The following is a 57671-nucleotide window of genomic DNA, read 5'->3' on the forward strand; positions in this document are numbered from 1 at the left end:
GGAGTCAAGGTTTTCTCTGCCGGAGCCAATGCGGCTGATGTTTTTCTGGTCTATGTCCGCTTTGGCCCGAAGCTGAGCGACATTGGGGCGGTAATTGTTGAGAAAGGGTCGCCTGGCCTGGTCACGGGACCCACCAGAACCTTTATGTCTGGCTCAACGTGGGCGGAACTGCGATTCGAGAACTGTCGGGTCCCGGCGGAGAACATTCTGCCTTTGGAGAACGGATTCAAGGACCTCATCCTGACTTACAACATGGAACGCCTTGGAGCCGTTGCCAAGAGTCTCGGAATTGCCGAGTGTGCAAGGACTCGTGCGCAGGAGTATGTCGTAAGTCGCCACCAATTCGGCGGACCCCTGTGGGACCAGCAGGGACTGAGGTGGAAATTCGCCGACATGGAAATGCGAATTGAGTCAGCGCGGCTGCTCATGATGAAAGCCGCCGCCAATGCCGTTGACGGCAACCCTTCGCGCATCGAGTCGAGCATGGCCAAGCTCGCCGCTAGTGAGGCGGCTTCTTTCGTCTGTGATGAGGCAATCCAAGTGTGTGGGGGTACGGGATTCGACGAGGAAAGTGGTCTGCCCTGGCTCTACGGACTTGCCCGCAGTTACCGGATCGCCGGCGGGGCGTCGGAGCTTCATCGAAACATGATCGCAAAGGATCAGCTGGCGTCGAGCTGGACTTTCAAAGACCGGGCACCTAGCGAGGTCGGGGCCTAGACACATGTGGCCATCGTGCACAGGAACGGTTCAGACCCTGATGTCGGTAAACGACTTCAAAATTTGATGCTCTTTCGCCGCATGTCACCACTAGGGAAGTTGAGAACGGCAGCCAAGAGAGGAATGAGTTACGACATGAGCAGCGAAAGACCGGACCTTCCGGACTATGACGAGCTACCAAAAACCGACTTCGGCATCGGAGCATCATGGGGGCTATTCGGGCCATCCGACGAGGACGGACTGCTGAACCTGCACGGTCCGGCGACAACTCTTCAAGCCGCCCAATCGATTGTCAGCGGTGAAGTCATCCGGCTCGATGCGCCGCTCGACTTTTTTGACCCCCCCCTGTACGGGCGGCCGCGTTACACGAGGCATACCGTGGTCACGGAGAATGGCAGCGTTGACGAATCGTACTCGGCCCTCAACCCGCAGTCGAGCAGCCAATGGGACGCACTCAGCCATGTAGCAGCGTACCCGGGCGTCTATTACAACGGGGCAACACTCGATGAAGTCCTGGAGGGTCGTAACTCGATCGCCGGTTGGGCTCGGCGAGGAATCGTCGGGCGAGGTGTACTTCTTGACCTCCAGAGGGACGCGGAGCTCAACGGGGAACCATACGACCCAGCAACCCCGCACGCATTCTCCGTCGCGGATCTTGAGAGCGCGCGGCAACGAGCAGGAGTGGAGTTCATTCCCGGGGACATTATCCTATTGCGCACCGGGTTTGCCGCTTGGTACGCAAGCTTGAAGCCGGACGAGCGTCAGCATGTTTCGGATCGCGCGAATATGGTGGCGGCAGGACTCGAACACACGGAGGAGATGGCGCGATATCTCTGGAATATCCACTGCAGTGCAGTTGTGAGTGACACACCCTGCGTTGAGGTTTTTCCGATGGGGAACTCGAGCCCGGAGTCACCGTTCGGCATACTTCACCGAGCCTTGCTCGGTCACTTCGGAATGGCAATCGGCGAGCTTTGGTGGCTCGAGGAGTTGGCCGCACGAAGCCACGACGACGGCCGAGCGACGTGCATGCTGGTGAGCGCTCCGCTGTACGCCCCCGGCGGCGCTGGCTCCACCGCAAACGCACTTGCGATCCGTTAGCAATGCAAACGTCCAAGCAGTGCACAACAGTCATAGAAATAATGCAAACCTATCCCCGAGGAGATTAGCGTGACCCTTTCGTTTGACTTTCGAGGCAAGACCGCCGTCGTCACTGGGGCCGCGCGCGGCATCGGATATGAAATCGCCCGACTGCTTACTGAGGGCGGCGCAACCGTGTACATTGCCGACTTCGACCCCGAGGAGACAGCTATTGCTGCAGAGCGTCTGGGGGCGCGTTCGCTCGTAGTCGATGTGTCTTCCCCCTCAGTCGGTGAGGTCATCGATCAGGTCGTTGAGGAGGCTGGCTCGCTGGAAATCCTGGTCAACAACGCTGGCATTCTTCGTGACGGGGTGCTGTGGAAGATGACCGATGACGAATGGCACAGCGTGCTGGACGTCCACCTCACCGGCACTTTCCGTCTCACACGCGCGGCCGTGACGCCGATGCGCGCACAGGGCTTCGGGCGGATAGTGAACGTCACCTCTTATTCGGGCATGCACGGAAACTTCGGCCAAGCCAACTATGCAGCTGCGAAGGCAGGGATCATTGGATTCACCAAGACCGCGGCGAAGGAACTCGCTAGCTTCGGGATCACTGTCAACGCGATCTCACCCAATGCGCAGACCAGAATGATCTCGTCTATCCCCGAAGCGAGGCTTACGGAACTTACCGAGATGATCCCAATCCGGCGGTTTGCGGACCCGCACGAGATCGCCACCGGAGTCGGCTTCCTCGCTTCAGAGGAGGCCGCTTACATTACAGGCGTCGTGCTGCCAATCGACGGGGGAGTATCCATGTAGTCCGAACATCCTGGCCTGGAACGTGACATTTTGAGTGATATCCAGTGTTTAGGACGGGCCGAGCCTTTTCCGGGCCGCTGCTGCCCCGGTTGGGCCACCGGCCGTGGTTCCAGACTTCGGCTGTGGGCTTGTGGGGGCACATAGTGCGGACGTCGTAAGGCGCGACTGCGTTACAGATTGCGCCACCGTTGGGAGCGACATCTTTCCAAGCTCGTGCTCGGTGAGTGGGGGACCAGACCCGAAAGCGGACACCATCGCGATGCTCGGTGAGCACGGGGTGGAGGCTCGGTCGTTGTCCAGATCTGGCGGACCCTCCGGCGCAGTGTTGATCACGACTGGTGAGCTCAGGCCCCGGCTGCTGCATACCAACATGAGGCTCGGTCCGACGCTCGTTGGCTTGTATGCCGCCACGACGCTGTATTTCCACGCCACAGACGCAAGGCGGATTGCGGGGCTCCCTGGGCGACGCGGTAGCGAACCTTGAGGCCATCCAGGGGTTCGACGCTCGCGAGTGGCTCCGGCCCCGAGCCACGGCAGCTTGCGAGAACAGATCGGCCGCATAGGAGTCGACCGGCAACTGCATCGGGCCGGGGAAGCCCTCAAGCCCGGCGCCTTGAACACTGACGAAGGCGAATCCGTCGGCTTTGGACTCGGGTTCGTCCATGACGTCGTAGCCGGGGCTGACGCTGGTCCAATGGACGATCAATTCGCCGTTGAACTCAGCTGGGTCGGCGGGCCGACGCACCCACGATAGGAGTGCGGTACGGCGTGGACTCGGGCTCCATCTTTGAGACAAACTCCCCCTGCCCGGGGCGTCGATGACGACGGCACGATCGGCCTTGCCCGCGATAAAGTACTCCTCCTGGACGTGCCCGACCGACGTGAGATCACGCCCGCTGGGCCCGAGCGCGTGGCCGCGAGAGCTGCCGGAGACAGGTCCAGAGATGGTGGTCGGGACGACGGGTCAACCCCAAAGCACCGATTTGGCTCGTTGGTCGTGATTGTTCCACTCTCGCTGACCCTGCCCGCGGGGTCAAAGAAGCAGGAGGATCACCTTTTCCGTGACGCAGGCTGGCTTGTCTTGCCCTTCGATCTCCACCGTGACTCGCGCCCGGAGACGGTGACCATGACTCGTCGGATCCAGGGCGACGATTTCGACGCCTCCGCGTAGACGGGAACCTACCGGGACGGGTGCGGGAAAGCGGATTCGCTCTGCACCGTAGTTGATCCGGGTTATCGATTCACTGATATCGACAATCTGTTCAATGAACATGGAAACGAGTGACAGCGTCAGGTACCCGTGCGCGATTGTAGATCCGAAGGGACCGGATGCTGCGCGGGCTGGATCGACGTGGATCCATTGATGATCGCCGGTCGCATCGGCGAAAACGTCGATGCGCTGCTGCGTAATGGTTATCCACGGTGAGAACCCGAGATGTTCACCGACGGCTTGGCTGATCTCATCGATGTTCGTGAAGTGGCGCCGTTCCATGACCGTCACGACACAACCTCGAACAGTCCTGCTGCTCCCATGCCACCACCGACACACATTGTGATGACAACTAGCCGCGCTCCACGGCGCCGTCCCTCCAACAGTGCGTGCCCGACCATCCGGGCACCTGACATGCCGTAGGGGTGACCAACGGCTATCGCACCTCCGTTTACATTGAGGAGCTCAGGATCAATGCCAAGTTCTTCGCGGCAGTACAGAGCCTGTGATGCGAAAGCCTCGTTCAGCTCCCAAAGGCCGATATCATCGATTTCGAGGGAGTGGCGTTTCAAGAGCTTTCGTACTGCGGGAACGGGCCCTATACCCATCTCCTCGGGACTGCATCCGGCGACTGCCATCCCCTTATATAGCCCCAGTGGTGTGAGTCCACGACGCTTGGCTTCGGATGCCTCCATCAGCACGGCTGCAGAAGCGCCATCGGAAAGCTGACTGGAGTTTCCGGCGGTCACGCTTGAAACGGCCGATGCCGTTCCATTTGGAAGCACGGGCGTTAGGCTGGAAAGCGCTTCTACCGTTGTGCCGGGGCGGTTTCCCTCATCCTTTTCGAGCAGCACTGAAACGCGTTGTTGAGTGCCGGTGTCTTTGTCCGTCACCACTTTCGTTGTGGTGAAGGGGACGATTTCATCATCGAATCGACCGGATGCCTGAGCTGCTGCTATCCGTTCCTGTGACATCAGCGCGAAGGCATCCTGGGCCTCCCGACTGACGCCATAACGTTCTGCGACGATTTCGGCGGTGTGGAGCATCGGCAGGTAGATGCCGGGTACGTTCTCGTTCAGCCACCCATCGCGAGCGCGGTAGAAGTTCTGCTTGTCGTTCTGCACGAGTGAAATCGACTCGACGCCGCCGCCGACGGTGATATGCATGCCATCTACAACGATCTGCTTCGCTGCTGTGGCGATTGCCATGAGCCCAGAGGCGCACTGGCGATCGATGCTCATCCCGGCCACCGTATCGGGGAGGCCGGCGCGGAGTGCTGCTTGCCTTCCGATATTCATCGAGGTTGTGCCCTCTTGCATGGCGGAGCCGAGGACGACATCTTCGATCTCGGCACCGTCGATCTGTGCGCGTGCTACGGCTTCCCGGATCGCATGTCCAGCGAGCTCCTGTGCCGAGGTGTCGTTGAACGCGCCTCGGTAAGCCTTGCCGATCGGTGTACGCGCTGTGCTAACGATTACTGCTTGCCTCATGCTTCGCCTTCCTTCTTTCGTGTTTCTTTGTCTTCTTGGATACGATACCATTAGTCTATGAATATGATTCCACAGAGTGGCGGTGCGGACGTTGAGGTTCGTGTCCGATGCCGTGGTGTTGGTGTCGGATTTGCCCTACGGAAAGTCAACAGGGAGCGGAGGTTCTGAATGAATTCGGAAAATGAGGGCGTTGTGCCGGAGGAAGAGCGGGATTCGCTTCGCGAGAAATATCGGGAAGAGCGGGACAAGCGGCTTCGTTCAGAGGGAACCGCACAGTATGTGAAGCTCGACACTGCTTCGGAGTATCTGCGTGATCCGTTCACCCCGCATGTGGAGCGTGAAGCGGTGCGGCGTGACGTCGACGTCCTGATTTTGGGTGGCGGGTTTGGTGGTTTGACCACGGCTGGGTTGCTGCGCAAGGCGGGGGACATGGAGCTGGCGATCATTGAGGACGCTGGCGACTTTGGTGGTGTGTGGTATTGGAACCGTTATCCGGGTGCGCGCTGCGACATCGAGTCCTCCATCTACCTTCCGCTTCTCGAGGAGGTGGGTTATATGCCCACGGAGCGGTACGCTCGTACCGACGAGATCTTCGGCTATGCCCGCAAGATGGGGCATCATTTCAATCTTTACAAAGATGCGCTGTTCCAGACCCGGATGACGGAGGCGCGGTGGGATGAGGAAAGTGAGCTGTGGCTGGTTGTCACTGATCGTGGCGATGAGATCAGTGCACGGTTTGTGGTGCTCGCATCCGGGGTGATGTTTAGTCGCCCTAAGCTTCCTGGCATTCCCGGGATCGAAACGTTCAAGGGACATTCGTTCCATACCAGTCGTTGGGATTACGAGTACACGGGCGGCAGCAACCTTGGGGGTATGACCGGGCTGGCTGATAAGCGGGTTGCGGTGATTGGCACCGGGGCAACTGCGATTCAAGTGGTGCCTCGGGTTGCGGCGGAAGCTAAGGAAATGGTGTTGATCCAGCGCACCCCGTCGATTGTTGATGCGCGGGGTAATCGGGCGACAGATCCCGAGTGGTGGTCGAGCTTGCCGCAGGGGTGGCAGGAGGATCGTCAGGCGAACTTCGACCTCGTGCTGGAGGGCAAGAGCCCGGACCGTAATCTGATCGATGATCAGTGGAAAGAGGTCTGGGGTCGTCCGGACGCAAGGGGGATGGCGCCAGAGGCTGTTGCCGACGCGATGGACGCGATCGACTTCGAGCAGATGGAGCGTATTCGCCATCGCATCGCGGAGATCGTGGAGGATTCCAAGACCGCCGCTGGTCTCATGCCGTACTACGGACGGTTCTGTAAGCGGCCGTGCTTCAGCGATGAGTATCTGCAGGCGTTCAACCAACCCAATGTCACCCTGGTTGATACCGATGGCCGCGGGCCGGATCGTATCTCAGAGAATGCCATCCATTTTGATGGAGTGGCGTATGAGGTGGATTGCATCGTCTATGCGACAGGGTTTGAGTCGTTCGCGACCTCGCCGTCGCAGTCGGGTCGCTACAACGTGATCGGGCGCGATGGTGTCACGCTGGATGAGAAGTTGGGTCGTAACGAGTACTACTCGCTCCACGGTCTCTACACCAATGGCTTCCCGAATATGTTCATGGTCGGAAACAGTCGCCAGTCCGCGCCGACGTTCAACATTCCCTTCCGAATGACGATTCAGGCCAGCCATGTGGTGGAGCTGATTACGACGTTGGTGGATTCGGGTGTCACGTCGATGGAAGTCAAACGCGAGGCGGAGTTGGCGTGGGATGCCCACATGGCCGAGTTGCGTCGGGGTGGTGCGGCCCTCGCGAAATCCGTGCTGGATTGCACGCCGGGTTATTACAACAACGAGGGCAACGTGACCGGCAACATTATTCCTGCGGTCGCGGCAGGATACCCCGGCGGCACGCTTGGGTTCTGCGAACAGGTTGACTCGTGGCGACACCGGGAGGGTTTCCGCGAGGACATGATCTTGAAAAGCCGGTCGCATGCTTCCGGAGCGCGTGATCTCGTCGACTCTTCGCTTCAACTTCAGAAAGGCATCTAATGAGGTATTACCCAGAAAGCGCCGATCCCGCCACCAGGCCCGGTCTCGAACATTGTGTCGAACGGGCTCTACCGAGCATCGACAATTCAGTCATGCTCGGTATCTTCCAACCGAACCAGTCGTTCCACGAATGGCCCACGCTCGCACCGAACCCCACTGAGTGGACCTACGAGTACAACCTGGCAACGGTCCTCGCCGCAGAGGAAGTCGGTATGAGCTTCGCGTTTCCTGCCGCCCGTTGGGCTGGATTGCCCGGCGACGACATCGTCTGGCGCGGCGCCAGCCTCGACACGATCACGTTAACCGCGGCATTGTTGGCGGCCACCACGAAAATTACACTCCTGACCACAATCCACACAAACCTACTCAATCCTGTTGTGGCTGCCAAGTATGGTGTCGGCCTGGACCACATCGGCGGCGGCCGTTGGGGTCTCAACGTGGTTAGCGGGTGGGGAGCACACGAATTCGCCGCTATGGGAGTTGAGCTGCTTGACCACAAGGAACGCTACGCATACACCCGGGAATGGTTGGACGTTGTTGAGATGCTGTGGCGCGATGGAGAGGCTACGCTTGACGGGAAGTACTTCAAGATCAACAAGGCTGCAGGTCGGCCGCGACCCTTGCAGGTTTCACCGTTGATTGTTAATGCCGGACAGTCCTACACCGGCATGCGCTTCTCGGCTGAGAACGTGGACTATATCTTCTGTTACGGAGACCTCGCAGAGAAGTTCCGCAAAGTTCGGGCCGAGGTCGGCAGCGAGTGTGGATTCATTGGCGCCAAGTCAGTGATTCTGGGCGCGACGACTGCCGCGGCCCAGGACCGTGCACGGCAAATCGTCGACCAAGCAGACCGGGGAGCATTGCGCAACATGCTAGTTGCCAGCGGTGCCGAATCGGTAGAGAGCGCAGAAGGACGCATGGTCTCTCGTGATGAGGTCGAGGAATATCTGCTCGGTGACGCGATTATCGCTAGCGCCGAAGATGCGGGCACACAGTTGGCAGATTGGGCTGCGACGAACGGGGTCGATGGGATTTGTCTGAACTTGTTCGACTACCTCGGTGATCTCCAGCTGATCGGTTCTGATACTATTCCGGCCTTCGAAGCACAACTTGCCAAGTACGGCAAAAATTTCCGCCGGCCCTCCGCGCTTGAGGCAGCCTCTGAATCGACGCCAGCCTGATCCGCCCGTTATAGGCGGCAAGCGACCGTGGCGTCGACAACCGACGACTGGTCTTGGCTAGCGCAATTCGGTCATGGAGCACGGAATCGCGCCATGGCCACCACGTCGCTCGTGTGTTGGCCTCCTATGGCTATCCCATTCAGGTGGGAATCGCAGCCGCGTTACTTACCGTAGGAGACCATCACGCGGGGGTGCCGGAGAACAGACCGCGGGATGGCTTCGAGCTTTGTGGCAGAGCGAAGGCCGGCCCGGGAACTGATCGAAGGGTTCGGTCACCCACACCACGTTCCCGGCAACCAGGTCAAATACTCCGGTGCTCTGATCCAAGCGGGTTCCTAATCAAGCCGGGAACGGCATGCTCGGTTACGCGAGGCACTGACTCCCCAATGCTGGTCGACGCACCCAATCGTTAGAAGGAGGCCTTATCATCATGCTTGACGTTAGCCGTGTGAATTTCAGCCCGGAAGTTGAAAAAGGGTCGGAGTTGCTGCATCTGCAGCGAATGGTCGACCTACAGGCGATTCGGCAGCTGGCTGAGGCGTACCCGATTCTCGTCGATAGCCACGACCTGAACGCCTTAATAGGTCTATTTGCGGATGACGCCGTTTTCCTGCGAGCTGGAGCTGCGTACTCAGGTCGTAGAGAGTTGCGCGAGTTTTTCGGACAGATAATGAGCACGTACTCTCTGACCGCACACAGTGTTCATCAGCATCTTTTGGACCTGAGGCCCGGTGCGAGGACCGCGCTCGGAATCCAGATGGGCCATGGTGAAGTTGCCATCGACGGGCAGCGCATGGTCGCCGCGTACCGCTACGACGACGAGTATTGCCGGGTCGACGACCGATGGTTGTTCCAACGCAGACACATGCGATACGAGTACTACACCTCTCATGAGGAGTTGGCCCTGAGTCTTGAGGGCCGTCAGCGAGTGCGTGTTCCCGGAGCGGCACCGCGTGATGCGGAAATTCCGGAGGAACTGCCGTCGTACCAAAGCCGCACCCTACGACGAGTCTGATGATCCTTCCAAACTGAGGTAACGACGCTGAAGCCCATTGAGCGAGTCAGCGCGATGCTTCTCAATACCGGCCGGCGCCCGGTCTTGACCCGTGGCAGCTGTGTTGTGCAGAGGCGGACCCGGTTCGCCTGGCGTAACGTCCCCACCGAACCCATCGTCCTGGTTTGGTCCAGTGTGGGAGTGGACGGCGGACTGAGTTACCTGCGCCAGCGCTGGTCGATGAGGCTCTCCTGGACGCGCCATAAACCATTGCGCGCACACCGCTTTCGGTCGTCGAAGCACGCGCATACTCATGCGCGATGGGGGAGACCTCTCTCGATGTAGAATGGGCCTTGCACTTGGCTAGGACCTTGGTCTCGCACTCGCCAGGTCCTCGCCCAGGTAGAACAACACCGAGCCGTCCGCCGTGATTCGAACGTGAATGGTCCGGGGCAGGTAGCGCTCCCCGAGCGGTCGCCGCGAATCCCCCCGAACTCGCACGCCAGTTTGGATCCAGCCGCGCCGTCATTAGGCGGAAGACCTTGCCGTGGTCAAGGGTGTCGTGATGACCCACTGTTGCCAGGATGCCAGTTTTGGGGAGCCTGCGGGTGACCGTGCCATTTAGGCCCTGTGTACTCGCATGGTTGAAGATCGTGCCACTCTCCAACCCGGGCTCTTTTGCGCCACCCACCACCGCGTCGTAAATTGCCGGGTAATCAGTCGACACTTTTTGCGGTCCGGATCTCCGACCCTGAAATAGCCACCACATCCGTAAGCGTCCCACGGACGTCGACCGAGAACATCACCGGAGCGCCTCCAGTTCGTCGGGGAGGAACTCAATTGGACCGATAGCTTCCTCTTCTGTCGATCAACCTCGTTGAGGCATTCCTGGCACCGCGTCGTTAGAAATCACCCACCTTCGGAGGTCGCTGGATAACGCCGGATGCCTGCACTTTGACAGTGCGAACACTCAGAGTCGATGGGTTAGCGCATCTGCTCCCCGGTCAAACTCCACGGCTCGGATAATGCGCCATTGCACGGGCGCTCTCTGTCCATGCTTCCGGTGAAGCTTATGGCGGATATCGTCGCACAAACTCGGGAATTTTGGTATCGATTCCAGTAGCGGGCTAGACAAGCTTGGTTTCGTATCTTGGAACGAGTCAAGCAGGCCGAGCAGGATGGCTTTGACGCCGCGTTTCCGGGCGTCTGCTACGGTGAGTTCTACCTGCAAGAGGCGCGTCAGGCGGTCAAAATACCGGTCATAGGGCCAGCGGAATCAGCGATGATAATGGCACAACTTATCGGCGCCAGATTCGGCGTGGTGACACTAGCTACTGAAGACTACTTTACTCAGGGACCGGTTTATGGTCACAACGCGGTGGAGCAAAACCTGCGCCTTCTCGGCTGGGAAAATCGCGCAATTAGCAGACCAGTGCGTCCGCTTACAGCTCCCTTGGGACCACTCCTGGTTGAGGCGTACAATGGCCGACCAGAGCGGTTGATTGAGGTGTTCGAGGCCAAAGCTCTGCAGTGCGTACGCGATGGTGCAGATGTCGTGATTTGCGGTTGCATGCCCTACGGAACAGCTTTGTCCAAAGTTGGTTACAACGAGGTGACTGGTACCGGGGTGCCAGTAATAACGCCGTTGCCTGCAATGATTAAGATGGCAGAATCGTTGGTCGACCTACAGCGCAGCGTGGGAATGGCGAAGTCGGAAGCAGTTGTCAGTCCTTATCGGAGCACCCCGGATAAGGTACTTGAGGATCTAGCCGTGCGGGGAATCGGGATACCGCAGGTTCGGCAGTCAGGCCAGTCATTCGCTAACGCGTACACTCCAGATGGTTCCCGGGACGCCATGACTGTCTAGCGACTGAATGGCGTTCGGGCGAAGGCGATGGTGCACTGTCGATTCACTGAAGTAAGAGTTCAACGGTGAGTTCGGCCATTGCTTCGATCTTTTGATACACCGTAGTTTGGCCAAGCGAAGCCCATCCTGAAATCGGGATCGTCGTAGCAACTATCCAAAGATCCCCGGGAACATGGATTGCATTTGGTCAGGCGGAGTCGTCCCTTGGGCGTCAGGAGCGAGTTAGCGTGGGACGCTGAAGACCTCCTTGTGGTTCGGACTGTAGACAAGCCCTACTCCACTCGGAGGTCTTCTTTTTGTCACCTAACCACGCCCCATGTTCCTAACCTCTGTGGTTCATAAATTTAGGCGCCGACAACCTCGGGCTGGGGTGCTTCCTCACCCGTCTCCAGGACCGTGATCAGTTCAGACCACAGCATATCCATGTACTCATCGCCGAGTTCCACCGCCCATGAATCCGGAGCGATGTCAGTGATCCACTCGAACCGGCAGCGACCGTCGCCGGTGTCGAAGACCCGCATGGACCCGTGGTGATAGGTGGCTTTCCAGAACGACGATTCGAGCACCGTGTAAGAAGCGTACCTGTGCTCAGGATCGATCGTGATGTTCAGTTCCGGCTGCTCAAGGCCTCCACCGCGGGAGATGACGGTTCGCACAGGACCTTCGATGCGATTCTCTTCGATGAAGCTGAACACGCGGATGTCGGCCCGCATGAAGCGGTCGACGATTTCCCAGGCGGCATCCGGAGAGACGCTGAGGTTTGCTGCTTTCAAGAAAATTGCCAAGAGTGGCCCTTTCGAATGGTCCGCTGAGGCGGAAATTGATCTGATTTGTAAAGTATTGGCTGGGCACGGACAGGGCAGCGGGTGGCTGGGCCGGGGTCCTGCCACTCTGCCGCCCGTTTCCGTCTTGTTCCGGAAGGATATCGTTACGCTTCTGGGCTTCCCGGTCCGTCACCGCGGCGCACCCCGTTGGTCACCGCGTCCGGCAGCTGCTTGCCCGGGTCCATCGAGATCGTCCGGCTGTGCAGGTACTCGTCCACGGCCGTCGGGCCGTGTTCGCGTCCTATCCCTGACTTGCCATACCCACCGAACGGCGAACCCAGATCGGCCGTGACGGTGTTGACGGAGAACGTGCCTGTTCGGATGCGCCGTGCCACCTCGAAGCCGTGGGCATCGTCGGCGGTGAACACCGATCCCGCGAGTCCGTAGGGGGTCTCGTTCGCGATGCGGATGGCGTCTTCCTCTCCCTCGTGCGGGATGAGGACGGCGACGGGGCCGAAGACCTCTTCGCGGGCGATTTTCATGTCGTTGTGAGCGTTGGTGATCAGTGTGGGCTCGTAGTACCAACCCGCGGACATGCCGGCGGGGCGACGGCCGCCTGCAGCCACGGTGGCTCCTTCACGACGTGCCTCCTCGACGAAGAACTCGACACGATCGCGCTGCCTGGAGGTTACGAGCGGGCCGACCACCGTGTCCGGGTCCATAGGGTCGCCGATCTTGAGGGACGAGAACGCCTGCGCGAGCGCCTCGGCGTATGCGTCGTACTGCTCGGCCGGCACGATGAACCGGGTCCGCGCAACACAGTGCTGTCCCGAGTTGGCGCCGACGCTGCCATCGACCAGCGCGGGTACAACGTCCTCCAGCCGCGCGTCGTCCAGAACGATTGCTGCAGACTTGCCGCCGAGCTCCAGGAGGACCGGCCGCACCAGAGCACCACAGGCTGCGGCGATTTTGGCACCGACCGCATCCGATCCGGTGAAGCTGACCATGTCGACGCCGGGGTGCTCGACCAAGTACGCCGACTCGGCCGGCTCGGCCGCAACGATGTTCACGACGCCGGGCGGCAGACCTGCTTCCTCGAAGATCTCCCCATAGACGAACGTGGCAAGCGGGGTGGGCTCAGGGACCTTGATCACCACAGTGCAGCCCGCGATCAGTGCTGGCGCCAGCTTCTGTCCGATCGCCGGAATCGCGAAGTTGTAGGCGGGGAACGACGCCACCACGCCAATGGGCTCACGCACGACGAGGCTGTTGCCGGCCATCGGGACCGTGGGGCCACCTGCTGATCCTCCGGTGAAGCTCGTCAGATCACTGATCCGGATTTCCTCGAGCTCCAGAATGCGCCCCACCTCGGCGTAGTAGTTAAAGCTCATCACGGGCGCTACCGTCATGTAGTACTGCGAGAGGAGCATGGAACAACCCAGCTCTTCGGAGATCAGGGGCGCCAGTTCATGCTGACGCTTCTCGATGCCAGTGGCGATGCGAGTGAGGTAGCCCGCGCGCTCGGCAGGACTCATCCGAGGCCACGGGCCGTCGTCGAAGGCCCGGCGCGCTGCAGCGACCGCGCCGTCGATGTCTTGCTGCGAGGCGGCAGGGACACGTCCGACGAGCTCCTCTGAGCGTGGCGAGATCACGTCGAAGCTGCGGTCTGACTTTGCGGCGCGCCAGGCGCCGTCGATGAAGAAGGAATCGTGCTCGATCATATGGATCTGTTACCTTTCTTGACACTGTTGCCGGCGTCGACAGGCAGCGCGACGCCGGTGATGAACTTGGCGTCCGCCGACCAGCACGCGACGGGGTCCGACACATCGTTGGACTCGATCCGCTGCAGGTCCGGCAGCGCGTTGAGGGGAGCGACCGCACCGCGCGCATCGTCGACCTCGGGGTTGTCAATGTGCGGCGGGACCATGTCGCACAGCGCCTGGTACATGATCAGCGGGAGGTTGACATTGTGTACTTGCCCGAGTCCGCATACGTCCCCTATCCCGGACACGATATGGCGGCCTAGGCAACCAACGCACCGCACCGTCTCCTTGAGGCCGGACTTTGTTGCCGGGTCGTATTTTACTGTCGCGACGTCTTCGCAGCAGATGTCGAGAGGGATGATGTCAGCACCTACTGCGTCAATGCTGATGGCGTGCGAACGCCGTTGACTGCGAGCAGCTCCCGTCACAAATGCGACGCTGCTCTTGGGCAAACCCATGCCTGTTACCTCAGCCCTGTCTCATCATTCGCGTCAGGGCCCGCAATGCGAACCATTCCTTGAAGCACTGCGAACAAGTCACCCACCAGTTACCATGGAATCGAATTCATAGAATCGTAACCTGACGCTCGCGCGCAAGCAAGTGTCCGAGTTGACTGATTGCAATGAGGCAACAGGATGTCAGGGCGACCGCCTGGCGCCATAAGACGTGAGATCGATGCTCACGGGGGTATTGCGCTAAAGCACAAGTCTTGACTACGATGCCAAAGACGCAAGACGGTTTACCAGTATCTGCGTCACGCCAGGCTTGGAAGTGTAGGCGCCCAGAAGCCCATTGCTCCATTAAGCACTCAAATCGCACGCGCAGGGAGCTCGCTTCGTTGCGCCGCTGACTCAAAAATGATGACTCCAGAGATTACTGGGTCCAAAACACAGGTGGTCAAAGATGACACAATCTCTATCGGCCGAGGCTCGTACCGGCCGATTCACTTCGTTAGTTGCACTAGTCTGGCTCGGCGGCGTAGGCGTAGACATCCAGTGGGGCACCCTGCCTCCGCTGGTTGGGGTAATAGCGGCATCGTCCGGCCTGTCGGGGTCGGAAATCGGCTGGGTCTTTAACTCAATGATGGTCGGCAGTGCCATCTCTGTCGGCCTCACTGCACGTATGGGCGACATCTATGGGCATCGCAAGGTCCTTATTGCACTGAGCTTCCTAGCACTGCTGGGATGCGCCGTGGCTGCAACAGGCGATGGTTTTTGGCCTCTCGTTGCAGGCCGGTTCCTCTTAGGCTTTGCTGTTACCCTCCCTCTGAGCTGGGGGCTCCTGCGCCCACGGGCTACCGCGCGTCAGATCCGAATTGTCTCGTTAGGACTCTCATTCGTGATGGCGATCTTTACACCGACCGCACTCGTTGTCGGAGGCTTTGTCGTTGAATTGGGATTGCCGTGGCAGAGCGTTTTCTGGGTGAGTTTCGCCCTGTACGCTGTGCTGCTGGTACTTGCCCTTGCCTCATCTGAAACGCCCGCTGCCTCCCGTTATGTCGGTCGCCTGAACTGGTTCGCTTCGCTGGGGCTCGGCATTTGGGTCACTGCACTGTTGGTCGGAATCAGCGAGGGACCAGCCCTGGGCTGGAGTTCACCCATCGTGGTCGGCTCGTTTGGCGTGAGCGCCGTGACGTTGACCGTCTGGTCGATTCAGCAGCGGCGCAGCCCGGACCCCCTGATGTCGTTCCGCAACATGGACCGACGTCAGGCCATCATCGGATATTCCGGGATCTTCTTGATAAGCGTGGTCGGGGTGAGCATTTTTGTCGCGCTGCCGGCTATGTTGCAGACCCCGACGTCGTCAGGGTACGGCCATGGCCTGTCTGCCCTGGACTCTACGTATGTGCTGCTCGCTATCATTCCCGGCTCCGCGCTGGGATACCTCTGGACTCGATGGGGACTCAACCGGCTGGGTCCGAAGATCGTTCTGGTCATATCCGGAACCGCCTCGATTGGTGTCTTTCTCGGTTTCACAGTTGCTAACGGCCCGGTTTGGATGTCCTGGGTGTGGGTCTTCGGCTATGCCCTCGCAACCCTGAGCTGCTTGACCACCGGGTACTCGCTCGTCGCGGCCGCCGGCCGCCAGGACAACATGGCGGTGACCATTGGCATGCAAAGCATTATCCAGTACGTCTCGGGGACGATACCTACCGCAATTGTGTTGAATGTACTAGTACCCGGTGCTGGTGGATTCGTTCCTAAGGAAACATTTGATGGCATCTTTATTGGGGCCGCCCTGGTTGTCGTCGTGTTTGTCCTCATTTGGGCCGTCCTTGCCCCGAAGCGCCTCACAGATCGCCACGCAATCGACACTGAAAGCGATCCCACGAAAGTCAGGATTGCCAGTCACTCGTAAGACCAAGTGCAGTGGCGGAGTGCAGAGACATCACCGCGTTTCACGAGCCAACCTGTGGTGCAGTTAGAAGGCGCGGAGGATGTCTTCCAACCCCAAAAGAGCGTACGAGGACACCCGGTTAAGGAGACAACAACGACCATGTTCAGAAGGCGATTTCCTCTTGTCCCTGAAAAGGCTACTGACTCCGGCATTCTCGTACCCAGGATCAACTTCACAACATTCATAGGCACCCTCAGCCCTGATACTCCGTTTGGCCTCGCTAGGGAGATCGATCTGCTGTGACGGAGAGCAAGCGAAACCCAACGGGGTATCCCGTGAAGTCATACGCCGCTGATGTCCTGGATACTCCGCCGGAGCTTGGCGTAACGCAGGAAGAATACCCCCTGCATTTCAGGGAGTGGCAACCGGACGAATTGGAAAAGCATCCCCTGTTGATATGGACAGGACTGGCCCCCGGAGACATCGTGTCACTTCGCGCTAATAACGCTCAGAGCTACGTTGGAATGGTGGAATCCAAGACAAATGACGGGCTGGTGATTTGGATGAGGGACGAAATAAACGAGCGGAGGCTCTTCCACTTTCAGGACTGCCGGTCCGTACAGATGTTGCGTTAGTTGGCGCTGATATGTACTGCTGGGCAAACAGTCAAAGTTATTCTTCCGATGTATGAGGTGATTCCCCCTGATTGGGAGAAAGAAAGCGTCCGGCTAAGCTCCCGTTAGCTGTCCAACGTCTATGCGATAGCCAACAGATTTTCCTGCGTCCAGTTTTCCCAGTATCGTTTCGGCGTCATGCCGTCTAAGGATCCGCGGGGCCGTTCATGATTGTAGATAGCTTTCATTCCTCGGCCAAATATGTCGCTTCGGCTATGGTGTCCATGATTTCTCCGGTGAGCCGTTCCTTCTGAATTGGGCGCTGAAGGATTCGATGAAGCCCTTCTGCCAGGGTGATCCGGGGTCGATGAACGCGGTATCGACCCCGGCCGTGCTGCACCAGTCAATCCTGCCGCTGCAGTGAATTCCAGCCCCGTTGTCGCAGCGGACGTAGTTCGGTGGGGTGCGGATTTCAGCGATGATGTCCTCCAGCCCCGCGCGGGATGCTTGCCGACCTCGGCGCTCAGGTCGGCACGCAACTGGGCCTCCTGGAAGCCCATGTGGGGTTTCTTCTTCCGGAACGCGGACCGGTCTTGGCCGATAACTCCGCACGCTGAGCGCTCGGATGCCCGGAACTTCTCCACTGCCATGCGCACGGCACGGCTGCGGGCTGCGGGGCTCAGAATTTTCCCTTCGCCACCTCGTTGAGGATGTCGACGACCAGCTACCTCTCCGCCAGATCCTTCGTCGCCTTGAGGCCTCGGCGTTCTTCTCAGTACTGGTTCAGCCAGCGGTACGAAGTCGCCTCGGTGATCTGCAGTTCCTTGATGACCTCGACCATCGGACGTCCGTCATTGAGCATTTTCTGGCCCTGCCGGACCTTGGCGATGACCTGCTCGGGAGAGTGTCTGCGTGCCATGATTCGTGAAATTCCTCCTGCGTTCATTCTCGGACACGAAAACTCGCACGAACACTGGACTTCCATCTGAGGACCCGACCAGAGTCATCCAGCATCCGCGGGACGTAGCCTGGTACGGCATCACTCACAACGACCCCTAAACCATGGGAACATGCATTAGATGCTACGACGAGTATTGTCGAGTGGACGACCGATGGTTATTCCAACGCAGACACATGCGATACGAGTACTACACTTCCCATGAGGAGTTGGCCCTGAGCCTTGAGGGGCGCCAGCGAGTACGTGTTCCCGGGCGGTACCGGCGTGATGCGGAAATTCCGGAGGAATTGCCGTCGCACCAAGCCGCGAAAGCCGATCGGGACAGAGGGCCTGAGGGTCCATCCAACTCCATTCACGACCCTTATCGAGCTAACCTGGGCGATGCTTCAAAGGACCCTGCACGCTGAGGGGGGGCAGCCTGAAGGAACGTCGCAACGGGTACGAGGCAGTGCTCGCTCAGTTACGAATTCCCGATGTTGGCCGATCGGGCGCTGACCGAACCCAGCCACAGCGATGGACATGCTGCGGAAATCGGACAGTTTTTATAATGCGGTGACAACATCGGCTGCCACCCGGACGGCCTCTATCAAGGCTCGTTGTTGCTGTTCCGGAATGTTGATTAGACATATCCGTCCCAGCAGTACCACCGGCCGTTCTCCTAATTACCTGGCAGTCCAAATCCACACAAACCTCGAAGGGCCACGTTTTCTGCCAGCGTTCCGAATCAACGCGAGGTGCAAAGTCTCGCCGCAGCCGCGAAGCCACACGAGCGTGCTACTGAAGTTTGAACAAGTGTCCGATCGTACAGTCTGGATCGAGGCGTTCAATGCGAGCCACCAGGTCCCGTGCCGCCGGCCTGCCAATTACTGGACTTGAGAGCGAGATGAATTTGCTCTCCAGAGCCTTCCACTCAGCAGGCAGCCCTGCACTAGGAGTGGGCTCAAAAACATCAACTTCGGCTTCTAAAACATCCCCGTTCAGAAGAGTGATCTGGACTCGCGTCGGGGCGGTCATCGGTCTGTCAGCATCCGGACACACGGTGACTAGCTCGCGCAGGGCGACCAGTCGGGCGTCGTGCACGCTTTCGTCTGAAAATCCAGCTGGACCGGTATCCAGACCTGCGAGTGCAACACTGGCTGCATGCCGCACACTGAACTTGCCCTCTAATCCCGAAGCAGGCTCGCTGATGCAGCAGATGTCGGTCACCTTCTCTGGCACGAACAGTCGAACACTGGCGACATCGTCCTCGGCGAACGCATGTTGTGCGCGCAGCTGAGCAACTCCATTGATGGACGAGTGAGTTCCGTGACAGCTGGCATGCCGCTTGAAGAGGATTGACTCGATGGCTAAGCGGTCGCCCATGATCGCCTGTGGACGAGACGGGTCGAAGGTGGTGCTGTGGGTCCAGGCGAACCCTTGACGTCCTTCAATTCCGTCCGTCGGTGCGGTGAATCCCTTCGCGGCCAACTGCGCAGCGAGCATGCCGTTCGAAGCCGCTTTCGCGGCATTCAGATGTTTCCCCATTGTCCCAAAGGTTCGCCGGAGGCCGGCTGCCTGAGTTGCCGCGAGAGTATAGGCCTGCTCAAAACCGTGAACACCGAGATCGAGGAGATGAGAGCAAGCGCCCGCAGCGCCGAATGTGCCGTATATCCCTGTGCCGTGAAAGCCACTCTCGTAGGCAGATGGGCCGGTTGCGAGCGCGATGCGAGCCTGCCCCTGCAAGCCCGCGACGATTGCTGCCACGACCTGTCCGGCTGATGATTGACGTGTTTCGCCCAGTGCTACCGCTGCTGAGACCACCGCCGCTGACGGGTGGCCGTCGGTCCAAAGGCTCGAGTCGTCAAAGTCCAACGCATGTGCAGCGATAGCATTGGCCATTGCCGCCTCGCGTGGTGAACTGCGCAGGTTCGTTCCTATAATGCTCGCGACGGGGCGTGACTCGGTTTCAGACGCAATCGCTTGCGCTATGCGCCCGGCCGGTTCAACGGAGCCGGCTATTACGACTCCTAACCAGTCGAGTAACACGTGGCGCACTCTCGTCAAAGCGTGCGGTGGCAGGTCTGCGTAGCTGATTGCGGCAACTTCATTGGCAACCTGTTTGGTGAAGCCCTCAGCGGTTGTCTCATCTGTTCGCATGAAGGAATTCGATCAAACATGCGTCACATAGTCAAGCATTCTTGGCATCGTATTCACATTAACCCGTCTCCGTCTGGGATGGGGGTGATGTCTACTCCGGCCAGGCAGGTGCCATCGGTAGGCTCATGGTCTTCCATTGGCAGTCGGTGCCGGTCACGGTGGAGTGATGGAGGCGGGGCTTGATCTCGGAACTGATGCGGTAGGACCGTCCCAGTGGATGACGATGCGCGATGAGGCAAGAATTTCGACGGGTCGCTGGAAACGGACTGGTTGTGGTAACGGTCGAGTGGGCGGTGACTCTCACAGTGGTCTTCTCGCCGCCGTCGGCGGTGGTCAGTTTTCGAATGCAGCGCTCAGGTTGCTGACGGGCAGGCGTCGATCTGGGCTTGAACAATTGCATCATAGTGTTCAACCAGATCATCAAAAGTCAAGGTGTCAAACAGGCCCAGGGTTCGGACGCTCTCACCCAATCCGATCATTAAGGCAGTCACTGTTGCTGCGAAGCGACGATCGGCTGAGCCATCGCCGATAAGATACGAAATGGCGGCCAGATACCGTTTACACGTGTCTGCGCGGGCAGAGCCGGGGTGGGGGGAGTCCCGCACTGCGAAGGAAATATTGGCCCAGTGCTCCTGCAAGCCACGTTCGCGGCGGCTGAGCACCCGGAACACCAGAGTTCTTCCGAGCTCTGACCTCGGGACGTCCAGTTCGGCGAGCAGCGACTCGTCCGGTTGCACGGCGGCATAAAGTTTTTCCTTGGAGATGAACACTTTCATGACCAAAGCTGCAGAAACTCCGGCTTCTGCAGCAATTTCACGGACGGTGACGTCACCGTATCCGCGTTCCCGGAAAAGGTGTGATGCCGCGAGGAGGATCGCGTCGCGGCTCGGGCCGCTCACGCCCCTACCGGGTCTTCCGAGCTTTGCTTCATAGCTGGCGCGGTGAAGTCCAGGGTGACCGAACGGTTGTCCACCGCTAGCTTTTGCGCCATCGCCTGCTCCGTCTGCAGTTGGAGCATGGTCACGACGTAGCGGCCCGCGGGGGGCAGCGGAAAGGCGTACCCGCCGTCTTCGTCCGTCCGGGTGGTGGCAATATAGCCGCCGCCGGCCTCGAGCAGGGTCACCACCGTTCCGGAAATCGCGTGACCGCCCGCGCTTGCTGTGCCGCTGATCATTAGCCGGTTCCGAAGTCGGAAGTTGTGCTCCAGGGTATGCGCGTCGACTTCGAAGAGCTCGGCTATCGGCGTCCAGCCGGCCGTGTTGGCTACCATGAGGTACTTTCCAGCGCCAGGCAGGGCCACAGAGTAGTTTCCCTCCGCATCCACGCGGCTCCAATCCACCGGCTCCCCGCCAGGATGGAGGACCGTAACTACGGCGGGGGTAAGGGATGTCCCGTCAGGGGCCAGGACACGTCCTTGGACAACGAGCTCGCCAACAGCGCCAATAGGGACGGAAGCTCCCTGAATGGCAGCAGGGTGTGGGATGAAGACCGCCGCAAGTATGGAGGCTCCCGAGGCGAGGGCGGCCATCCAAAACAAGTCCTTGAACGCATCGAAGATGGGAAAGCGTTCGGCTCCGATCGACATTGTGAGAGAGGTGAGAACGGCGGCAACCGCAGCGCTGGACGTCGAGGTACCGATGGATCGGACCAGGCTGTTCAACCCGTTCGCGGAGGCAGTTTCTGTGATGGGCACCGCAGCCATGATCAGGGTTGGCATGGAAGCAAAGGCGATGGCCGTGCCCACGCTCACCACGGTGGAACCGATGATCACCCAGGCTATGGAATCGTAGAAAAAGACGCGGCCCACATAGCCAACAATCATGACGACTGCCCCGGACATCAGCGCTATCTTCCCGCCGAAGGCCCGGATGATCCGCCCGGAAATGGGTGCGAACGACACCATTGCAAGCCCGGACGGGACCATGCACAAGCCGGCGCCGATTGCGCTCAACTCGAAACCGTAGCCGGTGGAGGCTGGCAGCTGCAGCTGCTGCGTGGTGAGGAGCATGTTGGTGAACATGGCGAAAGCGATGAGCAATGACGCGATGTTGGTCATCAGCACCGGGCGGCGAAGCGACGTCCGCAGATCCACCATTGGCTTGCTGACCCTAAGTTCATACGGAACCCAAACGGAAAAAAGCATTGCGGCAGCAGTGAATAGCAGGAGAACCGGCTCCGAGCCCCAGCCCCAGGAACCGCCCTTTGATAAAGCCAACAACAAGGCAGCCAAAGCCGCGGACAGTACCAACGCCCCAGCAAAGTCAAAACGGCCTGGGGTGCGGACCTTGGACTCAGGGACCATCAGGACCACGGCAAAGAACAGCAAGGTGCCGGCGCCGGCGGTCACCCAGAATATGGAAGCCCAACCGAGACTCTCATACAGCACCCCGGCAAGGGGCAGACCCAGCGCACTGCCGATTCCCATGGTTGCGCTCATCAACGCGACTGCCGTACCTATCTTCTCCTTAGTCAGCTCATCGCGCATGATGCTGATGCCTACAGGAATGAGGGCCGTGGCGAACCCTTGTAGAGTCCGCCCGATAATCAGCCACACAAATGAACCGCCAACGGCGGCCAACACCGAACCTGACACCATGATGGCCAGGCACACAACCATCATCTTGCGCTTGCCGTACATATCCGCGGTCCGCCCGACGATCGGAGTTGCACCGGCGCTGGCGAGCAGGGTGGATGTCACCAGCCAGGACGCGTCGTCTGCGCTGATACCCAGGGCTCCGGTAAAGTCCGGAAGGAGTGGAATGACCAAAGTTTGCATCAGCGCAACGACGATGCCACTGAGGGCGAGGACTGTCGTGATGGCTGAGGAGGATGGGTGTCTCGGTGTCAAGGGGTGCGGCATCTGTCGCTTTCGACTGTGGCGGGTTCTACCATCGCTGGTGAACGTGCGTTCACTTTCACCAGAGGATCCTGATTCACCCGCAAGAATCAAGGTCTTTTCTGTTCGCATTGTCACGGCTTCTGCCCAGCCTGCTCGGATCGCAAGGGAAGTCGTGCGTAAATCTCACTTTCCGCGCTCAGAGAGCCCCACCATAGCGGCGTCGAAGTTCTCTTCGTGGTATCGCGTTCAACCGCTATAATGGTATCGTATTCAACAACGGTTGGGTGATGCCGTTGTCCCAGCAAAGACCGCGCCGCTCGGTTGAGCAGGGGCGACGACGGGGCGGCCTTCATGGATGCGGGGCATCACTGTGGATTGACCGCCCGGCCTCCTCGGAAGCGGCGACCGCTGGATGGTGCACACCGGAAGAACGAGGGGTGTTGTGAGGAGAAAATGAGCACGATCAACCGATCCCCTGGCGTCAGGTTGTCCTCTGAGGCGACACCTGCCATCCCCAGGGACCGTATCATCATCGCTGCCGTCGTCGAGTGGCGTGGCAGGATTGCCATGTTCCGAAGGAGCCGCAGTCTGGGCCATGACAGCGGCCGTTGGCACTGCATCACGGGATTTGTCGAAGCTGGGGCAACACCTGAACAGCAGGCCCTGGAAGAGCTGTTTGAAGAAACAGGCTTGCAGGCCAAAGACCTCCTCGATCTTCGGCAGGGGCCGGACCTGGTGATCGCTGACGGTTCGGGAACCCCGTGGCTTGTCCACACGTTCACTGCGCTCACCTCCCGGCGCCGGTTGAAAATCGATTGGGAACACGATTCCTACCGGTGGACCACCCCACAGAAGGCCAAGCGCTTCGCTAACCGAGTCGGCTGGCTCGACAACGTGCTCGCCGCCACCGGTCACTACCCCCTCGCCATCCCGACACCTCAACCATGAGACCGCGACATGATCCCAAACCTGCTGGATCAGCGGGTGAGCCAATGAATGCCGCGACCCAAGCCAACGCACCCGCCGGTATCAGTCGAACAGAGCCTGACGCTCAAACTTCCGGTCGGGTCCGCCTTGAAGGGGTGGTTGGCCATGGAGACGCCCGGGGCCGAGAGCTCGGTTATCCCACCGCCAACATCTCCGTGCCGGACGGGGAAATCCGGGACGGCGTCTGGGCAGGCACCGTCAGCCTTGGTCAGGGAGGGTATGATGAAACCTACGCTGCCGCTGTCTCTGTGGGTCGGCGCCCGACCTACTACCGCAGAGGAACACGACTGCTGGAAGCCCACCTTCTGGACTACAACGGGGACCTTTACGGGCGCATCGTTCAGGTGATTCTGCACGAATACATCCGCCCCCAACGACGATTCCATGGAACCGATGAACTCGCAGCACAGATCCGCGACGACGTGGCCCGTGTGCGTTTCTGGGTCAACGGCGTCGGCCAGGAATTTTGGACGCGAGACACCAAGCGGGAAACCGCACTTGCCACATCGAGTCAAGGATCTCCAGCTCACTGAGTACTTCGCAGCAGTGGCGGTTGACGGCTCACCGCGGGTCGTCACTGCTGCTCTGCCGCCGGAAGAAGTATGAAACCTATTCAAGTAACGGTCCGCAAGCACGACGCATGGAGTCTGCTGATCAACGCCTGGGTGGAAATCCGATGCTACGGCAGCGTCATAAGAACGGGCTTTGTCGAACATGTGATGCCCGACTCCTCCGCACTTTGGATTGCTGCGAACGCCAATCGGTTCAACGGTGGTGAGTGTGGGCACGGCTACCGCCTTTGCTTCCATGCCAGCGCGCGATCCGTTCCCTCGCCACGAGCACTCCTATTTGGTCCGGAATGAAGTCAATTGGATTCGTCTTCAAATCTCGATTGACATCGTATCCAACAACCATATAGCGTTCAGTGGCATGATGATTATGAGGGGGCCGGGCTTCGCTGGCTCAGTAGGTAGCGCAATGATGACCCTCGAGATGGAGGCAAACGAACTGGCCGGCAGTCATCGAGACTCGGCAGGCGATACATACCGACACGGCACAGCTCGGGTTCCTGTAGAGGTGCTGGCATGAATTCCAAGCAGATGATTCTTGGTATGGAGTTCGGCAACGCATCGGGGACGCAGCCCGGCGCGTGGCGTATGCCCGGGGTGGATCCGCTTGAATACCTGGACTATGACTTCCGAGTCAGTTGTGCGCAGGCGGCGGAGCGGGGAAAGATTCATTTCCTCTTCTTCCCCAATGGACCTTTCCATGTGATTGACATCGAACGGGGCGCACCTCAGATGACACCGGATCCGACGGTCCACATGGCTATTTTGGCACGGGAGACTGAGCGCATCGGCTTTGTCGTAACTGCGTCGACGTTGTACAACCATCCGTACACACTCGCAGCGCAGCTAAAGACGTTGGACTTCATCAGTCGTGGGCGCGCAGCCTGGAACACAGTAGCCTCCGGTGGCCCTGACGTCGCCGCGAACTACGGGGCTCCGATGACTCCAAGCGAGGACCGTTATGCGCGGGCACGGGAGAGTATCGAGCTGGTTCAGTCCTTGTGGGCGAGTTGGGGCCGAGACGCATGGGTGCACGACCAGGAGTCGGGGCAGTACACGAAGCCGGGCGGCGTCGCGTCGGTAAGCTTCGAGGGCAACTACGTCAATTCGCAGGGTCCACTTTACGTTCCGCCTTCGGAGCAGGGTCAGCCCGTGATCGTGCAGTCTGGTATGGGCGAGAACTCGTTTGAGCTCGCTGGACGGTATGCGGATGTGGCAATTACGGTTGCGACGTCGATCGAGGAGGCGCGGTATAACCGTGACACTATCCGCCGGTATGCAGCCGAAGCGGGGCGCGATTCGGATGAGGTGAAAGTCGTAGCCGGGCTCAAGACCACGATTGATATCGACAAGCGTCATGCACTCGATCGGGCTGCGTTGCTGGTGGCGTCAAGTTTGCCGACCTGGGTTCCGCAACTTGGCGAGATCCTCGGGGTGCCGATGACGATGGATGATCTTGATCGGGTCCTCCAGCCCTCGGAACTTGGTCCGACGCCCCGTTCGAGCACAGGCGTAGACCCAAGGGGTTGGCGCCTGGCAGGGCGGGCGCATGCCCTCGCCAGAGAGGGGTGGAGTGTGCGGGACATCCTCGCCCACGGTGTTTTCGATCGGCACCCCTCCTCGATAGGAACGCCTGCCGATGCTGCCGATCATATGCAGGAATGGTTTGAATCCGGTGCTGTTGATGGGTTCTGGATTTGTGTCGATGTGTATCGAGATGGAATCGACGCGTTTGTCGATCAGGTCGTGCCAATCTTGCAGGAGCGCGGACTGTTCCACCATGACTACGAAGGGACTACTCTTCGCGAAAACCTCGGCGTCCGCGAGCAGTATGGCCCGGATTTCCGGGTCGCGCAAACCGCAAAACCCTGACCAGCCAACCGGCTACTTTCTCAACCCTGGGCATCTTCAAGGCGGCCGCCTGATTGCCTTCGACGGCTCGAAGCCCGGACGAGACAGTTGTTGGAGCACTTCGAGATGTTGGCCAAGGAAAATGCTCAGGTCGGTACGGTTGTTGGGTGCGTCGCTGGACGTCGTCTGGGTGGACGGTCAATTATGCTTGTCGGGCGCGGCGCAGTTTCTCGACCCCGCCTCGCCCCGATGGGCGAGGCGTTCGTGGTCGACTACGTCACCGCCACTCCTCAAGACGTGCGCTTGGCTTCATGTGTCGACGTCGGGGTTCTATCTTTGCCTCACCCCTCCGCAGTCAGCCACAGCAGCCCGCCGGCAGGTGCCGACGGCCAAGGTGTTGTTTTCTTCGCCGCGCCAGACTGGACGATAGGGGTATCGGAGGATCCATGCTGATCTGATCGATGAGTGGTACCGAGTGCTCGGCCGCACTGTAGCGCGAGATCATGCGTAGAGAAGGCGTCATTTCCTGCCAGCCAAGACCGTTTCGGGTGCCACCGAAGCTGGCGGCGCCGCAGCAGCGACCATGCCGGACCTGGTCGAGCCGAACTTCACGGCCGACCAGCCCCGGGTCAAGTTCGCCGGCGACATTACTAAAATCCATACGTGGCAGGGTTCTGTGTGTCTGCGACGGTGATCGACTGCAAACCCAAGAAAGTGGTGGGCTAGCCGATCGATGATCACATGCCTACCGAGCCCATTGCTGACGCGTTGACGAACAATGCTGCGATCACTCTGAACGAACCAACGGCAATCTTCCATTCCGATTATGCCGAGGAATCGGTTCAGCCGAGATTGTCGCGTTTAGCCTTTTTGATTCGGGGATCTGGGGGCCTGTTCCTCAGCTGGATATTTCTGTTTTGCGTGTCTGGTATCCATGCTCCAAATGGAAGGACAAAGCGATGGATACGGCAGTCCATGGGAGCCACCGGAGTGTGCTGGGACAACGCGGTGGCCGAGTCGGCGTTCTCATCCCTGAAAAACGATTTCTACCACCACCACAGCTTCACAACCCGCCAGGAGGCCCGGCGTGGAGTGAATACATCGAAGTGTTCTACAACCTCTGGCGACCCGGCAACAATGACAGCCTGCCGGTGGCCACCGCGATGACGGCTCTAATGCCCATCGCGCAACCACTTGCGGCGGTTTCCTGACCCAAATGAAACTCCGCGACTGTCCCACATCCTTCGCACACCTCAGCAGGCGAAGACAGGCTCTGCGATGGATTCACCCACGCGGTGCCCTTCCCCTTCTCGCACGTTGTCTGAGACGAGGAGCCGGGCCTGAGACGGGGCTGAACCGCTCGTAGCGGCCCGTCGTGGAGACCGTCAGGATCCGGCATGTCACCGCGATGGAGATGGGGCCGTCGTCGAGCTCGTAGACCAGCCGGACCCATATTTTGCGAAAACGTCCATGCGAGAGTGACACGCGTACCGAGTTCCCTATCAGCATCACGCTGGACAGGCTTCTCGCGTTCAGACTCGTGCAAACAGCTTCAGCCAGAGACTCCCTGACCGCCGTATCGAGGCGTCAGGAAGGTCGTTGAAATCGTATCCCAGCCACGATTGACATCGTATCCAAAATTCGGCTATGGTCTATTCAGTCGTGTGATGTGGATTACTTTCCGCGTTGTTGTTGCCTGGAATCCTGGGTCATGTGGATTCGAGTTCAATTGTGTGTAGACAGAGGAGATTAGCTGTGCGTAGACAGAAGAGAATGAGTATGCGGTGGTTCTTTATTGCCGTGTGTGGGTTGATGATGCTGACTGCGTGCGGTTCTGGGGGTGCCGGTTCGGCGGTCAAGCCCGATTCAGGTCCGAGCACGGTATCGGCTAAGACTTTGGACGAGGCGGAGTGGTCGAAGGTCGTGGATTCAGCGAACAAGGAGGGTCAGGTTACGGTCTATGGCGTGCTGAATGCGAAACTGGTGACAATACTGCCGGAGGCGTTCCATAAGGCCTATCCCGACATCACGGTGAAGTATGTGCGTTTGAGTCCGGCTGATATCGAGGCACGTCTGAATGCCGAGATTGCTTCTGGAAATGCCACCGGGGACGTGTTCGACAATCTGGCTAATAATGTGGTCGACAAGATGGCTGATACGGGCAAGTTAGTGCCGTTGGCTTTACCGGAATTGGCGAACCCTGAGTTTGACCGGAAAGTGAACCAGCGGACCCCCTATTCGGCTTACATTAGTCAGACACCGTATGCGTGGGCCTGGAATACCAAGTTGCTTCCGGAGGGCATTCACTCATGGGGAGACTTCTTGAAGCTTAAGTCGTCGTTGTTGGGTGTAACAGACCCTTCGATTGGCCCGGCGGTGGTCGGTTTGTATCAAGCGATGGAGCAGCCTCAAACGGGCGGGGAGGGTTTCCTCGACAAGTTGTTCTCTCAGGGCAAACCACAGATTTACGCCGGCTCAAATCCGCAGGTAGCGGCTTTGGGGGCAGGCGAAGTTGCGGCGTTGCTCCCAGTCCCGTTGGCGAACGTTCTCGCCGCGAAAGATGGTGGTGCGCCGGTCGACTTCTCGCTCTACGACGGTTCTTACACCATCCCTGCCGAGGTGGGGGTGCTTGAGGGGAGTCCGCATCCGAACGCGGCGCAGGTGTATGCCAACTGGCTGTTGTCCGAGGACGGTCAAAAGGCGCTGGCTGCGGGCGGAATCCAGCCCATCGTGAAGTCGGTACCGCCGCGGTATGACAGTAAGGGAATTGAGTTCGTCATGGATAAGCCGCTACCCCCGAAGGACTTCACTGCCTTCCAGCAGCGCTGGGCCAAAATGCTGGCTAAGTAAGTAACTGTTTCGAAGCCCACGCTATTTGATCGTATAAGAGATGGATTCATGGCTAAGTTAGAGATTCAAAAATTGCGTAAGGAGTTTGTTGGCCGCCGCAATGATGTCGTCGCGGTCGACGACTTGAGCTTTGCAGTCGATGAGGGCGAGTTGTTGGTCCTGCTCGGGTCGAGTGGGTGTGGCAAGACAACCACGCTTCGTTTGGTGGCCGGCCTCGAGCAGGCATCGGCTGGCCGGATCAGTATTGACGGTAAGGTGGTCTGTGACACCACACGGCACCTCGATCTGAGTCCTAACCGGCGCGACGTTGGAATGGTTTTCCAGTCGTTCGCACTGTGGCCCCACATGACAGTTCGTCGCAACATTGGCTATCCTCTTCGGGCCCGCAGGCTGAGGCAGGGCTTCGAGGAAGGCTGGATTGACGAGGCTGCTCGAATGGTTGATTGTACTGATCTTCTCGACCGGTATCCCAGCCAGTTGAGCGGCGGCCAGCAGCAGCGCGTCGCCGTGGCGCGAGCGCTGGTGGCACGTCCTTCGCTGTTGCTGTTTGACGAGCCACTGTCGAACCTTGATGCCCGGTTGCGCGACCAACTGCGTAACGAGATTCACCAGTTGCATCAACGCGTCGGATTTACAGGGTTATACGTCACTCATGACCAGTCTGAGGCATTGGCACTCGGCGATCGGCTGGCAATCATGAGCGAGGGCCGGATTGAACAGTTGGCGACCCCACGCGAAGTCTATGAAAATCCCGCCACAGAATTCGTTGCCGCGTTTATCGGGATGGGAAACTCTGTCCCCTTGTTCAAGACACCATCGGGATGGGCCAGCAACTGCGGGCAGCTTGTGGGCCGGGTTCCCGACGCTTCAATGGACGCCGCGAACTTGCGGGTGCGCCAGGAAGCAATCCGGTTGGGAACCGTCGATTCGCTTGGCCCCGGCGAGATGGGTATCGCTGGAGGTACGATCACCGACGTCGAATATGGAGGGGCTTCAGTCGATGTCATCGTTCAACTCCGCGATGCTCGATTAGTCACCTGTCGTATCCCACTTACTGGTGAGGCGGAGCACCGTTATGACATCGGGGCTGACACGACAGTCATCTTTTCGGCCAAGGACGCCAAACTGTTTCCAACGAGTAGAGCCGATTCGCTGGGACCAGACCAGGCGGATAATGGTATTGCGCTGAAGGAAAAATCCGGGGCGAGTCGATGACTGGCATGATGAACCCACTCAAGCAGGATCACGACGTAGATGAAGTGCCCGCCCACAGTGCTTCACCAAAGCGCAGCGAAACGCAGAAGCCGCGTCTACGCATCCGAAAAAGCCATGCAAGGACCGCTGGCTTGGTGCTATTCGTCTTTTGCGTTGGGGTACTTGTCATACGGCCGATCTCTTATATCATCGACCGATCGTTATTGAACGACGGCTACAAAACCGCGTTCGAAGATCCATATATCGGTGAGGCGATTTGGACCACGATCGTGCTCACAGTCGGGTCCGTCGCCCTGGCGCTCGTCCTGGGCACTGCACTGGCTTGGTTTGCTCTGCGCCTGCCACGACGGCTGCGCTGGATGTCGACATTACCAGTACTATCTATCCTTCTACCTTCGGTTGCCAGCATCACAGGCTGGATCTTCCTCTTCTCTCCACGGGTCGGCTATGCCAACACGGTGCTCCGTAACCTGCCATGGTGGTCGGACCTGTCGACCGGACCGATCGACGTTTACACGACGCCTTGGATTGTGCTATCTACCGGCCTTTCGATCACAGCATTTGTTTACCTCTTCATGAGCGCTGGCCTCACTGGCATCAATTCTGACCTGATCGAGGCGGCAGAGGTCTGCGGATCATCGAAACTTGGTGTATTCTTCCGAGTTATCCTGCCACTTGTTCGGCCATCCCTTGTCTACGCCACGGCGACTGCGATCCTATTGGCTCTAGGCCAGTTCACCGCGCCACTCCTGCTCGGACGGAACTCGAACATTCAGGTCCTCACGACCCGCATGTTTCAGTATTTGAACTCTTCACCGGTGGACTTCAACGCAGCGGCAGCATTGGGTGCTCCCTTGATCGTTATTGGTGTGCTCATCGTGTTCGGCCAACGGGCGCTACTAGGAAATCAGAGTCGGTTCGTGACTCACGGTGGCAAGGGATTCAAACCCGTAGGACGGTCCTCGCCTGCTGGAGTGTTCTGGATCGGCGCCTATGCCCTCATTACCGCCATATTGCCGCTGATGGCCATCGTTATTGTTGGATTGTCGCCGCGATGGACAGCAGACATTGTGCCGTCGAGTTTCACACTCGACAATTTCCGTGAGGCATTGAATTCGCCGGCGATCGGTGATGCGGTGCAAAACAGCATCGGGTTCTCATTGATCTCGATCATGATTGCCATTCCCATCGGCTTCCTGTGCTCGGCCATACTGGTATACGGGCGCCGCTTCGCACCATTACAGATGATCCTGGACATATTTGTCGCAATGCCCCTGGGAATACCGGCGGCAATATTTGGTCTGGGCTTCCTGCTGGCCTACAGCGGCCCACCACTGAACCTATACGGAACGAACTGGGTGGTAATCGCGGTCTATGTGACATTAATGATCCCGTTCTCGACCCGACTTCAAACATCGGGAATGTTATCGCTTGGCATGCAATACATCGAAGCCTCGCAAGTGGCCGGCGCCAATATCTGGCGAACTACGTTCCTCATACTTGTTCCACTCATGCGTACAACCTTCGGAGCAGCCGCGGCGCTGATGTTCCTGCTGCTCAGCCACGAATTTGCTGCATCAATGCTCGTCCGCTCACCAAATACCCAAGTAATGGGCACACTCCTCTACGACGAGCTGAACTTCGGCTCATACTCGATAGTCGCCGTAATCGCAATAGTAATGACGATCGTATCCTTTATTGGTCTGGCCTTCGCATTCCTCCTAGGAGGACGCGGCGCCCTCAAAAGCCTTTAGATCAAAAGTCCAAGGTTGATCGACATGACTGGCCCTGGCCGCTGAGCACCAGCACGTAATCAAAAGGCGAGGAATTGTGGAATATCGGTTGAGCAAAAGGGTTCTCAGAACAGAGAGAAGAATCTATGGTCTTCGAACCGAAGAACAATAGCAATTGGACGCTCGAGGAGCAGGTAAAGCTCCTGCTTGATGAACGTGCAATACGCGATGTGATTTATCGTGAGTGTCGAGCTAAGAATCGTGGTGACACTGCGCTCAAGAGTACGTGCTATTTTCCGGACGCCGTCGATCATCATGAGCCATTCTTCGTCGGCAATCCATACGCCGCTGCGAAAGCAGGGGGGAACCCGCTCGCGTTCGTCGGTGAGATGATCCAGTACGTTGCTCTCCAGATTCTGATCGACATTGACGGAGATATGGCACGAGTCGAAAGTTACGTCCAGGCAAACAAGATCGTTCATCAACGATCGGAGACGGGGAACACGATTCTTCGGGTCGCCGGAAACCGCCATTTGGATAGATTCGAGAGGCGCGACGGCGAGTGGAGAATCGCGAATCGTCAATTTATCCCGGAATGGGGATTCTTCCAAGAAGTCCCTCCGCTTAGGGAGCCAATCTCCATCTATGGGATCGGCACGGACGCCGCGACCATAATTCACGACGGAAATCTGTCGGCGGTGAGGCACTCCATGGACGCATCCGACCCTTCATATCACCCGACGTACTTGTTTGAATGAAACTACGTTGGCGAATCGTCAAGCCAGGGTTGGGCTCGACCAGGCGTATATGCGAAAGTCAATTCAGACCCAGGGCGTGAAGCTGAGACGCTCAACGTAAAATTAGCCAAAAAGGCTCTCCATCTTGATGCCTGGGTTTTTCGGTTTCTCGGTGAGATCTTCTATTGGCGCCAAGGCAGTTCGGCAGCTGCCAGTATAGAGGCTCACTAGTAAGGAGAAGAAGTGCGCATAGGAATTCTTGGCGTCGGTAATATCGGCACGACCCTGGCCCACCGACTAGCCGCGGCCGGTCACCAGGTCAAGGTCGCCAACTCCCGCGGGCCCGAAACGATTCCTGCCAACGCGCTGAGCAGCGGCGCAACCGCCGTTACGGCGAGTGAGGTTGTCGACGGAGTCGAGGTCCTCATCACCTCCGTCCCCTTTGCGCGGGTACCTGACCTCAGGCCGCTGATCGAACAGCTTCCCGACGATGCAGTGGTCATCGACACCTCGAACTACTACCCCCATCGCGACGGAAACATCGCCGCGGTAGACGAGGGTCAGGTGCAGAGTCTCTGGGTGAGCGAACAGTTCGGCCGCAGAGTAATCAAAGCATGGAATGCCATCAACACTGGCTCGTTCGACTCCAAGGCGACACCTGTGGGTCACCGCGACCGTATTGCAATTCCCGTCGCTGGGGACAGCGACGCCCAACGCGCCTTGGCCATGTCGCTGGTCGAGGAGACAGGCTTCGATGCCTTCGACGCCGGCAACCTCGAGCAGTCGTGGCGGCAACAGCCAGGCACTCCCGTCTACTGCACGGACTTCACCAAAGAAAAGGTCGCTGACGCCCTCGCGGCAGCCGACAAATCGCAGTCGATCCTCCGACGCGACCTGATGATCCAAGTGAACCGGGAGATCCTGAACGCCCCCACCTCGGTCCGAGGTGAGGACTACATGGTCCAACTCCACCGCGTCTTCAACACCTAAAGACGTGTTGGCCGTCCTCGCGGGCCCGTGAGTGCCTGACGACCGCATAAGGTCGGACTGAAGGACGCTAGCCTGGCCGCGCAGTCGGTTATGATCCAGATTCGGGTCGCGGTTGCTGGAAGCCTCCAGTATTCCCAGGCGCATGGGATACGTGGGCTACGAATCCAGTGAGCACGTGAAATGGGACTCCCTGTGCATCCCGTACCACGAGGCCGCGCTAGCTCGGCGCAAATGAGTCCGCGGCCCCTTCATCGGACCGGATACCCCACAGGGAGGTGGTCGCATGAAGACTGGCATCAACGGGCGGACGCTTCCTCTTCGGCGTCGTGCAGGTAATGGGCGGTATGGGTCCGATGGTGCTGGACCGAACACTGACTCACGCCGACGGCTGGATGCCTGGTCACAGTGAGGATACCTTCGACAGTCTCGGGGACCGGGTCACAGAGTTGCGCGAGCGGGCGGCGGCCCTGGGGAAGCCGGTGGAAGTCACTCTCAATATGGGGCGGCTCGACTTCGTAGAGCCATACCTTGAGCTCGGTCTGGATCGAGTCGTTTATTCGATTCCTGCGTCCTTGAATGAGAGTGAGACGCGAAAATTCGTGAGTTAGCTGGGAAAGATCGCTCAGGAGATCGACCACGGGTCCCCGGCGAAGGCACGATGGAGACGTATGGCGTGCAGATTATCGGTTATCACCTGACCACAGAGCAGCAGCCGATAGAACGCATGGCAGAAATCAGAGCCGATCTTCTCATGAAGAGGATCGAGGGCGCGCCCATTTCTTCGCCATAGCCGCGAAGGCTGGAAGGCGAACTCATCGTTCGAGGATCAACGGCGTACGCGCCCGCATTTGCCATGGACTACGTTTCGACCCTATGCAACCGTCGGTCAGGGTGCCTGATTTCCCTGAGGCATCCGAAAGGAAAATACTGGCGGCCGGCACCGTGTGGGACCCCCGAACTGGAAGTACTGCCTCATTCCACGTGTGGCTGGCCAAAACGCTGCTTTAAATCTGAACGGCGGCTTATTTTCCCGAACCCGCGGAGGCGGACAAATTGTCGATCGCGCGCGCCAATATCGGAAGGGCGTCGGAGACTTGGTCCACTTCTGACGAGCTCATTTGGCGAGTCAATTCCACCATGATGCGAGTCCTGGCCTGACGTACCGCCTGGTAAGCTGCCTTACCTTCATCCGTCATCGACACAAGATATGCACGAGAGTCCGATTCATCGGTTGTTCTACTGACATAGCCAGCTGCCACTGCTGCCGCTACCTGCCGGCTGAGGGTAGACCTGTCGAGTCCAAGACGATCTGCGAGATCAGAGATCCGGAGCGTCCCAGCGGCTGACAATCGAGTGAGTATCGAGATCATGGAGCGATCTATCGAGACGCCCGACCTCTCCACTAACCGTGTGTGGAACTCATAAAGGGACCAGCGAATGATGGATCCCAACGCCTCATCAATCACGCGCTGATTTGGACTAAGCCGAACGGTATCGCCGACCGATGCTGTCATAACTGCCTTCCTCGTTTCCAAACTTGTCATGGCTTAAGTCTCGACGGATGCTGTTTTCCCTCCCGACCACAACGCTCAACCCCAAAAGTGCGCGCGCGGGCGGTCCGTGGCCTTAGGGTCAGACCAAGCGGTTGAATGCACAACACACGAATAGAATATCTAGCCTTCGCTTACCCCGTAATGCAATGCCAAGGGCCACTATCGTGGCCAAGGCTGCCGCTTCTTTTGAACAGACCTATCCTGTGCCTCGCCATTCGAGGACAACAGCAAGGATGGTGCGGTCCCAGGGATGTTGTACAAAGAGTCAACTATGCCCCTTCTCGACGGTTTCGTTGGTGTGACCGCCTGTGTTCCACAGTCAGTTTTTGGTTACAGACCCCATCAGGGAAGCAATGGGCCGTAAAATGATGGGCCGTGCGGCCACCCAGAGCACCGCCATGAGGGCGAGGGCCGCGGCGAAGAACCAGAAACCAGCCCAAGTGTCGTCGTCGCTGCCGGCAAACATGTGGTTGAGGTTTCTCAGTGTCCCGGTCGCAAACACGAGGGTCACGTGGCCGATGATGAACAGCACGAAGTAGAGCATCACCGGGAAGTGGATGGCCCGAGCGAGCTCGATTCGATAAACCTTGTTGATCTTCGCGTCCTTGGGCCACGCTCCAGACATGCGGATGCCGGTGATGATTGACAGCGGTGCGGCGATGAAAATGGTCACGAAGTAAGCAATCATCTGCAGGCTGTTGTACGAGACCCAGCCGTTTTCAAGCGGCCAGTCAAGAGACGCATACTGCAGCGCGGCCGACAAAGCGTTGGGAATGTGCTCCCATGACACTGGCACCACCCGCTGCCACTGCCCTGTGGTGAACAGTAGAACGTAAAACCCGAGCCCAGTAGCAGCCCATAGTGCACTAAGGCTCAGATGCAGCCACAGGTCCAGGCTTACCTTGGTGGGCCTGCCCTTGGTGCGGATGAGCCCCTTATTGTTGCGTGTCCAATAGGCGGCCGGGCGCTGCGTGGTGCGGACGTGCCAACCGCTGCGAATAATCATCAAGATCAGTAGCATGTTGAAGATGTGGCTCCATCGCAACCACTCGGGGAAGCCCTGGGGTGGGCCGACAGGCGGGAGTACGTGCCCGGGGTTGTCTGAAACGAAGGACTGCACTCCGGACAAGGTGCGCAGCCACTGGGCGCCGAATACAACCACACCAAGCACGACCAATGCGATTGGGATCACCCACACCAGAGCGAACCATCGACTCCGCTGGCCCCGGGGCTTCTTCATCACGCTGCTGCTGGTCATTTCTGCCGGGCCCTAATTCCCTCGACAAGCTTGGGTACTACCTCGAAGAGATCCCCGACGATTCCGAAGTCGGCGATATCGAAGATGGGGGAGTCGTCATCCTTGTTGATAGCGACAATTGTCTTGGCGGTCTGCATCCCTGCACGGTGCTGAATCGCACCCGAGATGCCGAGCGCGACATAGAGTTGCGGCGACACCGTGATGCCGGTCTGCCCCACTTGATAGGAATGCGGCACATACCCGGCATCCACTGCAGCCCGGGATGCACCCACGGCAGCACCTAGCGTGTCGGCGAGGTCTTCGACAATCGAAAAGTTCTCCTTTGAGCCGACGCCGCGACCACCTGACACGACAGTGGTCGCCCCCCGCAGTTCGGGACGGGTTGACACCATTGATTCGTCGTTCACGGCAGTGATGACGGTTGACTTCGATGTGTCTACCGGGATGGGGACGGTGCTGGTCTCGGGCGATGCTGCGGGTACGACGTCCTCAATGGCACCGAGCCTGACCGTCGCGATCGTTAGGCCTCCGGTGACCGTAGATTCGGTGTTGTAGGCGCCCCCGAAGATTGAATGGGACGTGACGACGCTGTCGCCGTCTGTCCGCACGCTGACTGCGTCGAGCAACAGAGCCCCGCCCGTGCGAACCGCCAACCGGCCTGCGACCTCGACACCGTCCAGGGTATTGGCGGTCAGCACCGCAGTTGGCGAGTACTCGGCGACCGCTGCCTGAAGCGCTGCGACCTGGGCAACTGCAACGGCGGTCGCCGCGGCATCTGTCTCGGCGACGTATACCCGAGCTGCGCCTAACTGGCCAAGACGCGAGGACACGCCATCACCCTGCCCGGGCGCGACCGCTACGACGGCAATCGGAGTGCCAAGAGAGGCGGCAGCACCGATCAACATCTCGGACGAACGACGGATCATGCCCGCGGGCGAGACCTCGATGAAAGCAAGAACGTTCGACATCGTGATTTTCTCCAAATCTCTTAGCGGCTCAAATGAGGCGCTCGGCGACGAGGAATTCGATGAGCCTGTCGGCCGCGGCACCCTCGTCATGGATTTTTATGCCGGCCTCACGGGTGGGGCGTGCCGCCGTGGAAAGGACGATCGAGCGGGCTAGGCCGGGGAAGGAGGGATCGATCCCGAGGTCAGATAGCGAGACCACGTCGATCCGCTTTCGCTTGGCCGAAATAATTCCTTTGAACCCGGGAAAACGCGCCTCGTCAGCACTCTCGGTGACGGACACTAGGGCGGGCAGCGGTGCCCGCACGTCGCGGGTACCGGACTCGGTCGTTTGGGTCCCTCTGACATCTGCATCAACCTGCAGGTTGTCGAGTGAAGTCAGGTACGACAGGCCCAAGTGCTCTGCGACCATGGCCGGGATAACGCCACCCCGACCATCGGTTGATGCATCGCCTGCCAGGACCAGATCAACATGGCCGATCCGCTCAACGGCCCTTGCGATTACCAGAGCAGAACGCACAGCATCCGCTCCCACCAACTCGTCATCGAGAACGTGCACTGCGGAATCGGCTCCCATCGACAACGCTTTCCGTAACGATGATGTGGCTGATTCCGGGCCCATCGACATGACTATTACTTCAGTGGCCTTGTCGGCATCCTTTCGCCGCAGGGCGACCTCGATTGCACGTTCGTTGATCTCGTCTATTACCGCGTCGCTGCGGTCACGATCAACTCGGCCATCGGGCAGCAAGGTGCGCTCCCCGTAGGTGTCGGGCACTTGCTTGATCAGAACAATAATTCTCACTGCTTACTCCTTTGATACATCGACTTCCCCGACCATGATCGGGACCCGTTTCCTGCCACCTGCACGCTGCACCGCGTGCGAGATCACGTGACCGGCTACGGATTGCCCTTCTGTGTTGTTGAAGGCACCACGGCAGACGCGGCCGATTGCCTTGCACGCGGCCGAAACGATCACAGCTTCTCTCATTGGTGGTTCACGCCTCCGTCGAACACGTCCAAATTTATTTGTATGGTACACGTAAGTTGCTTTGGATTACAGAGTATACCGACGCTGTTGGCGCGCGCGCCCTGAGCCCCCGCTCGTCTAAAGCAATGCTCGATCGCGCGCTTGTATGGCTTCCCACCGGAACGGGGTGGACGAGGCGTACTTTACTGAGCCCATAGTTGACGGGAATCTCCGTTCCTTCATTCCTTACCAGACCCTCGGTGAGACACGTAAGAAGCGCCAACATAAGGAAGCCCTGCGCGGGGATTGCACCCGCTCCTGAACAATCTTGAACCAATTGCTTACGACTTCAACCGCGCCGGCCGACCCGTGTAGGTCGATCACCGCGACGCGGCGGCCATCTGCGGCGAGGTGCTGGGCAATCGCGGCGCCGCTCCATGTTTCCCGGGCCTTCAGCGTCGAATCATGACCAGGGCTCGTGGTCAAAATTGCCTGCGGCCGGCACTCAGGCAAATCGTGCTTAGAAGCCGAGGTCGCGTCCGATGATGTTCTTCATGATCTCGTTTGAGCCTGCCCAAATCTTAGTAACGCGGGCATCCTTCCAGGCGCGGGCGACGCGATATTCGTTCATAAATCCATAGCCTCCGTATAGCTGGACGCAGTGGTCGAGAACCTCATTCTGTACGTCCGCGGCCCACCACTTGGCTTTTGCGGCATCGACGGCGGAAAGCTTTCCGCGGACTTGCGCAGCGACACACTGGTCGACGTATGCCTGGGTCACCTCAGTCTTTGTCACGAGTTCCGCGAGCAGGAATTTGTTGTGCTGGAACGACCCAATCGCCTGGCCGAAGGCTTGGCGATTGCGTGCATACTCAATCGTCTCGTCGAGGATTTGGCGGGCGTGTGCGAGATTGGTTACGGCGGCGCCGATCCGCTCCTGCGGAAGTAGTTCCATCATGTGGCCGAATCCGCCGTTAAGGCTTCCGATCAGGTGGCCCTCAGTGAGGTGGACATTGTCGAAGTAGAGCTCGGCGGTGTTGGCCTCAGGTTGGCCCACCTTATCGAGTGGCGTTCCGCGGCTGAAGCCCGGCATTGACGCTTCGACGGCGAAGAGAGAGATTCCCTTCCCACGGCTATCGGGAGTCGTTCGGGCGGCCACGATGATGAGGTCCGCAGAACCTCCGTTGGTGATGAAGATCTTGGATCCGTTGAGAACCCACCCACCGTTCGGGTCCTTTACGGCAGAGGTTCGGAGGGCGGCCAGGTCGGAACCGGCAGAAGGCTCTGTCATGGCGATCGCCGTCACGATGGAGCCGTCGCAGAACCCGGGCAGCCAGCGTTTACGCTGCTCAGGCGTCGAGAGCTTAACGAGATACGGTGCGACCACATCGAAATGAATGCTCATCGACGAAGCAAGGGCAAGGTTCACTTTGGCTAGCTCTTCGAGCAGTACCGCATTGAACCGATAGTCGCCAGCTTCGCTTCCGCCGTACTCCTCAGGAACCTCAAGGCCAAGGAAGCCATGCTCGCCTGCGTCCTGCCAGACGTCGCGCGGAATTCGTTTGCTTGCGGCATGCTCATCAACATCGGGGCTAATGGAGCGCCGAATAAATTCGGCGACCGAGCTGCGGAAGGCCTTATGGTCATCCTCGAAGAGTGTGCGCTCAATCATGGGGGATAAGTTCCTAGCTGTCTGCCTTGATGGACTAGTGGGGTCGACTGGGGCGAAGGGTGGTGCTGTTGCACGTGGGATAATCCCAGGGCGACCATATTGATTGCATAATACACGTAATTGTTGCTCCTGGGAATGTCCACCAAGGCGGCAACCATCGGGCGCGGGAAAACCGAGGATAGATTCCCCAAGTTTCCATGGTGGTACCGTCCAACGAACGGCACTCAGTTAGCCAAACGTCTCGCTGGCCGCCAGGGCGCCCTGCTGGTCTTACTTTGCGCTACCGCCTAGTCGTCGATAGTGGACATGTCCGGGTAGCGGGCGCCAGCCGCCGAACCGGGGGGCGCGAGCTCATCGAGTCGCTTCAGGTCCGTGGGGGAAAGTCCGACATTGATGGCGCCCAAGTTCTCTGCCAGCCGATCCTGCTGCTTGGTACCCGGAATAGGGACTATATGCTCTCCCTGTGCGAGTATCCAGGCAAGGGCAAGCTGCCCAGGTGTGCATTGCTTCTCGTCCGCGAGTTCCTTGACGCGGTTCACGAGTTCCAGGTTGTGCGTGAAGTTCTCACCCTGGAAACGAGGGGACCGTCTGCGGAAATCGTCAGCCGGGAAATCCTCCGGGCTGCGGAGCTGGCCAGTGAGGAGTCCACGCCCCAGCGGACTATACGGCACGAAGCCGATGCGCAGCTCGTCCAGGACGGCGAAGACCTTGGTTTCGGGCTCACGTTCCCAGAGAGAATACTCGGTTTGCAATGCCGTGATTGGATGCACGGCATGAGCGCGGCGGATCGTATCCGGTGCTGCCTCGGAAAGACCCAAGTACCGTACCTTACCCGACTGGACCAGCTCGCTCATGGCACCGACGGTTTCTTCGATCGGGACGGTCTTGTCCACCCGGTGCTGGTAGTACAGATCGATATAGTCAACGCCGAGTCGTTGCAGGCTCGCGTCGCAAGCGGCGCGCACATACTCAGGCCTGCCGTTGACCCCAGCCCAGGAACCGTCGTCGCCCCTTTCAGTTCCAAACTTCGTTGCTAGTATGACGGCGGAGCGGCGGTCGGCGATCGCCTTACCGACGAGCTTCTCATTAGTGAACGGGCCATACATGTCGGCGGTATCCAGGAGGCTGCCACCCTCATCGAGGAAGGCGTGGATGGTAGCGATGTATTCGCGTTCGTCTCCTTCGCGGTAGAACTCTTGCATGCCCATGCAGCCGAGGCCGAGGGCGGAAACGGTCAATGAACCAAGTGTGCGGTATTCCATGAGGCTCTCCTTTGGGTGCCAGAGCGTGCTGGGCGGCAGAACGGTGCTCCGAGAGGGTGCGGTTCCGATACCAGCCAGATTGCATCGATTCATCCCCATGCCTGTCAGAAGCCGTCCGATATTTCCCGAAGAGTAGCTTCTTCGAGAATCTTCTGAATCAAGAACCTTTCACGATCTGCCGCAATCAACCTTTCCGAAGGCGTATCGGACGGGTCCTGTGGAGGCGTAGGGGTTTGTCGAGCAGCACGGCGAAGTGCCCTCACCTCAATGGATTAGATCAGCACAATTAGTCCCCTCGATTTTCAGTTCTGGATACGTTACCATCATTTTGTGGATGCGATTCCACGGTGTCCTAATAGTGCAGTTGGTCCCCTGGGAAGCCATAGAACGCACATCCGGGCGACCCAGACCCGTTTCCACTGTTCATGGATCAGGACCCGGTCAGGACTTTTGCCCTCCAGCAGCGTCGACCACGATAGCCCGAACCACACATCTCTACGAGAGGAAGGCGCCCATGGCGTCGACAACTGACGACTGGTCAACAGATATAGCTCAAGTGCGAGACGACGACGTTCTCGTTCGCGGTCACCTGCTGACCACAATGATTGGCAAACGCAGCTTCGGTGAACTCGCATACCTCCTCATCAGCGGTCGATTGCCAACCGGAGGACAGGCCCACGTCCTTGAGGCCATCATGGTCTCGGTCATGGAACACGGCATCTCACCAACGACCACCGTCACCCGAATGATGGCCTCGTACGGGAATCCTATCCAAGTGGGAATCGCTGCGGGGATGCTCACTATCGGCGATCATCACGGCGGCGCCGGAGAGCAGATCGCCGGGTGGCTTCGGGAAGCCATTGCCAGCATCCAGAGCACCGGAAGCGATCGACGCGACGAGATCCGGGCGAAGGCCCGAAGCATCGTCACGGCCAGGCGCGCTGCCCGCGAACCGATCGAAGGATTCGGCCACCCGCACCACGACGTTGACCCACGAGCGCCGCTGCTGATGGGAATCGCCGATGAACATGGGGTCTACGGCGATCACTGTCTTCTGCTTGAGTCGATCGAGACTGAGCTGGAAGCAGCCGTCGGACGGCGAATCGCGACCAACATCGACGGCGTCTCCGCTGCGCTTCTCTTGGACCTCGGCCTCGATCCACGCTTGGCACGTCCCATCCTGATGACTTCACGGACACTGTCTCTTGCTGCGCACTTCATCGAAGAGCAAGACCAGGGGCAGAAATGGCGTCACGTCCCCGGCAGTCAAGTCACCTACACCGGACCCCAACAACCAGCCACAACGGGATAGGTATCGCGTGGACCCCGGCGTCATCGTGTGTGCACAGTGATCGCGAGTGCACTCGAAAGAACAGGGACCGCGGAGAAGGTACAGACCGCCACAAGGAGGCGCAGAATGACGCTGGACCTCAGCAATGTGAACGCCAGCCCCCACATCGAGGTGGGATCGGAACTAGGACACCTGCAACGGTTGGCTGATGTGCACGCAATCCACCAACTGGGTGCGATCTATCCCATCCTCGTTGATAGCCGCGACTTGGACGCCCTTGTCGACTTGTTCTCGAAAGACGGCACTTTCCTGCGTGCCGGTCATGTATACACAGGACGTGAGGAGTTGCGCCAGTTTTTTGCGCAGATCATGGCCAACTACTCCATGACCGTTCACAGCGTCCATTCGCACGTGGTGGACCTGGCGTTGGGTGCGAAGACTGCGGCCGGTGTGCAGATGGGGCATGGTGAGGTGGCGATCGCGGGGCAACGGTGTCTCGCAGCCTATCGCTATGACGATCAATATCGCTGGGTTGACGGCCGATGGCTGTTCGCGCGTCGGCAAATGCGTTATGAGTACTTTTCGTCCCACGAAGCATTGGGTCGTAGCCTCGCCGGTCGCCAGCGCGTCCGCGTTCCAGGCATCGCGCCGCGCGACGCGGAGATTCCGGAGGAGCTGCCTGGTTATCTGGCTGCACGGTCGGCCAGCAATGAAAGGGTTTAATGATGGCAGAGGCCAAGTCTGTAGTTTCAAGTCCCCTTGATCGGGCCAAAGCAATGCTGCAGCACGCGCTGCCCGCCGAAGGTGGCGGGACGCTGGATGATCGGCGCGAGGGCTACGAGGCGGTACTCGCACAGCTGCCCATCCCAGATGACGTATCGATCATCGACGCCACTTATGGAGGCATCGATGGGTACTGGGTCCATGCCGATGGCGCGTCGAACGGACGGATCGGCGTGATGCTGCATGGAGGCGGCTATATCATCGGCTCGGCCATGGGCTACCGTGCCTACGCTGCGGAGGTGTCACGGGAAACCGACGCCCGGGTCTTCGTGGCGGAATACCGCCTGGCTCCGGAACATCCGTTTCCGGCGGCCCTCGAGGATGCGCGAAACGTCCTTGCTGCCGCCATCGACGAAGTCGGGCCACAGTCTGTTTTCGCCATCGGAGACTCAGCAGGCGGAGGCCTGGTGATCAGCTCCCTGTTGGATTTGCATCGCGCAGGGGCCACACTCCCGGCGTGCATAGTCCTTGTGTCGCCACTCGTCGACCTGACGGTGACGAACTCCAGTTACGAAGAGCGCGCACATAGCGACCCGATTGTCTCGCGAAAGGGCATTCAACGCGCTGCGGGTCTGTACCTCGATGGGCGAGGGCCGGAGGAGGCGCTGGCAGCGTTCCCGATGCTGGCCGATCTTGGCTGGCTTCCGCCGTGTCTGTTGCTCGTGGGAGGTGCTGAAGTCCTGCTGGACGACTCCCGCAATCTAGCCGAGAAGCTCAAGCGAGAAGGGGCACACGTCGAATACCGCGAATACGACGGCATGGTGCACGTTTGGACGTTGTTCTCGTCGTTCCTGCCAGAAGGGCAGGAAGCGTTGGAAGAGATCGGCGAATTCGTGAGCACCACGATCCCTGGGAATCGCCGTCGTAATTGACCCGCCCGGCAGCGGTTCACAAAATCAATTTGCGACGTCGATCCGCGTCGTAATCGGTATTCATCAGACTTTTTACAAGCACCGTTTACAAGCAAGGAGAAGAAGTGCGCATAGGAATTCTTGGCGTCGGAAATATCGGCACGACCCTGGCCCACCGACTAGCCGCGGCCGGTCACCAGGTCAAGGTCGCCAACTCCCGCGGCCCCGAAACGATTCCGGCCAACGCGCTGAGCAGCGGCGCAACCGCCGTTACGGCGAGTGAGGTTGTCGACGGAGTCGAGGTCCTCATCACCTCCGTCCCCTTTGCGCGGGTACCTGACCTCAGGCCGCTGATCGAACAGCTTCCCGACGATGCAGTGGTCATCGACACCTCGAACTACTACCCCCATCGCGACGGAAACATCGCCGCGGTAGACGAGGGTCAGGTGCAGAGTCTCTGGGTGAGCGAACAGTTCGGCCGCAGAGTAATCAAAGCATGGAATGCCATCAACACTGGCTCGTTCGACTCCAAGGCGACACCTGTGGGTCACCGCGACCGTATTGCAATTCCCGTCGCTGGGGACAGCGACGCCCAACGCGCCTTGGCCATGTCGCTGGTCGAGGAGACAGGCTTCGATGCCTTCGACGCCGGCAACCTCGAGCAGTCGTGGCGGCAACAGCCAGGCACTCCCGTCTACTGCACGGACTTCACCAAAGAAAAGGTCGCTGACGCCCTCGCGGCAGCCGACAAATCGCAGTCGATCCTCCGACGCGACCTGATGATCCAAGTGAACCGGGAGATCCTGAACGCCCCCACCTCGGTCCGAGGTGAGGACTACATGGTTCAGCTGCACCGGGTTTTCAATACGTAAAGACAATGTGACCTCTTGAGCCAACGTCATCCCGGGAGTCGCTCTGGATCTGGCCGTGAATCCGCCGCCCCCTCATCAGAGTCGGCTCTCGAGCCGGTCGTGATAGCGGCAGGCTCGGGCCGACCTGGAACCCGACCTTGAAGCCGTGCTGCCGCTATTGACGCGGCGGCATCAGGTCTTGGAGGGGTGTGCGGTCGCGGACGTCTCCTCGTCATCGCCCCGGCGGGATTGCCCGTGGCTGATCCGGCAATCGTGGACATGCGCTTCGCGAGGCGGGGCATCCCTTGGAGCAGGCGCATCTCGTCGACGCATTCCTTCGCGCGTCGCGACGATACCTGGCCCACAGCACAGTACCGCGAGCTCGATTCTGACAGAAGCCAACGAGCCCCAGACCCGCCGCGCCGAAGCGGTCGATGCCGACGCCGTCCACACGAAAGCCGCCCCCGGCGATGTTGTCGGTGGTTGACACCGAGGGCGATTCATCTGGTGTCGTGAACAAGGCCCGGTACCGCAACTTGGTCGAAGACCGCGTTCTGCCCGTTCTAGCTCCTTGGCTTGAGATCCGAAACCCGGCGCACGATCAGGCGGCCGGCCAGTTGATTGGACTTCTTGGGCGAACAGAACGCAAACCCAAATTTCCGCGACTTCAGCTCATAGCGCCGACGCCGCCGTCTGCTCTTCTTGTAGATCGTGTCGGTGTGTTCAATCGTGCTCCATGCAACAGCGGAGATAGCAGCGATCTCCGCTTCGACCTCGAAGTCGAAGCGGCGGTTGACATCAGCGACGATCTGTAGCTGACCTCTTCAGGCCAGACGTACGGGGAGGCATAGCCCTACTGATCATGCCGCACGTTGCTTTCCGTGCTACTCCGACAAGCACAAGCTAAGCATCGTCGCATTGCTTGGAGAAGGAAACCCCTCACCCACGGCGGTCTATTACTCCGCTACGGTAGCGAGCGCGATCGACGAGCTGGATCCCGGAGAGCGCGCCTTTCCTCGCATGCGTGTCGGCTGGTGAAACAATAATATGGGCGCACAAGCCGAAAAGCCGATGCCACACTCCTCATGGACAAGCTCGTAGGTCTCTCCAACGAACGCGGCTTGCTGAGTCAGAGTACACGGTGGAGGAACAACGGATGGCCGGCAACTCTCCGCAGGCGTTCTCGAATCGGGCCCTCCTGAGGACAGCCGACGCGATGCACTGAATCGACCGTCTCAGCCTGGCCGTTCGGTCTCGACCTACCGGCACCGGATGCCCACACTCCGCCTGGTTGGAGCTTCGGCTTGAAATCAATGCGCATGAGGGCGCTGAACTGTCCTCTGGCGTCAGTCCCTCAGATCTTGATTCTCCAGCAGTTCGTGCCTGTGGTGGAGCATGAACTCATGCGTGTAATGAAGGCCAATCCAAGGGGATGCAAAGTATTCGTCTATGCCAAAATCTTGAACCGGAGCTGGTGCTTCTTCGGCGCAGATGTTCGGATCGGGTACGGGTAATCGGGATGCGGTCTGAGTCAGTCCATTGTGCGGCGTTCGGGGTCTGGGCATGATTTCTCCTCGTCTCATTGGTGTTTGCGGTTAGGACGCGCGGAGGATGTCTTCGACGCGGTGTTTGACGTCCCCGGAGAAGGGGGGCCGGAGCTACGTGCCGGGTCCTGTAGGTGACGAAACCGCTGCTGAGTTCGCTGAATCCGATTGCGGTGGCGGCGGTCCAGCGGCCCGATAAAGGCCGTTACGTTGGGTGCAGTGAGCTCGCCTTCGGAGGTTTCAGGTGGAATCCAGGTGCCTCGGACCTGGCGTACAGACGAAGAAGCGAGGCTGTGTGACAGGTGCAAACGGAATGATCAGCCATTGGTTCCCATATAACTCCACGTAGGAGTCTGAGGGGCAATGTGCAAACGCTTCTTGTCTGGTCATGTCGTCTCATTTCCATGGTGTTGGAGCGGCTTCAGGCGAAGTCGGGGTCGAGTTCACGCATAAGCTCATCCCAAAGCTTTCGGGTTGTCGGCCCGAGGTCGCAGCAGCCCTGGGAATTGTGGAAGGACCATCCGGATCGTGCACGCCCCGGGAGCCTGCGGGACAATGCTGGCTCCGAAGGAGCGACGCTTCACAGGGTGTCCCCGCGTTGATGGAGGGCCCTGTCACGTGAATGGCCGAAGGGGGGAGATCCACCGCTTGGCCCGAGCCCTTCGCGGGCGAGGTCGTGGAGCAACTGGTGATAGCCCGAGAGGGCCAGAGGCGGCACCTGGTGGAGCGAAGCGACGGTCGCTCGGGGGCGATCCACGCAGAACAAGGCGAGGATTGCTTTGTCCTCCTGCGCATCGTCTAGTGTCCGGTACGCGCCGATCGGGCAATCTGCCGTGAGCGCTTGTGCGTAGAGACTGAGGCGATCGACTGGTGTCGAGTTCCCGGCTCGCTGCCAGACATGGACGACATCCGTGCTATCTATCATGATTGACGTCGACTCTCCTTGTTGACGGTCGAGGTGGTCGGAGACTCGGTCCCCGTCTTCTGATACCCTTAACCTTAGATGTCTAATGTTAGATGTCAATAGACATCTAACATTAGATATTAGACTCTACGATCGTTGATACCGTCCCAGGAGAGGTGGCCATGTCCAGCTGGAGAGACCGACTCGCATTCGCGCCGTTGGAGACTGCCGAACGTGGTGAGGAGATTGCGCTTCGACTCCGACATTCGATCGAACTGGGCATACTCGAAGACGGCGCCCAGCTTCCCAGCGAAAGCGAGCTCGCGATGAGGATGCGAGTCTCTACCATGACCCTGCGAAACGCCCTGGCCGAACTTCGTCATCGGGGACTTCTGGAAACACGACGCGGCAAAGGCGGCGGAAGCTTCGTGAGGGCGAACACCGGAGACATCGGCAAAGCCCAGCGGGAGACCCTTGCCGCGTACTCCCTTGAGGAATTGCGCGATATCCGAGAATATCGGGCATTCCTGGCAGGGTCAGCCGCTATAACGGCGGCGGGCCGATCCCGGCAGGTCCCTATCGGGCGACTGGCATCGATGGCAGTAACGATCGAGACGGCGCAGACGCCCGTTGAAATGATGCGGGCGGATAGTCAATTCCACGTGGAGCTTGCGGCCACATCCGGATCCGTCCTGTTCGCCCGTCAGGAGCTGGAGATGCAGGCTGCGGTAGGGGCATTGGTATGGGCCGCCGCTTCTGATCGCCGAAGCGTGGCCGCAAATGAGCACGCGATGATCGTGGATGCAATACGAGCCGGGGACGCTACTAGTGCACGTACCCTCGCCGAAGAGCATGTTCGCCGGGACATGAACCGCCTCATCGATCTGCGGATGTCAATGGAATCTCCGCCACCAGGATCTCAGCCAGGAATCGAAGGCATCGACGGCGCAGTTTCCGCCGTCGAATCGTTCGCTGAGAGCCTCGCAGGTACCGCAGCCGCGTCGATCCGAGCCGTAGAAGAAGCCGTCCAAACCGACCTCGACCGTTCAAAGAACGGTAGGCTGGATCAGTTGGTGAATGTCTACGACGTGTGCCAGAACGTTCTGGCGAAGGCCATGCCGGCTCTGGTCGGGACGGGATTCGTGGCCGATCCATCATTCTTCGGCGAACCGGGCCTCATCTGGTGCACCATTCCGTCGGGTCCGGGATCGGCGCGGCGTGTGGAAGCGGATATGGACTTCTATGGCTACTCGACAGCACCGTGGTGGCCCGCGCACGAAGCCGATGACGAGGTCCATGCCACCTATGCCTACGTGGACGCCTTCGGCGCCAACGAACACCTCGTCTCCTTCACCAAGCGAGTCACGAGGGACGGCAGAATGGCCGGCGTTGCTGCCGTTGGCGTCCTCGTTAGCAGCCTCCAGACTGGATTCGCGCCGTTTCTCCGGTACTTGCCGTCAAACACCTGCATAGTTGATCAGAACCAAGTCGTTCTCGCTACGAACACTGCTAGCCTCGTCGGTGAAACCCTCTCCCCATCCCATCAGACTGAACGAAGAATCGCACTCCCATTGGTGCCATGGAGCCTGTGTCTAGGTGTGAACACCGGAGAGAATGACGAAAACGGGACCCGGTGAACCGTCGCCGGTCCCTCATGCAGCGGAACGGATTCAGTGACGACGGGCCGGTGACCTGAAACCACACAGTCACCATAGTGTTCAAGCACCAGCCGGATTGCGCTGGTGCTTGAGTTCTTTCGGCGATGCTGCGACAAACTGACATAGTCCGTAAAAATCTCCGATTGGTTTAGTCTTCTGAGACATGGGAGTGCGGCAGTCAAGTTCTTGAGACAAGTCGTCATTGGATTTTGGCTAGGCGGCTAGGCGTTCTTGTGCGACGGCAAGAAGACCTGGACCTCGGTCTTGGTCTTCTCCCGCACCCCCGGCCCAGATCCTGTGTCCGGTCGCTGGCGCGGCTCGACTCGACTTGCCCTGAAGCCCGAAAACATCCGGGCCCTGGTAGGAATGGCTGGGGAAAGGAATGCTCTCGCCGCGACCAGCCCGTCAAAATGCGACGTTCGTCATGCGACTGCCCAAGTCGTTTGGGTAGATCGTTTCGGGAACTAAATAGTCCGCTCGACACCCGATCTGGCAACTCCTTGCATTTTCAGCTCATCGTGTTAACGGTGCTTAGTGGGCGCTGGTAAACACCCCTGCTATGAAGTGGACGTGGTTTGCACGGCGATGTCGAGCAGGCGCCCGGCGGATCCCACTGGTCTGTGGCCGCCAAACCAGATGCACCGCAGGTCGCGTTCGAGGGGGCGGTCGACAACGGGGATCTCGACGAGACGCCCTGCCCTAAGAGCTCCTTGTACGGCCAAGTTGCTTAGCACCGCCGGTCCGAGTCCGGCCATGACGCTAAAGCTGATGGCAGAATTGCTGTTCAGTTCGGCGATGGGCCTGGCCCGACTGGCGCCAATGGCGGCATTCAGCGCAGCGCGGGTGCCCGACCCGTCTTCGCGTTCCACCAACGGCGTGGAGGCGAGGGCTTCGTGGGTGAGTGGTTCCACGCGCGCTGACCATGGATGATCTGGGGAGATGACGACCACGAGACGGTCAGTCAGGATGTGGATACTCTGCACATCACCGGGGATGTCAGGAGTTTCAATAAATCCGAGGGCCAATTCCCCGGACCGCACACCCTCGACAACTCGGCGGGAATTGTTAATTCGAAGAGTGGTTTGGACTTCCGGGCACTCATCCCGGAATGTGCTGAGCCAGCGTGGGACGAGATACTCGGCCACGGTCATGCTGGCACCAAACACCAGTTCGGTACCAGACGTCGAGGCCAGGGCCGCGGCTCCAGCCGAGAATCTCTCTGTCGCGTCGAGTATCTCTCTTGCCCATTCGACGGTCAGCACTCCCTCCGGGGTCAGTTTTGAGCCTCTTGTGGAGCGCGTGAGCAACGGGTAACCCAGTCGCCGCTCTAAAGTGGCGACGGCACGACTTGCGTTGGACTGGGCCATGCCAATCAAGCGGGCGCCCGCGCTGAGGCTGCCCGCATCGGCAATTGCCACGAGCAGACGCACCGCCGAGATCTCCAGCCACTTGTCGGCTGGCAGCTTTGGCAGTGCCCTTCGCTCCATATCAGCATCATATGCCCCCATGGTGGAATCATGGCTACTGCGTCTTTGTTGGGCATGCGACGGTCTTAACATGGAACAGCAGCACCTACCAAAGTCCTCTATTAGCGCTGAGTCTCCCGAGAGTGGCACGCCAATAAAGGCGTCCGTGCGCTTGCGCCAGTGGACGCAATCAGTGCCAGGTTTGACTGCCTGCGTCGTCGGGGCGGCTGTCGCGATGGTTTCCGCGCGGTTCTTGCCCGGAGCCAGCCCGCTGCTGATTGCTATCCTATTTGGGGTAGCATGGCGCAACCTTCTCAGTGTGCCCGGCTCTTGGGCTCCAGGCATTACTGTCGCGATAAAGAAGCTATTGCGCGCGGGTATCGTCCTGTTGGGGCTGCAGCTGTCGCTGGCCGAAATTCTAGGTCTGGGTGCCGGGGCTCTCCTTGTTGTCGTGGCCGCTGTCGGGGTCACGTTCGCAGCCACGATGTGGGTCGGCCGTTGGCTCCGCATCGGAATGACGCAGCGGCTCCTGATCGCCTCCGGCTTCTCCATATGCGGTGCAGCGGCGGTCGCGGCGACAGAAAGCGCGACGGACGCTGAGGAGGAGGAAGTTGTAACGGCTATCGGCTTGGTGGTGCTGTTCGGCACGCTTATGATCCCGTTGGTACCTTTTCTGGGCGGCCTGCTAGGAATGACGGAGGAGTCTCAGGGCCTGTGGATCGGTGCTTCAACCCACGAGGTGGCGCAGGTAGTCGCCGCCGGAGGGACAGTCGGCAGTACCGCCCTGGCCGTTGCCGTCACCGCGAAACTCGCGCGAGTGCTGATGCTGGCACCAATCATTGCCGGTATCAGCTGTCATCGAGGGCGTACTCAAACTGCAGGCAGGTCTGCTAAAAGACCGCCGATCGTTCCCGTGTTCGTCCTGGGTTTTATCGTTGCCATGTTGCTGCGCACTACTGGCGTCCTGCCCGGATTCTCCATCGAAGCGGCCAAATGGCTGCAGAGTGGACTGCTGGCCACTTCTATGTTCGCACTCGGTCTCGGCGTTCATTTCCGCGGGCTCGCTAAGGTTGGCGGTAAGCCCGTCGTGCTGGCACTGGCATCCACGCTCACGATCCTGTCCGTGTCGCTGGCTGGAACGTTGATTTTTCCCGTTGAGCACTAAATGTCATGGTGCTGCTGAATGAAATCTCCGCAGTCCGCGCGCCTGATAAACCGTTTCAGGTACGACGTGCATCTCTGGTCGTGGGGAAAAGCAGCGCGCAGACTGTTGCTAATCTGGCGAGGGCTCCAGCGTTGCTTCGTGTTCGCGCACGAATTCCCGTAACTCCGGGTTGCTGGCAATCTTTCCCGCCCGTTCACGGCTGCGTCTACCCTCGGCCGTCCGCGGACGGTAGTTGCCAGAGGGCCAATGAATGTTCCGACGGATCTCGCGGCTCGCGGTCAACGGATGCCCAAGTTCCAAAGCGATGGCGCGAATGCTGTGTCCGGTATGTAGGAGGTCCGCGATCGTGATCCTCTCCGCCTCCGACAGAAATCGGGCAGAAATCGCCGCTGGTCTCTGGATGGAGATGGGAGGGATTCCTTTGACGTTTCCGGACTTCGGAACGACTGTGTGACCGTGCCTCCATCGAGTGCCAGAACTAGGTCTTGCAGTCATACCTCCAGATATCGCGGGTCCGATATTCTCGAAAACGGATCTAGGAGAGCGGTCGATAAAGCCGGGCTCTTATGTTTGAATCGGGTCCTTTTGGACGGCTTCAAATTCACCTCGCTCCTGGGCGCGCGAGTCCAAGATGCTCGCGAAGGGTGAGCCCTTGTAGTCGCGGCGGGACAGGACCCTGTCCTGCAATAGCGGCATTACAGGGACTGCGTTGCGGAAATCTTCGAATCCGTCCGGGACGTATGTGGGTGAAAGAATGTAGCCGTCGGCCGTTCCGGCCAAGAACCTTCGGCCGATAATCGGGGTTCTGTCGTCGGCTCGGTCGAAAGGTCTTGTCATGATGCTCGTGGTCTTCTCCGCCATGTTAACAATGAAGGAGGTGCCGCCATCATGTTGGATGTTTCATCGTTCTGCCAGGCGAAGTGTGGTCGGATTTTGGTCCTTTCGACCGATGGGTGTGAGTCGTGCCCTGAAGGCTGCCGCCTCATTCCGGCAGGAGGCTCCGAGTGGGTTAAAAGGCTGAGGCTGAGCAGACGATCTGTAGCATGTGGCGGCTACTATTTGCTGGTACCGGTCCGAGTGTGCAGAGCAGCGTTGGGTACCGCTTCTTCGGTGGCGGTCGAGCAAAAAAGAAGTGTGAACAATGTCCACACTTTTCGCTTCGGACTGGCCCGTACTGTCGTGGGACTGGCCCGGTTTCCGCATGTTTTCGGGAGTTCCCAGTGTTTCCAAGGCATGGAATCCCGTTCGAGTCCCACCTCGGGCAGGGCATACCCCCTCGTCAGAGGGGGTTTTTGCTTTAGCGGCATACAAAGCCTGACGAGTGCTTTCATCTTATGAGCCCCGACGGTCCCCAGCCGCTGGGTGCGGGCTCTTCAGCTTGGCGGGGAGCGGGGGTCAGGGTCCTGGCGTATGGGCCCTCCCCTTGTTGAGATGTGGGATCCTTAGACTTGCCTTCTTCTGGGCGCGCCCGTGGAAAAGCCTGACCAACTTCCATTGCTAGGACAGCTCACGGACAGTTATTCTTCGAGTGTGGAACTGATCGCGACGGCGGTGCGTGACGGAGACAAGGTTGCCTTCCCAAACGATTAGCGCTGCCCTCGTACATTGCCGTCTTCCAAGTAGTCGCTGCTCGCGAGGTAGCCGTGCCGGCTCAGTTAGGTCTTTCCCACTCGCCGAGGTATCTGGCCCGGCGTTTCGGGCGGCATAGTTGCCGCCGTCAGGGGTTCACCCGTGCAGCTTACCGAACGCATGGTCTCCGCCCGATGGGTGATGAGTTTCCCTGCAGAATCGTGAGGAGATCACCCTGTTAGTAAAAGTCCCTGATCAGGCGTCTGAAGCGGTCGACGACGCCAGCGGCACCTGACTGCACGAAAGTCGACGCCAGCTGTCTAGCGGAGGATAGTTTGACAGCGCAGGCGAGCCTCCTTGAGCGGTCGTGTTGAAGCACGACGTGGGATGGCTGGTGCGGTTTTCGAAGTTCCCTGCGGGCATTCGCCATGCTGAGGGACCACCGGGACGCTACTGAATCCCGTCCATATGTTGAAGCTCAGTGATAAGGCCACGTTCGTTCGGTCGAATCCGACGCCTTGGTTTTCCACGAACTGCGGATCCTGGCCTGCCACGGCTAGTCGAATCAAAGGACCAACCATGCACCGCATCTTTTCGTCACCGCCCATCGCGCTGCTTGCGGGCTTATCTCTTGCTTTCGCCGCATCCATCGTGAACCTGCTCCCGGCAGCCGCGCCCGCGGCGGCTGCGGTACCTTTGGCCACGGACCGGATTGTCAGCACGCACCAGAGCACCCCTTCGACACGAATAGTCTCGCCCGCCTTCACGACAAGTCAGACGAATGAACTTCTTATTGCCTTCGTCATGTCGGACGGGTCGCTAGCCCCCGGGGAGACTTTCTCCTCAGTCGTCGGTGGCGGCCTCTCGTGGCGGTTGCGCGAGCGGACCAATGCCAGACCGGGCACCGCGGAGATTTGGCAGGCAGTCGCGCCGACCGTCCTGACGAACGTCACGGTTACGGCCACCAACTCGGGTTCGTACCAGTCGTCGATGACTGTTGTCACCTTCGTCGGCGCGGATTTGGTCACTGACGGCGCTGTTGGAACAGGAAACGGCGCTACGGGAGCGCCCAACGCTTCCCTGACCACATCGCGGGCAGGCTCATGGGTGTGGGGAGCGGGAAATGACTGGGACAAAGGCACGGCCCGTACGGTCGGCGCCGGGCAGACAAAGGTCGACGAGTACCTCTCAAGCCAAGGCGACACGTTCTGGGTCCAGCGCCAAAGCGCGATAACGACGGCGGCACCTCCTACCGTGGTGGCGATCAATGACACAGCACCCACAACGGACAAGTGGAATCTCTCCGTCATGGAAATTCTTCCGGCCTCGACGGCAACAGGTGACACCACTGCGCCGGTGATCTCTTCGGTATCTGCCGGCACGCCCAGTTCCAGCGGAACAACCATCACCTGGACCACCGACGAAGCGTCCGACTCGCAAGTGGAATACGGCACCACCACGGCATACGGCCAGAGCACACTTCAGAATTCCACGCTGCAGACCACACACTCGCAGGCGCTGTCCGGGCTCTCGGCCAGCACCCTGTACCACTACAGGGTGAAATCCGCCGACGCGTCAGGCAATCTGGCCGTCTCACCCGACGCGACGTTCACCACGGCGAGCGGGTCCGGCACGGACCCGTCAGTGGTCGGCTCGTGGGGCTCTGTCGTCGCATGGCCCGAGGTGTCCATCCACGCGGCGCTGACACCTGCCGGCAAGGTTCTCACATGGCAAGGCGACTTCTCCCAAGGCGGCCAGCAGTACCTGCTCGATCCTGCGACAGGCAACTACACCCAGGTACCGAGCGCCACCGCCGATCTCTTCTGCGCAGGGCAGGCGGTCCTGTCCGATGGCCGAATTCTCGTCGTCGGCGGGACCTCGACAAAAGGTGGACTGGGTATCCGCGATGTGACGGCCTTCGACCCGGTCACGGAAACCTGGCAGACCCTGGCACCTATGAACCATCCCCGGTGGTACCCGACGGCGACGACGTTGGCCGACGGGCGCGTGCTGGTGACCTCGGGTTCGAACGCCAGTTTGACGGACCTCGTGACCATTCCGGAAGTCTATTCACCAACCACGAACTCGTGGACCGACCTGACGGGCGCGAACCGGAGTATCCCGTATTACCCCTTCATGTATCAGCTGCCTGACGGCCGCGTCCTCCAGGCAGGGGCGTCCGAACAAGCCACTTCGACCCTTGCCCTGAATGTGTCCACGCAGCAATGGACCACCGTGGACTCCCGTGTCCTGGACGGCGGCTCGATCGCGAACTACGCGCCGGGCAAATTCATCAAGGCCGGATCCGCCTCGGACGGTGGATTCACGGGGCAGTCCACCAATACCGCCTACATCCTGGATATGAACGCGCCAAGCCCTTCGTGGCAAGCGACGGCCCCCATGGCGTTTCCCCGTAGCTTCGTGAACTTGACGAACCTGCCCGATGGCTCAGTCCTTGCCACCGGAGGCGGAACGGACAAATCGGGTCAGGATGTCACCAAAGCCGTGATGCAGGCCGAGGTCTGGCAACCGGCCGCGGGAACGTGGAACTCCATGGCGCCGATGTCGGTTCCTCGCCTCTACCACTCGGTGGCCGTTTTGCTCCCGGACGGTCGGGTCTTCGTATCCGGCGGTGGCGGGGACGACGGGGTCACGGACCAGAGAAGTTACCAGATCTACTCCCCGCCGTACCTCTTCAAAGGCCCGCGGCCAACCATCTCCAGCGTACCGGGCAGCGTCCAGTACGGTTCGACCGCATTCATCGGAACACCGGACGCGAGCCGGATCCAATCAGTGTCCCTGATCAAGACAGGATCCGTGACCCATGCCTTCGATGAGAACGCGAGGGCCTTGAACCTGAACTTCTCGCAAACCTCCGGCGGTCTGAACGTCCAAATGCCTGACAACGGCAACTACGCCCCTCCAGGGTATTACCTGCTCTCGATCATTGACGGCAATGGTGTTCCGTCCACAGCCGGCATGGTCCGGTTGCCGGCACCGGGCCAGGACACCACCCCTCCAACGGCGCCGGCGGGCCTGGCTGCCTCTGCCTCTGCCGGGCAGATCGCCTTGACGTGGACGGCCGGTACAGACAACGTGGGTGTCACCTCATACCGGGTTTCGCGCGACGGAACCGTGATCGGGACTTCGCCGTCGACCAGCTACACCGACAGTTCGGTGGTCTCCGGGACGACGTACACCTACACAGTTGCCGCCCTCGACGCGGCAGGCAATGTCAGCCCGCTGTCGAACACGGCCACGGCGCAAGCCGTCGCAGCACCTCCCGGCGTCACGGTCGACAAGATCGTCGCGGTCCACCAAGGCACCAGCTCGACGACGATCAGCGCCTCGGGTGTGACAACCACCGGCTCCAACGAACTCGTCCTTGCCTTCATCAGTTCGGACGGACCAAGCTCCGCGAATTCAGCCCGGATAGCCAGCGTTGCCGGCGCAGGGCTGACCTGGACACTCCGACAAAGAACCAACACGCAACCAGGCACCGCCGAGATCTGGCAAGCCGTCGCCCCCGGCCCCCTTTCGAATGCGACCGTCACCGCCACACAAGCCTCGGGCAGTTGGCAAGCCGCCATGACCGTCGTCGCCTTCCGCGGGGCAGACACCACACCAGGAGCAGCACTGGGTGCGAACGCCTCCTCTGGCGCGCCAACGGCCACCCTTACCACCACCAGGGCCGGTTCCTGGGTCTGGGGCGTCGGCACGGACTGGTCCAACCCGATATCCCATGCGCCAGGACCGAATCAGACCCTCGTTGACCAGTTCCTTGCGCCAGCGGGAGACACCTACTGGGTCCAACGACAGAACTCCACGTCACCGACGAGCGGCACACCCGTGACCATCAACGACACGTCCCCAACAACCGACCGGTGGAACCTCGCGATCATTGAAATTCTCGCCGCGCCCTAGACCTGGGTTGCGGCCGCTGGGTTTGTTGGCATTACACGACGTCAGGTTGCCGCATAGTCCGGGACGACCTCTCTTGCATTCCTGGAAGGGGGCGGGCCACGAGATAAGACACGCTGCTGATGTATGTATACATTGCCAAAGTCGCCCAGGGCGACCAACGCAACCGAGCGCCGACGCCGGGTCAAGGCCTGGATCTGAATCAATGATCAATCCGGTGCATCCATCGGCAGCCAGCGGT

The 57671-nt window shown here is 59.5% G+C and carries 41 protein-coding genes and 2 pseudogenes (1 of these 43 only partly in view); 25 read left to right on the forward strand and 18 right to left on the reverse strand.

The window, feature by feature from the left end:
• From VUN82_11340 to VUN82_11355, 4 genes are all read left to right on the forward strand, one after another.
• Nucleotides 1-717 carry the 3' portion of an acyl-CoA dehydrogenase family protein gene (locus tag VUN82_11340; GenBank protein ID XAS74374.1) on the forward strand. The gene continues 450 nt to the left of window position 1, outside the view, so 717 of the gene's 1167 nt are visible here — the last part of the coding sequence; its start codon lies off the left edge, out of view; its stop codon occupies nucleotides 715-717.
• A 135-nt stretch (nucleotides 718-852) separates the two neighbouring features.
• The gene (locus tag VUN82_11345) at nucleotides 853-1818 is read left to right on the forward strand and encodes a cyclase family protein (protein ID XAS74375.1); all 966 of its coding nucleotides are present in this window, start codon (nucleotides 853-855) and stop codon (nucleotides 1816-1818) included.
• A 69-nt stretch (nucleotides 1819-1887) separates the two neighbouring features.
• Entirely contained in the window at nucleotides 1888-2619 is a 732-nt protein-coding gene (locus tag VUN82_11350) for an SDR family NAD(P)-dependent oxidoreductase (GenBank protein ID XAS74376.1), read from the forward strand.
• 538 nt (nucleotides 2620-3157) lie between these two features.
• The gene (locus VUN82_11355) at nucleotides 3158-3373 is read left to right on the forward strand and encodes a hypothetical protein (protein ID XAS74377.1); all 216 of its coding nucleotides are present in this window, start codon (nucleotides 3158-3160) and stop codon (nucleotides 3371-3373) included.
• Nucleotides 3374-3652: 279 nt separating this feature from the next.
• On the opposite strand, the gene VUN82_11360 is transcribed toward VUN82_11355, so the two are convergent.
• Together VUN82_11360 and VUN82_11365 are read right to left on the reverse strand one after the other, a co-directional pair.
• Complete coding sequence (locus tag VUN82_11360) at nucleotides 3653-4111, reverse strand: MaoC family dehydratase (GenBank protein ID XAS74668.1); 459 nt, start codon at nucleotides 4109-4111, stop codon at nucleotides 3653-3655.
• A 5-nt stretch (nucleotides 4112-4116) separates the two neighbouring features.
• Nucleotides 4117-5319, reverse strand: a complete 1203-nt coding sequence (locus VUN82_11365; protein ID XAS74378.1) for an acetyl-CoA C-acyltransferase — start codon at nucleotides 5317-5319, stop codon at nucleotides 4117-4119.
• A 168-nt stretch (nucleotides 5320-5487) separates the two neighbouring features.
• Here VUN82_11365 and VUN82_11370 point away from each other — a divergent pair, with 168 nt between their 5' ends.
• From VUN82_11370 to VUN82_11385, 4 genes are all read left to right on the forward strand, one after another.
• On the forward strand, nucleotides 5488-7362 hold the full coding sequence (locus tag VUN82_11370) for an NAD(P)/FAD-dependent oxidoreductase (protein XAS74379.1): 1875 nt from the start codon (nucleotides 5488-5490) through the stop codon (nucleotides 7360-7362).
• 92 nt (nucleotides 7363-7454) lie between these two features.
• On the forward strand, nucleotides 7455-8543 hold the full coding sequence (locus VUN82_11375) for an LLM class flavin-dependent oxidoreductase (protein XAS74380.1): 1089 nt from the start codon (nucleotides 7455-7457) through the stop codon (nucleotides 8541-8543).
• A gap of 502 nt (nucleotides 8544-9045) precedes the next feature.
• Complete coding sequence (locus VUN82_11380) at nucleotides 9046-9558, forward strand: nuclear transport factor 2 family protein (protein XAS74669.1); 513 nt, start codon at nucleotides 9046-9048, stop codon at nucleotides 9556-9558.
• 1129 nt (nucleotides 9559-10687) lie between these two features.
• Nucleotides 10688-11404, forward strand: coding sequence for an aspartate/glutamate racemase family protein (locus VUN82_11385; GenBank protein XAS74381.1), 717 nt, complete (start codon nucleotides 10688-10690; stop codon nucleotides 11402-11404).
• A 344-nt stretch (nucleotides 11405-11748) separates the two neighbouring features.
• Here the strand turns inward: VUN82_11385 and VUN82_11390 are convergent, their stop codons facing one another.
• The 3 genes from VUN82_11390 to VUN82_11400 all read right to left on the reverse strand — a co-directional run bounded on the left by VUN82_11390 (nucleotide 11749) and on the right by VUN82_11400 (nucleotide 14389).
• On the reverse strand, nucleotides 11749-12189 hold the full coding sequence (locus VUN82_11390) for a hypothetical protein (GenBank protein ID XAS74382.1): 441 nt from the start codon (nucleotides 12187-12189) through the stop codon (nucleotides 11749-11751).
• 143 nt (nucleotides 12190-12332) lie between these two features.
• A complete protein-coding gene (locus VUN82_11395; protein ID XAS74383.1) occupies nucleotides 12333-13889 on the reverse strand; it encodes an aldehyde dehydrogenase in 1557 nt (518 codons plus the stop codon).
• Nucleotides 13886-14389 carry a hypothetical protein gene (locus VUN82_11400; GenBank protein XAS74384.1) on the reverse strand — a complete coding sequence of 168 codons (504 nt, stop codon included), beginning with the start codon at nucleotides 14387-14389 and terminating at the stop codon, nucleotides 13886-13888. Before VUN82_11400 ends, VUN82_11395 begins: the two co-directional genes overlap by 4 nt.
• Before the next feature lie 445 nt (nucleotides 14390-14834).
• Between VUN82_11400 and VUN82_11405 the strand changes: the two genes are divergently transcribed.
• Nucleotides 14835-16289 (forward strand): MFS transporter, encoded by a 1455-nt coding sequence (locus VUN82_11405; GenBank protein XAS74385.1) that lies wholly within the window; start codon nucleotides 14835-14837, stop codon nucleotides 16287-16289.
• A 733-nt stretch (nucleotides 16290-17022) separates the two neighbouring features.
• On the opposite strand, the pseudogene VUN82_11410 reads toward VUN82_11405, so the two are convergent.
• The 4 genes and pseudogenes from VUN82_11410 to VUN82_11425 all read right to left on the reverse strand — a co-directional run bounded on the left by VUN82_11410 (nucleotide 17023) and on the right by VUN82_11425 (nucleotide 22836).
• Nucleotides 17023-17801: pseudogene (locus tag VUN82_11410) on the reverse strand (integrase core domain-containing protein).
• Between the two features lie 813 nt (nucleotides 17802-18614).
• Nucleotides 18615-19976: an MmgE/PrpD family protein gene (locus tag VUN82_11415; GenBank protein XAS74386.1), complete on the reverse strand. Its 1362-nt coding sequence runs from the start codon at nucleotides 19974-19976 to the stop codon at nucleotides 18615-18617.
• A 353-nt stretch (nucleotides 19977-20329) separates the two neighbouring features.
• Entirely contained in the window at nucleotides 20330-20875 is a 546-nt protein-coding gene (locus tag VUN82_11420) for a TetR family transcriptional regulator (GenBank protein XAS74387.1), read from the reverse strand.
• A complete protein-coding gene (locus tag VUN82_11425) occupies nucleotides 20872-22836 on the reverse strand; it encodes an MFS transporter (GenBank protein ID XAS74388.1) in 1965 nt (654 codons plus the stop codon). The genes VUN82_11420 and VUN82_11425 overlap by 4 nt, the downstream gene beginning before the upstream one ends.
• A 432-nt stretch (nucleotides 22837-23268) precedes the next feature.
• Here VUN82_11425 and VUN82_11430 point away from each other — a divergent pair, with 432 nt between their 5' ends.
• The 9 genes and pseudogenes from VUN82_11430 (at nucleotide 23269) to VUN82_11470 (ending at nucleotide 33747) form a co-directional block, all read left to right on the forward strand.
• A complete protein-coding gene (locus tag VUN82_11430) occupies nucleotides 23269-23763 on the forward strand; it encodes an NUDIX domain-containing protein (protein XAS74389.1) in 495 nt (164 codons plus the stop codon).
• Nucleotides 23764-23807: 44 nt separating this feature from the next.
• Nucleotides 23808-24335, forward strand: coding sequence for a riboflavin kinase (locus VUN82_11435; protein ID XAS74390.1), 528 nt, complete (start codon nucleotides 23808-23810; stop codon nucleotides 24333-24335).
• 552 nt (nucleotides 24336-24887) lie between these two features.
• Nucleotides 24888-26243: an NtaA/DmoA family FMN-dependent monooxygenase gene (locus tag VUN82_11440; protein ID XAS74391.1), complete on the forward strand. Its 1356-nt coding sequence runs from the start codon at nucleotides 24888-24890 to the stop codon at nucleotides 26241-26243.
• Nucleotides 26244-27179: 936 nt separating this feature from the next.
• Nucleotides 27180-27340: pseudogene (locus VUN82_11445) on the forward strand (integrase core domain-containing protein).
• A gap of 661 nt (nucleotides 27341-28001) precedes the next feature.
• Nucleotides 28002-29072, forward strand: coding sequence for an extracellular solute-binding protein (locus VUN82_11450; GenBank protein XAS74392.1), 1071 nt, complete (start codon nucleotides 28002-28004; stop codon nucleotides 29070-29072).
• Nucleotides 29073-29120: 48 nt separating this feature from the next.
• On the forward strand, nucleotides 29121-30287 hold the full coding sequence (locus VUN82_11455; protein ID XAS74393.1) for an ABC transporter ATP-binding protein: 1167 nt from the start codon (nucleotides 29121-29123) through the stop codon (nucleotides 30285-30287).
• Complete coding sequence (locus tag VUN82_11460; protein ID XAS74394.1) at nucleotides 30284-32041, forward strand: iron ABC transporter permease; 1758 nt, start codon at nucleotides 30284-30286, stop codon at nucleotides 32039-32041. The genes VUN82_11455 and VUN82_11460 overlap by 4 nt, the downstream gene beginning before the upstream one ends.
• A 125-nt stretch (nucleotides 32042-32166) precedes the next feature.
• On the forward strand, nucleotides 32167-32778 hold the full coding sequence (locus VUN82_11465; GenBank protein ID XAS74395.1) for a nuclear transport factor 2 family protein: 612 nt from the start codon (nucleotides 32167-32169) through the stop codon (nucleotides 32776-32778).
• A gap of 222 nt (nucleotides 32779-33000) precedes the next feature.
• Complete coding sequence (locus VUN82_11470; GenBank protein XAS74396.1) at nucleotides 33001-33747, forward strand: NAD(P)-binding domain-containing protein; 747 nt, start codon at nucleotides 33001-33003, stop codon at nucleotides 33745-33747.
• Between the two features lie 1022 nt (nucleotides 33748-34769).
• Here the strand turns inward: VUN82_11470 and VUN82_11475 are convergent.
• The 6 genes from VUN82_11475 to VUN82_11500 form a co-directional block, all read right to left on the reverse strand.
• Nucleotides 34770-35291: a MarR family transcriptional regulator gene (locus VUN82_11475; protein XAS74397.1), complete on the reverse strand. Its 522-nt coding sequence runs from the start codon at nucleotides 35289-35291 to the stop codon at nucleotides 34770-34772.
• A gap of 328 nt (nucleotides 35292-35619) precedes the next feature.
• Nucleotides 35620-36540 carry a cytochrome b/b6 domain-containing protein gene (locus VUN82_11480; protein ID XAS74670.1) on the reverse strand — a complete coding sequence of 307 codons (921 nt, stop codon included), beginning with the start codon at nucleotides 36538-36540 and terminating at the stop codon, nucleotides 35620-35622.
• A 14-nt stretch (nucleotides 36541-36554) separates the two neighbouring features.
• The gene (locus VUN82_11485; GenBank protein XAS74398.1) at nucleotides 36555-37526 is read right to left on the reverse strand and encodes an electron transfer flavoprotein subunit alpha/FixB family protein; all 972 of its coding nucleotides are present in this window, start codon (nucleotides 37524-37526) and stop codon (nucleotides 36555-36557) included.
• Between the two features lie 28 nt (nucleotides 37527-37554).
• Nucleotides 37555-38328 carry an electron transfer flavoprotein subunit beta/FixA family protein gene (locus tag VUN82_11490; GenBank protein ID XAS74399.1) on the reverse strand — a complete coding sequence of 258 codons (774 nt, stop codon included), beginning with the start codon at nucleotides 38326-38328 and terminating at the stop codon, nucleotides 37555-37557.
• 685 nt (nucleotides 38329-39013) lie between these two features.
• Nucleotides 39014-40165 carry an acyl-CoA dehydrogenase family protein gene (locus tag VUN82_11495; GenBank protein XAS74400.1) on the reverse strand — a complete coding sequence of 384 codons (1152 nt, stop codon included), beginning with the start codon at nucleotides 40163-40165 and terminating at the stop codon, nucleotides 39014-39016.
• Between the two features lie 287 nt (nucleotides 40166-40452).
• On the reverse strand, nucleotides 40453-41427 hold the full coding sequence (locus VUN82_11500) for an aldo/keto reductase (GenBank protein XAS74401.1): 975 nt from the start codon (nucleotides 41425-41427) through the stop codon (nucleotides 40453-40455).
• 514 nt (nucleotides 41428-41941) lie between these two features.
• Between VUN82_11500 and VUN82_11505 the strand changes: the two genes are divergently transcribed.
• The 4 genes from VUN82_11505 to VUN82_11520 all read left to right on the forward strand — a co-directional run bounded on the left by VUN82_11505 (nucleotide 41942) and on the right by VUN82_11520 (nucleotide 45224).
• A complete protein-coding gene (locus tag VUN82_11505) occupies nucleotides 41942-42739 on the forward strand; it encodes a citryl-CoA lyase (GenBank protein ID XAS74402.1) in 798 nt (265 codons plus the stop codon).
• Nucleotides 42740-42844: 105 nt separating this feature from the next.
• The gene (locus VUN82_11510) at nucleotides 42845-43441 is read left to right on the forward strand and encodes a nuclear transport factor 2 family protein (protein ID XAS74403.1); all 597 of its coding nucleotides are present in this window, start codon (nucleotides 42845-42847) and stop codon (nucleotides 43439-43441) included.
• A gap of 2 nt (nucleotides 43442-43443) precedes the next feature.
• Nucleotides 43444-44373, forward strand: coding sequence for an alpha/beta hydrolase (locus tag VUN82_11515; GenBank protein XAS74404.1), 930 nt, complete (start codon nucleotides 43444-43446; stop codon nucleotides 44371-44373).
• Between the two features lie 104 nt (nucleotides 44374-44477).
• Nucleotides 44478-45224 (forward strand): NAD(P)-binding domain-containing protein, encoded by a 747-nt coding sequence (locus VUN82_11520; GenBank protein ID XAS74405.1) that lies wholly within the window; start codon nucleotides 44478-44480, stop codon nucleotides 45222-45224.
• Nucleotides 45225-47327: 2103 nt separating this feature from the next.
• Here VUN82_11520 and VUN82_11525 read toward each other — a convergent pair.
• Nucleotides 47328-47672 (reverse strand): hypothetical protein, encoded by a 345-nt coding sequence (locus tag VUN82_11525; GenBank protein XAS74406.1) that lies wholly within the window; start codon nucleotides 47670-47672, stop codon nucleotides 47328-47330.
• 161 nt (nucleotides 47673-47833) lie between these two features.
• Between VUN82_11525 and VUN82_11530 the strand changes: the two genes are divergently transcribed.
• On the forward strand, nucleotides 47834-49288 hold the full coding sequence (locus VUN82_11530; protein ID XAS74407.1) for a GntR family transcriptional regulator: 1455 nt from the start codon (nucleotides 47834-47836) through the stop codon (nucleotides 49286-49288).
• A gap of 578 nt (nucleotides 49289-49866) precedes the next feature.
• Here VUN82_11530 and VUN82_11535 read toward each other — a convergent pair.
• A complete protein-coding gene (locus tag VUN82_11535) occupies nucleotides 49867-50817 on the reverse strand; it encodes a LysR family transcriptional regulator (protein XAS74408.1) in 951 nt (316 codons plus the stop codon).
• A gap of 49 nt (nucleotides 50818-50866) precedes the next feature.
• Here VUN82_11535 and VUN82_11540 point away from each other — a divergent pair, with 49 nt between their 5' ends.
• The gene (locus tag VUN82_11540; protein ID XAS74409.1) at nucleotides 50867-51940 is read left to right on the forward strand and encodes a YeiH family protein; all 1074 of its coding nucleotides are present in this window, start codon (nucleotides 50867-50869) and stop codon (nucleotides 51938-51940) included.
• A 564-nt stretch (nucleotides 51941-52504) separates the two neighbouring features.
• Here VUN82_11540 and VUN82_11545 read toward each other — a convergent pair.
• Nucleotides 52505-52777, reverse strand: a complete 273-nt coding sequence (locus VUN82_11545; protein ID XAS74410.1) for a hypothetical protein — start codon at nucleotides 52775-52777, stop codon at nucleotides 52505-52507.
• Between the two features lie 1311 nt (nucleotides 52778-54088).
• On the opposite strand from VUN82_11545, the gene VUN82_11550 reads away from it, so the two are divergent.
• Nucleotides 54089-57433: a galactose oxidase-like domain-containing protein gene (locus VUN82_11550; protein XAS74411.1), complete on the forward strand. Its 3345-nt coding sequence runs from the start codon at nucleotides 54089-54091 to the stop codon at nucleotides 57431-57433.
• Nucleotides 57434-57671 lie beyond the last annotated feature (238 nt).

Source organism: Micrococcaceae bacterium Sec5.1, from assembly GCA_039636795.1.
Taxonomy (GTDB): domain Bacteria; phylum Actinomycetota; class Actinomycetes; order Actinomycetales; family Micrococcaceae; genus Arthrobacter.

Excerpts from the sequence above, each read along its gene's own strand:
- VUN82_11345 (XAS74375.1), top strand. The coding sequence starts at position 853 with ATGAGCAGCGAAAGACCGGACCTTCCGGACTATGACGAGCTACCAAAA.
- VUN82_11360 (XAS74668.1), bottom strand. The coding sequence starts at position 4,111 with ATGGAACGGCGCCACTTCACGAACATCGATGAGATCAGCCAAGCCGTC.
- VUN82_11365 (XAS74378.1), bottom strand. The coding sequence starts at position 5,319 with ATGAGGCAAGCAGTAATCGTTAGCACAGCGCGTACACCGATCGGCAAG.
- VUN82_11370 (XAS74379.1), top strand. The coding sequence starts at position 5,488 with ATGAATTCGGAAAATGAGGGCGTTGTGCCGGAGGAAGAGCGGGATTCG.
- VUN82_11375 (XAS74380.1), top strand. The coding sequence starts at position 7,455 with ATGCTCGGTATCTTCCAACCGAACCAGTCGTTCCACGAATGGCCCACG.
- VUN82_11380 (XAS74669.1), top strand. The coding sequence starts at position 9,046 with ATGGTCGACCTACAGGCGATTCGGCAGCTGGCTGAGGCGTACCCGATT.
- VUN82_11395 (XAS74383.1), bottom strand. The coding sequence starts at position 13,889 with ATGATCGAGCACGATTCCTTCTTCATCGACGGCGCCTGGCGCGCCGCA.
- VUN82_11400 (XAS74384.1), bottom strand. The coding sequence starts at position 14,389 with ATGGGTTTGCCCAAGAGCAGCGTCGCATTTGTGACGGGAGCTGCTCGC.
- VUN82_11405 (XAS74385.1), top strand. The coding sequence starts at position 14,835 with ATGACACAATCTCTATCGGCCGAGGCTCGTACCGGCCGATTCACTTCG.
- VUN82_11415 (XAS74386.1), bottom strand. The coding sequence starts at position 19,976 with ATGCGAACAGATGAGACAACCGCTGAGGGCTTCACCAAACAGGTTGCC.
- VUN82_11425 (XAS74388.1), bottom strand. The coding sequence starts at position 22,836 with ATGCCGCACCCCTTGACACCGAGACACCCATCCTCCTCAGCCATCACG.
- VUN82_11430 (XAS74389.1), top strand. The coding sequence starts at position 23,269 with ATGAGCACGATCAACCGATCCCCTGGCGTCAGGTTGTCCTCTGAGGCG.
- VUN82_11435 (XAS74390.1), top strand. The coding sequence starts at position 23,808 with ATGAATGCCGCGACCCAAGCCAACGCACCCGCCGGTATCAGTCGAACA.
- VUN82_11440 (XAS74391.1), top strand. The coding sequence starts at position 24,888 with ATGAATTCCAAGCAGATGATTCTTGGTATGGAGTTCGGCAACGCATCG.
- VUN82_11450 (XAS74392.1), top strand. The coding sequence starts at position 28,002 with ATGCGGTGGTTCTTTATTGCCGTGTGTGGGTTGATGATGCTGACTGCG.
- VUN82_11455 (XAS74393.1), top strand. The coding sequence starts at position 29,121 with ATGGCTAAGTTAGAGATTCAAAAATTGCGTAAGGAGTTTGTTGGCCGC.
- VUN82_11460 (XAS74394.1), top strand. The coding sequence starts at position 30,284 with ATGACTGGCATGATGAACCCACTCAAGCAGGATCACGACGTAGATGAA.
- VUN82_11465 (XAS74395.1), top strand. The coding sequence starts at position 32,167 with ATGGTCTTCGAACCGAAGAACAATAGCAATTGGACGCTCGAGGAGCAG.
- VUN82_11475 (XAS74397.1), bottom strand. The coding sequence starts at position 35,291 with ATGACAAGTTTGGAAACGAGGAAGGCAGTTATGACAGCATCGGTCGGC.
- VUN82_11480 (XAS74670.1), bottom strand. The coding sequence starts at position 36,540 with ATGAAGAAGCCCCGGGGCCAGCGGAGTCGATGGTTCGCTCTGGTGTGG.
- VUN82_11485 (XAS74398.1), bottom strand. The coding sequence starts at position 37,526 with ATGTCGAACGTTCTTGCTTTCATCGAGGTCTCGCCCGCGGGCATGATC.
- VUN82_11495 (XAS74400.1), bottom strand. The coding sequence starts at position 40,165 with ATGATTGAGCGCACACTCTTCGAGGATGACCATAAGGCCTTCCGCAGC.
- VUN82_11500 (XAS74401.1), bottom strand. The coding sequence starts at position 41,427 with ATGGAATACCGCACACTTGGTTCATTGACCGTTTCCGCCCTCGGCCTC.
- VUN82_11505 (XAS74402.1), top strand. The coding sequence starts at position 41,942 with ATGGCGTCGACAACTGACGACTGGTCAACAGATATAGCTCAAGTGCGA.
- VUN82_11510 (XAS74403.1), top strand. The coding sequence starts at position 42,845 with ATGACGCTGGACCTCAGCAATGTGAACGCCAGCCCCCACATCGAGGTG.
- VUN82_11515 (XAS74404.1), top strand. The coding sequence starts at position 43,444 with ATGGCAGAGGCCAAGTCTGTAGTTTCAAGTCCCCTTGATCGGGCCAAA.
- VUN82_11525 (XAS74406.1), bottom strand. The coding sequence starts at position 47,672 with ATGATAGATAGCACGGATGTCGTCCATGTCTGGCAGCGAGCCGGGAAC.
- VUN82_11530 (XAS74407.1), top strand. The coding sequence starts at position 47,834 with ATGTCCAGCTGGAGAGACCGACTCGCATTCGCGCCGTTGGAGACTGCC.
- VUN82_11535 (XAS74408.1), bottom strand. The coding sequence starts at position 50,817 with ATGGGGGCATATGATGCTGATATGGAGCGAAGGGCACTGCCAAAGCTG.
- VUN82_11540 (XAS74409.1), top strand. The coding sequence starts at position 50,867 with ATGGAACAGCAGCACCTACCAAAGTCCTCTATTAGCGCTGAGTCTCCC.
- VUN82_11545 (XAS74410.1), bottom strand. The coding sequence starts at position 52,777 with ATGACAAGACCTTTCGACCGAGCCGACGACAGAACCCCGATTATCGGC.
- VUN82_11550 (XAS74411.1), top strand. The coding sequence starts at position 54,089 with ATGCACCGCATCTTTTCGTCACCGCCCATCGCGCTGCTTGCGGGCTTA.